This window comes from Haloechinothrix sp. LS1_15, from assembly GCF_033042135.1.
Classification (GTDB): Bacteria; Actinomycetota; Actinomycetes; order Mycobacteriales; family Pseudonocardiaceae; genus Haloechinothrix.
In genome coordinates this window covers 1-56453 of record NZ_WBXM01000003.1, presented here as the reverse complement: position 1 = coordinate 56453, position 56453 = coordinate 1, and the positions used below count along the sequence as shown (strand labels likewise).

Sequence of the window (56453 nt, the reverse complement as noted above, 5' to 3'; positions counted from 1 at the left end):
GAGCTCGATCAGCGGCCCGTACACCGGGTTGATTCCCGCGTTGTTGACCAGGAGATCGAGGCTGCCGAACTCTGCGATGGTGCGCTCGACCGCCTCGGCCTGGTGGTCGGTGTCGTCGCTCTTACCTGCCACCGCGATCGCCCGCTCGGGCCCGCCGAGCTGCTCCACCGCCTCGTCGAGGGCCTGCTGGTTGCGCGCGGTGACGCACACCCTGGCGCCCTCGGATACCAGCCGCTCCGCGATACCGAGCCCGATGCCCCTGCTCGCACCGGTGATCACCGCGACCTTCCCGTCGAACCTGCCTGTCATGACCGTCCCTTCCACCGCGGTACGCCGAGACGCATACTAAGCGGTTGCTTATTCACCCGCGAATGATCAGCGTCCCCCGCTCCCTCGTCGCCGGTCAACACGCCACCCATCACAAGGTGTGTGATACAGCACACAACACCGTATGCCACATCGTGCTCGGCCCCGAAGGCTATGCCCGATCTGTGACACCCGGCACCGGATACCGGAATTCGGGTGCGCCTACCGGCCCGGTGTGATGGACTCGTTTCCGGTTCCCCTGCGCCCCGGACGAGCCAGCATCGACCAGCCGTAAGGACCGCGACCATGATGCGCCGGAAGGACAGCCCCTCGCAGCGCCGCCGCCAGCGATGCGAGCAGCGTGTGCGCGAGCTCGACCTTCCGGAACGTACCCGGCTCACATTGCAGCAGGTGATCGACCGGGTCAGCCACCGGAGGGGACGCGCGATCCGCCTCGTGCCCATGGAGATCACCGCAGCCGTGGAAGGCCTGTGGGTCTCCTCCTCCGATGAGGACTACATCGTGGTCGAATCCCGCCTCACCCCAGTTCACCGTCACCAGGTGGCGCTGCACGAGCTCGGCCACATCATCTGCGGCCACGAAGGGACCCCGGAGAGCATCGTCGACACCTCCCGCGCCTTGCTGCCCGCTCTGGATCCGGGACATGTGCGGCGCGTGCTCGGCCGTGAGCACGCCGATTCCGACGCCGAGCTCGAAGCCGAGCTCGTGGGCTCACTGCTTGGCCAGCGTATCGCCTCGTGGACCAGCACGCGGCGCTACGACGTGCCGCCGCGGGCGCGCGAGCTCGCTGCCCGGCTGTCGGCGCTCATGGAACACCGGGAGCCCGGCCCCTCATGACCGTCGCGCTGTACACGCTGTGCACCGGCCTGACGGGCGTCGCGCTGTTGTACCGGATGCGGGCGCTGCGTACGGACCGCTCGCCCGCCCAGCTCGCGCTCACCGGGGTGTTCTTCTTCGCGCTGTGCATCTGGGTGGTGCTGCTACCCGGCCTGTGGGACGCGCTCGGCGACCTCGCTGGCCTGCCCAACCTGTCCGGGCTGCTGTCGCATATCGCGGTCATGCTCGTCACCGCCTGCCAGCAGCTGGTACTGCTGCACCTGCGCCACGACACCGACCTCGCTTGGCGCAAGGCGACGCCTCGGCTGCTGGCGATCGGTGTCGTGATCGTGGTGATAGTCGGCCTGTTCCTCAGGGCGGTCGACCGGCTGGGCGAGCACCCTACCGACTTCGCCATCGCCACCGCGGCGGGCAACCCCGCCTACCTCAGCGTGTACCTGGCCGCGTTCGCCGTGGGGCAGGCCGAAGTCGCCCGCCTGTGCTGGCGTTACCGTGCGGTCGCTCCGACGGTGTGGCTACGCCGCAGCCTCGGACTCATCGTCGTCACCATCGGCGTGCTGTGGATCTACATCCTCGGCAGGCTCGCCGCTATCGTGGCGGGGTTCTTCGGGGTGAGCGGGCACGCGTGGGAACCGGTGACGCTGATCGCCGTGGTGGTGGGCAGCACGACGCACCTGTTCGCCTGGCTGCTGCCCGACCTGGGGCCGCAGCTGTCCCGGCTGGCCGCGGCCCTCGCCCGGCCTCGTGCCTACCGCGAATTGCTGCCGCTGCACCACGAGCTCACCACGCACGTACCCTCGGTCGTGCTCAGGGCAGCCGAGCAGGACACGGCGGGCGCACCCGAGGTCGCCGTCTACCGCGACCCGCGGGCCGACCTCCGGCTTCGTCTCTACCGGTTGATCATCGAGATCCGCGACGCCCAATGGGCGCTGCGCACGTGGATGTCCCCTGAGGCGGCCGATGCCGCGGAACGCGCCGCCGACGAGCACGCGCTGCGCGGGCACGACCGCCAGGCCGCTATCGAGGCCGCGATGCTCGACGCCGCGCTGCGCGCCAGACAGAGCGGCGAGCGGCCGCACTGTCACGTCGACAGCCCCCAGCTCGCCGAACCCGAGGATCTCGCCGCCGAGCTGGCGTACCAGCGCAGGCTGGCGCGGCACTTCCGGCGCCGCCGCACCGCTGCCCTGCCGGTACCGTCGCAGGTGCCAGCCGGGGCGCAGCCGAGCGGCGACGCGACCGCCGTCGAGGAGCCGACGTGACCGACCAGCACGATACCGACGGTGTTCCGATGCCGTTCGACACGACCTACCTCGCCGACCCCCATGCCGCGCTGGCCCGGCTGCGCGAGGTCGAGCCGGTGACCCGCGTGCGGGTACCCGACGGCTCCCCTGCCTGGCTGGTCACCAGGGACGCGGAGGTGCGGGCCGCGCTCACCGATCCGCGGCTGGCGCTCAACAAGGCGCACTCCGACGGCGGTTACGCCGGGTTCGCGTTACCGCCCGCGCTGGATGCCAACCTGCTCAACCGGGACGGCCAAGACCACGCGCGGCTGCGTAGGCTGGCGGCGGGCGCGTTCGGCCCGCGACGTGTCGAGGCGCTGCACGGGCGGGTCCGCGAGGTGGCGGAGTCCCTGGCCGACCCCCTGGCAGCGCGGGGCGGGGGCGACCTGATCGCCGACTACGCGGCACCGCTGCCGCTGACGGTGATCGGTGAGCTGCTCGGCGTACCGCAGGCGCAGCGCGACCATTTCGCCGCGCAGACCCGCGTCATGCTCGCGCCCACCGACCGCGAGCAGCTAGCCGGCGCGGTCGCCGGCATCCACCGGCTGCTGCTCGAACTGATCGCACGCAGGCGCGACGAGCCCGGTGAGGACCTGCTGTCGGCCTGGATCGGCGCACGGGACCGGGACGACCGGCTCGACGAGGACGAGCTGGTGTCGCTGGCCTTCCTGGTCCTGTGGGCCGGGATCGAGAACGTCACCCACCTGATCGGCAACGGCACGCTCGCGCTGCTGCGCGATCCCGAACTCACCGCCGCGGTCCGTGCCGATCCAGGGATGCTCGCCGACGTGGTGGAGGAGCTGCTGCGGCTGGTGCACCCGAACACGCTGGCCATCCGCAGGTTCGCCACGTGCGATCTGGAACTCGGCGGCGCCCGCATCCGGCACGGCGAGACGGTGCTGCTGGCGCTGGCCTCGGCCAACCGCGACCCCGACCGCTTCACCGACCCGGACCGGATCGACCCGCGACGCGCAGGCGCCGAGCACCTGGCCTTCGGTCACGGACCGCACTACTGCCTCGGTGCGGGTCTGGCACGGCTGGAGCTGCACATCGCGTTCGACACGCTGCTGCGGCAGCTGCCCGGCCTGCGGCTGGCCGTGCCAGAAACCGAGCTGCGGCGCCGCGCCTCGTTCCGCTCCCACGATCTGGAGTCGCTGCCGGTGTCGGTGTGATCCGGCTCCGGGCACGGGTGGGGCGACCGCGCACCGGCGCTCAGGAGAACCAGTCGACGATCTCGTCGATGAACGCCCGGTTCCACGACTCCTCGGTGAGCGAGTGGGTCGCGCCCGCGAGCACGCGGTGCGTGACGTGCCGCGCGGTGCCGAGGTAGCCCTGGATCGCATCCTGGGAGATCACCTCGTCACGTTCGCCTTCCAGCACCATCGTGTGCCCGTCGAAGCCCCGCAGCGCGCGCAACGCAGGTGCGGCGTCGAGCAGCTGGCTGAGGTGCTGCCTGCTCGGTTCCGGCCCGTCGGTGTCGACGTACAGCGCGGGCGCGCGCAACAGCAGCCGATCCACGGGACGGTCGGCCACCAGCAGGCACGTCAGGTAGGCCCCGTAGCTGGCCGCGCAGACACCGATCCGCTCGATGCCCGGCGCCTCGGCGAGGGCGTCGTAGGCGGCTGTCACGTCCCGCAGGTGGTCCTCGCGCGTCAGCGCGAGCAGCTCGCCGGGGCTGTCGCCGTGGCCGCGCAGGTCGAACACCAGGCAGGTGTGGCCGGTGCGCCGGGCGACATCGGTGGCGCGGCGGAGGTAGCTCTGGCGCGAGCTGCCGTAGCCGTGCACCATCAGCACGCTGTAGCCGCCGCGGCGCACCCCGCCTTCCGGCTCGACGAGATCCGCGGCCAGTTCCTGGTCTCCCGAGGTGATACGCATGCGTTCCATGGTGGCCGAGGGCGAGCTGCGACGAGAGCGCGGGAGCCGCCACACGATGTGGGCACGCTCCAGCGGCTCACCGAACTCGCCGAGTACGAGTCGGACAGTCCCCTGCGCAACATTCAACCGGAATCGACGACCGCGTCGTCAGAACACGGTCGGCTCCGGCTCGGGGCGTGTGGCCGCCGTGCCGGGGTCGGCCGTGAGCAGCGGCATGGTCGCGGTCAGCTCATGTCCCCAGCCAGGGGACACGGCGCTGGTTCCGATGGCCCCTTGGCCAGGGCGGTGACACGAACCGCGTCGCTGTGTCGGTCGATGTCAAGGGTGGCCACAGGCATCGGTTTAGGCTGGGCCGGGTGATTGACCAGTTGACCGTGGACGCGGCGGTCGCCGATGCTCGCCTTGCCGCGATGGAGTTCGATGACGCTCAGGCGTGGCTACGCGCCCATCAGACGCTGATGGAGCCGCTCGCGGCCGAGGTTTGGGTGACCGACCCGACGTTCAGCTGCGTCCTGCTCGTGCGGCACCGCGTGCGTGGATGGGTACCGCCTGGCGGCACGGTCGAGCCGGGCGAGACGCCGCGGGCGGCTGCGGCCCGTGAACTCGTGGAGGAGGCTGGCGTAGCGGGCGAGCTGCTGCCTGTGCCGGCGGCGGTGGCTGTTCGCTCCTTCCGTGCCGACTGGGCGCCGACGCTGAGCCTGTCCTACGGCGCCGTCGTCGGCCGTAACGTGCCGCTCAGCGGGGAGGCCGGACAGCCGGCGACGTGGATCGACCTGAGCGAGACGTGGGAGAGCGTGTTCCCCGAGGACCGCGAACGTATCCGCACGTACGTGCGCCGATTGGCAGCGGGGAACGTCGTCGGGGCGAGCTGAGCCCCGACGACGGTGCGCGTAGTGCTGGAGCTGGTGTGGGCGCAGCCATCGGGGGTGCGCACCTCGTGGGCAGAAGGTCGGATCGGTCCAGACGTTTGAGCCCGGTAGTTCCACCACTGATGACCCACGCGGTCGCTGGCCGGTCGGCGGCGGTGGTTGGGTCGCCATGCAGTCAGCAGCAGGTGAAGCGAGATGACGGTCAGGCCGACCTCCTCAGCGACCTCGATGTGGGCGGCTTGCTCGCGCCCTCCGTGCTAGTCGACATGACCGGCGACCGGTGCGATCACCGTCGGCGGCTGCTCCTGCATGAGCTTCACCCGAACGACGGCGGATCGACCCGGCTGTGGGACGCGATCGAAGCGGCGTACCACACGTTGGCGGAACTCGGCCGACCGCGGCGGGAACGCTTCGGGCTGACCGCCCACAACGGCACACACGCCGTAAGGCTCGACACGCGGGACGGCGAGCATCGCTGGGACCTGGGCAGGACCGGCGCGCTTCCGGATCGACCGGCGTGACCCGCCGCCCCGGTCACGATCGGCGCGCCAGCAGCAGGCTCGCCCGCTGGCGCCCGCTGCCGTGGGCGCGCTGGTCGAGCACCATGAACCCGGCAGGCAGGCGGCGGCCCAGCTCGCCGTGCTCCACCCGGTACGGGCGCCGCTCCTCGCCCGCCGCGCACGCCAGCGCCTCCCATGCCAGCAGCCCGCCGGGTGCCACCGCGACACAGCCCGCGTCGAACGCCGCGCGGTCCCAGTAGCGGGTCGCCAGCACCAGCGCGTAGTGGTGACGTGGTGGGGTGTAGCAGGACACGTCGGCGAGCACGCACCGGATGCGCCCGTCGAGCTCGCGGCGGCGCGCCTGGCGCCACAGCTGCGCGAGCGCGTGATCGGCGACGTCCACCGCGGTGATCTCACGTCCCTTCGCGGCCAGCGCCAGCGCGCTGCCGGACCGGCCGCAGGCCAGCTCCAGCACCGGACCCGCCGGTATCCCCACGTCGAGGGCCTCGGCCACCAGCGGGTGCGGCGCGAAGTCCGGTTCCGCCTCGGTGTACCGCTGGTTCCACCGCAGCCTGTCGGGGTGGTCGACCAGCTCCGGCGGCACGAGCGGCGGTCCGGCACCGGCCGATTGCTCGCCCGCGCCGTTCATCGTTGCCGCGCGAGCTTCTGGGCGAACTCGACCACGTTGCCTTCGGGATCGGCGATGTGCAGCGTCCGCTCGCGCCACGGCCGGTCCACCGGGCCGGACAGGATCTCCGCGCCACGCCGCCGCAGCCGCTCGGCCCAGCCGTCCACGTCGTCGACGAGAAAGCCGATCTCACCGCACGGCGGGCTGCCTGCCTCGCGGCCGATCAGCTCGCCGAGGCCTGCCTGCTCGAACAGCGCGAACTTGGTGTTGTCCATGGCGAACTCGACGTAGCCGTCACCCTCCAAGCGGACCTCGAGGCCGACCATGTCGCGGTAGAACGCGACCGAGCGCTCCAGCGACCGCACGTACCAGATCACGTAGTCGATGCGCGGATCCCGGATGTCCCGTCCCACGTCGGACCCTCCTTCTCGCGCGAACACGGCTGCCGGCGGCTCCTGTCCAGGCTAGTCCAGCTCCGTCGTGCTCGCGCGCCCATGCCCGGCGGCCGGTGACGCGAGCTGGTACGGTCACGCCACCGGAACGCGCGATTACCGGAGGTGACCGATGGCTCGTGTGCTGGTGCTCGGTGGCGGGTTCGGCGGCCTCGCCTCGGCTGCCGAGTTGCGGCGCACGCTTCCCGCCGAGGACGAGATCACGGTGGTGGCGAGCAGCGACCGGTTCTTCGTCGGATTCGCCAAGCTGTGGGACCTCGCGGGCATCCGCCCGCTCGCCGAGGGCAGCCGTTCGCTGGAGAATCTACGGCGCCACGGCATCGAGTTCCACCACGCCGAGATCACCCACATCGACGCCGCCACCCGCACGGTGGAGACCACCGAGGGAACCCTCACCGGGGACGGGATGATCGTGGCGCTGGGCGCAGGCTACCGCCCGGACCACACCGCGATGCTCGGTGCGCCGGCCTACAACCTCTACGACGCCGCCGAGCTGCCCGGCATCCGTGGCTCGCTGGAACAGCTGGACAGCGGCCGGGTGCTGGTGAGCATCCTCGGCGCGCCGTACCCGTGCCCGCCCGCCCCGTACGAGGCGGCGTTGCTGGTGGATGAGTGGCTGCGGGCGCGCGGCAGGCGGGACCAGGTGGATGTCGCGGTGAGCACCCCACAGCCCCTCACCCTGCCGGTGGCGGGTCCGGACGCCAGCGGCTATCTCGCCGACCGGCTCGCCGAGCGTGACGTGACCGTGCTGACCGAGCACGAGGTTCAGGACATCGACCACGACACCCGCACGGCCACCTTCACCGACGGCACCAGCGTCTCCTGGCAGCTGCTGCTCGGGGTGCCCGCCGCCGCGCCGCCTGTGGTCGTGGCCGAGAGCGGACTGGCGGAGCCGTCCGGCTGGATCCACCCGAGCAGGCATTCGTTCGCCACCGGCGCGGAGCGGGTGTACGCGGTCGGGGACTGCACCGCGGTGCCGACCGCGGCGGCGCAGCTTCCCAAGGCCGGGGTGTTCGCCGAGGCGGCGGGCACGGTGGCGGCCACGAACCTCGCCGCCGACCTGCACGGCGGAGATCGGGCGTCGTTCGACGGCCAGGGGTACTGTTTCCTCGAACTTCCCGGACAGCAGGTCGCGACCGTACGCGGCAACTTCTACAGCGAACCGAAGCCGGACGTGCGGCTCACCCCGCCGGACCACGAGAGCTTCCTCGCCAAGCAACGGTGGGAGACCGAACGGCTCGAGTCCTGGCTCGGCTGAGTCGCGGCCCGGTCGGCACGGTCCGGTCGGCACGGTCCGGTCGGCTCAGCCGCGCTCGCCCGCGCTGCCTGCCGTGTCGAACATGCTGGGGAACATGTGCCGCGCCTGGTCCGGGTCGATCCGCAGGAACCGCGCCTCGGCGGCGACCAGCTCCACGTCAGGTTCGGCCACGGTGGTGATCCCACCCTCGGTGATGGTCCGGTTGCCGTCCACCTCGGTGGCACGCGCCCAGATCCGCAGCGGCACCTCCAGCGGCACCGGTCTGCGGTATCGCACCGACAGGTGGGTGGTCATACCCCTGTTGTCCACCGCAGCCGCGGCGTGACCGAGTGCCTGATCCACCCAGAGCGCGCTCATACCGCCGTGGCTGCACGCGGGCGGCCCCTCGTGCGCGGCGCCGAGCGTGCACTGCCCCTCGACATAGGCACCGTCGACCTCGAACCGGATCGGGGGTGCGAGCGGATGTCCCTTGCCGATCACCGGGTTGTACATGCGCACGCCGCCCTGGAAATCGTCCACCGAAGCGGGCTCGGACACCTCCCGCCGCCGCTGGCGCAGCGCGCGCGCCAGCTCGGCGGCCTCAGCCGCCACCCGCCGGAGCTCCTCGGGCGCGACCTCGGTGAGCATCGCTGCTTCGGTGAGCTCCCGCAGCCTGCTGCCCAGCTCGGCGACGGCTGCCCTGCGCTCGCCGAGGTCCTCGGCATCGGCGGTCGTGGCCCGCTCGGCGACCTCGCCTCCCGGCACACCCCGCCCCGACGAACCGGAACTCTCCACAGCGCCTCCTCGCGATAGAACCCGTTCTACTGTGCCACGACGGCGCCGACCGACCATGCGGTTGGTGATCGGTGCCACATGCTCGTCGCGCAACGCACAGTGTCGGTGCCAACACGTAAGGTGCCGAGCGCCGCCGGACCGGGGAGTTCTCCCTCCGGCGGCCGCCCGGTCATCTGATGCGAGCACAGGAGGAGGCAGACGTCGTAACCGAACCGAACGAGCGGAGTACCGCCGTCAACGACGCGGCCATCGACGGCCCACCGCGGTACGGACTGAGGTCCGGTCGTGAACAGCGGCGGTCCGCCTCAGACGTCGCGCCGGTAACGGCGCAGCGCCGCGTGGGCGGCGTTGAAGCCGCACATGCCGTGGACTCCGGGGCCGGGTGGTGTCGCGGCCGAACACAGATACACGCCCGGCACGCCGGTCATATAGGGGTCCACCGCCATTCGAGGCCGCATGACGGCCTGCACCGGGGAGTTGGCGCCGGTGGCGATGTCGCCGCCGACGTAGTTGGTGTTGTAACGCGGCATCTCGGTCGTCGAGCGCACGAACATCCCCACGATGCGCTCGCGAAGGCCGGGGGCGAACCGTTCCACCTGTCGCAGGACCGCCTCGGTAGCATCACCCCGGTAACCGTGCGGCACATGCGCATAGGTCCACACCGGATGGATATCGCCCGCCGAGCGCCGCGGATCCGCGAGGTACTGCTGCGCCACCAGCACGAAAGGGCGTTCCGGCATGATCCCCTTGTGGATCTGCCGCTCGGCGTGGTCGATCTCCTCGATGGTGCCGCCGACGTGTATCGTCCCTGCCCGGCGGCAGAGCTCGTTGCGCCACGGCACGCCACCCTCCACGGCCAGGTCCACCTTGTACGCGCCGGGGCCGTAGCGGTAACGGGTGTAGGCGCGGCGTACCCGTGCGGGTAGACGGTCGCCGAGGATCTCGGCTGCCGCGGTCGGTGACACGTCGAGCAGAACCACCTCGGCGGGGGGCAGGTCGTCGTACGAGCTCACCCGTCGACCGGTCACCACGACGCCGCCGGACTCCTTCAGCACCGCTACCAGCGCATCGACGATCGTCTGCGACCCACCGCGTGCCACCGGCCACCCGTAGCGGTGGCCCGCCGCGGTCAGCATCACTCCGATGGCCGAGGTCAACGGCCGGTTCAACGGGTAGAACGCGTGCGCGGCGATGCCTGCGAACAACGCGCGCGCCTCGTCAGTGCGCCACAGCCGTGCCAGAGCGGTGGCGGGCGGCAGCGCCCTCATGCCGAACCGCGCCAGCGTCACCGGGTGACGCGGTACGTGCATCGCCGGTCGCAGCAGATCCTCGGCCAGCGCGTCGAATGCCCGTGACGGGCCCTCGAACACCCTTCGCCACGCACGCCCGTCCACGCCGAGACCCCGAGCGGTCTCGTCGATCGAGCGCATCAGCACACCGACACCGCCGGAGTCCAGGGGGTGGGCCAGGTCGATCTCGGGCCACAACCACTCCACCCCGAAGCGCTCCAGCTCGAGGGCACGCAAGAACGGTGAACCACACGCGAAGGGATGCACCGCCGAGCACTGGTCGTGTAGCAGACCCGGTTCGGTCAGCTCCGTGGACCGGGCACCACCACCGATCTCGGATTCGGCCTCGAGCACCGTCACCCGCATCCCCTGCCGTGCCAGCGCGACGGCGCCTGCCAACCCGTTCGGGCCGGATCCTACGACGACGGCATCAGTCACACCGCTCCCCCGGCCCGTTCATCAACTGCTGCGACACCCCTTCACGGTACAAGCCGAAAGCGCGGCGAGCAGCGCCATGACCCGCGTGGCCCGAGGGCACCGGACACGTGCGGCCACCGGTAGCCTGATCTCGCTCGCGATCACGAACGACGAGGGAACGACATGATCATCCAGCGCGGGTGGGGCATCCTCGTGGTGCCGATCGCAGTGCTGATCTCCGTACCGGCGGGTCTGGGAACCAGGGCCGCACTCGGGCCGAGCTTCGCCGCGTTCGGTGTGGCCAGCGGCCTCGCGGCGAGCGCTCTCGCGGTGTACTTCCTCGGCCAGCACCTCAACGAGCCGCGATCCAGCGACCACCGGCAACCGAACAGGCCGGGCACCGGTCGCGACGAACACATCCTGCTCTCGCTGCCGATGCAACACTGGGGTTTCGTGCTGCTGGCGGCCAGCGCACTGGTCCTGGTGGTCCGGCTGGTGTAGCGGCCGGAACCCCGCTACTCGTCGAGCATCTCGAAGTCGGTGAAGTCGAATCCCGGGCAGACGACGCAGCTGACCAGGACCTCGCCGTGCGCGATCGCACGCTGCCAGGTGCCTGCCCGCACCAGCGCCTGCGGGGTCGTAGCGCCACCCCGGCCCGCCAGCCGCGTGACGCGACCATCCTCGCCGGTCTCCAGGTCGAGCTCGCCGGGACCGTGCCAGAACCAGAGCTCGTCCGAGCTCACCCGGTGCCAGCGCGACTGCCTGCCATCGGCCAGCAGGTACAGGATCGCGGTGGCGGCCACCCGCTCGCCACCGCTGGTATCCAGCGCGTGCTCGCTCGTCCAGCTCCGCCGGTACCACCCGCCCTCGGGATGCGGCAGCAGACCCAGCTCCGTGGCGAACGCCGGGCGCATCTCGATGTCAAGAAAGCCGCCGTCGAGGGCGCGGCGCGCGTGCGACAGCCCGACCACGGCCGAGCGCTCGATCGGCCCGTACAGGTGGGGGAACCGCACGGAGGGATCCACCCCCGGTGGTGGGGCCGGGGCGGCTTCCTCGTACACCACCGGTGACGAGCTCGCCGCCGTGTCGATCTCCAGCACGACGAACTGCCCCTCCGCGTCGCGGTAGAGGTGGTTGGCCACCGCGAGCAGCGTGTCCTCGTCGCCGGTGCAGTGCACGAACCCCTCGGTGTCCAGCGAGGCCGGGTGGATCAGCTCACCGGCCGCCTCGTAGTCGGCCAGCGGCATGAGATGCAGAACCACGGACATGCCGAGATCGTACGGGGCAGAGTGCCAATGGCTCGCGTCACACCGGTAGCCCCGGGGCGAGTTCGCCGGAGCGGGAAACCTGCCTGGGCACGGTAGTCGATCACCGTGGCCTACTGCCAGCCCAAATGCTGGCATTGCTGTCATCGATAGCAATGCAAGGTGTGCGATATGGCGACATTGACCATCCGAGACGTCGACGACGACCTGAAAGACAAGCTGCGCGTTCGCGCCGCGCGACACGGTCGTTCTATGGAGGCCGAGGTCCGCTCGATCGTCCGCGCCGCGCTCACCAAGCAGCACCCGGAGGCCGGGATGGGAAACAGGATCCGGCGACGGTTCGCGGATGTGCCTGACGCCGAGATCGACGTGCCGTCACGTGCGGAACGCCCCAGGGCCGCGGAGCTTCCCGAATGATCGTGCTCGACACCAACGTGATCTCCGAGCTCATGCGGCGCGAACCGGAGCCTGCGGTGCTCACGTGGCTGGACCACCATCCCGCCGATGACGTGTTCATCACCGCTGTGACGGAGGCCGAGGTTCGTTTCGGCCTCGCCCGACTGCCGGAGGGGCACCGCAAGGAGCTGCTCACCGCGCGGTTCGACGAACTCGTGGCGGAGGATTTCGAGGGCCAGGTACTGGTATTCGACAGTCGCGCGGCGACGCTCTACGCGGACATCGTGGTGCGGCGTGATCAGCTCGGCCGCCCGATCAACATGGCCGACGCCCAGATCGCGGCGATCTGCAGGGTACACAACGCACGCCTGGTGACCCGCAACACCAAAGCCGTCACCGACACCGGTGTCGACGTCATCGATCCATGGCAGCGCTGAGCCGAACACCGCCCGCTCTCCGACACGGCATGTCGCATCCGTGGACACGGGGCACTCAAACCCTGGACACGACGTCCTCCGGGGGGCGGTAACCGCCCTTACCTGCCCGGCGCACCCACAGCACGGTCAGCGCCAGGTGCACGACAGCCGTGACCACAAAGGACGGCATCGACGCGGTGAGGTACCGGAAAGCGGCAGCGGACTCGAAGGTGATGGGGTCCAGCAGCAGGTAGTAGGTCGCCGCGCCCGCTGCGATCGCGGCGAACGCGGCCGGGTTGATGCCGCGCCAGAACGTGTAGCAGGAAGCGCCGTCCGGTTCGTAGAGCTGGCGAATGCGCAGTTTCCTGCGGCGTAGCAGGAAGAAGTCGGTGAGGTACACCGCGGTCAGCGGCGCCATCACCAGACCGATCCAAGCCATGAACTTGAAGAACTGGTCGAGCACCCCCGGCCGGAACGCCACCAGCGCCGCCGGGAGGTACATCAGCGCCACGAACAGCGGCCATGGAATGCGCCGGACCGCCGAGCCGCCCGCCCGGATCAGAGCCAGTCCCTCGGCGTAGGTCTGCGAGACGATACTGGTGATGTTGGCGAACGCGATGAACAGCAGCGCCAGCACGCCGAGCGCGACCCCGCCGATGGGGATCATCCACACCGTCGGGTCCTCCGACTCCACGGTCAGCGCAGCCAGCGTACCGACCATGCCCGCCACCACGGTGGCCGCGAACAGCCCGAGCATGTTGGGCCAGAAGGCGCTGCGCTGGTTGGTGGTCAGCCGTGCCAGGTTGCCCATCATGGTCCACCAGGAGAAGCCGGTGGCGAAGCTCAGCTCCAGCGCCGCGGCGAAGTTCAACCGGTCGTCGGCGTAGGCATCCAGCGGCTGCGCCGCGGTGAACTCGCTCCAGGAGTGGCTACCGAGCAACAGCACCAGCATCAGCACGGTGATCACCGCCAGTACCGGGGCCACGAGCTTGCTCACCCAGGCGATCGACATCGGCCCGCGCGCGAGGATGCCCCACGAGGCCACCAGCGCCAGCAGCGACATGACGATCACCATCGGGCCGCTGGGGTCGAACTCCACCCCGAGCGCGGCACCGGCCACGTTGGTCAGCGCGCGCCCCACCATGATGGCCAGCACGGCGTTCCAGCCGGCCAGCGACAGCGGGATCAGCACGGCGATCACGATGCGCACGCCGTTGAGGCCGAACACCGAGCGCAGCGCGGTGTACTGCTCCAGCCCGTACTTCGCCGACGGCAGGCAGGTCGCCAGCGCGACCAGCGCCACGCCGATCAGGTTGCCGATCACCGTCGCCGCGATCGCTGTCTTCACCCCGGCGAACAGCGCGATCGCACCGCCGGTGAGGAATGCCCAGGTGGCGATGGCGACGCCGACATTGACCGACGTGAACTTCCAGAAGCCCCAGATCCGCTCGCCGGGCAGCACCGGAAGCTCGGTGTACTCCCCGGCGACCGAGGAGTCGCGCTTGGGATCCGCGGCCGCCTTCACCATGGGTACCCCCAGGCGAACATCACGACGATCAGCACGAGGCTCGCCACGGCCAGCCACGCGAGCTCGCGCCCGGGCATGTCCTCACGCGCGGGATCGGTGTACTCGGGATCCTCGATGATCTCCAATCGCCGGTCCAGTTCCCGGCGGAATTCCGTAGCGTCCATATCGGCTCCAAGCAGGGGGTCAGCGGCGCCCGGTCAGCACGCCGTAGGTATCGGGGCGCCTGGTGGCAAGGAAGGGGAACAGGTCGAGCCAGTCACGGCGCTGATCCAGCTCCAGCGGGGCCACCAGCACGGCATCGGCATCACGCGGAGCCGAGACCAGCACCCGGCCGTAGGGGTCGGAGATGAACGACGAGCCGTAGAAGGTCAGCATCCCCTCGTCACCCCACCGGTTGGGCACCACCATGAAGGTGCCGTTGGCGATGCCGTTGCCGACGATGACCTGCCGCCACAGCGGCTGGGTGTCGAACTCCGGGTGGTCCGGTTCTGAGCCGATCGCGGTGGGATACACCAGCACCTCGGCCCCGCGCAGCGAGTACGCCCGCGCGACCTCCGGGAACCACTGGTCCCAGCAGGTGGGCAGGCCGAAGCGCGCGGCCGGCTCCCTGCCGGTTCCCGGCAGCTCGACCACCGGGTACGGCTCGGGCTCAGCGGGTCCGCCGCGGAAGTAGTGGTCCTCGTAGTAGCCGGCACTGATCGGGATGTGCAGCTTGCGCGTCCTGCCGAGCAGGGTGCCGTCCGGAGCGACGAGGATGGCGGTGTTGTAGCCCCGCCCGTCGGGCCCGTCCGGACCGTCGGCGCGCTCGAACAGCGAGGCGTGCACCGCGGCCCCGGCATCGGCAGCGGCTTTGGCCGCGAAGGTGTAGGTGGGACCGGTTTCCAGGTCCTCCGCTGTGGCAGCCGCGTCCCCCTCCGGGCGGGTGTCGGCCGGGTAACGCGACAGCGTGAGTTCCGGCAGGCACACCACCTGCGCGCCTGCCTCGGCGGCAGTGTGGATACCCTCGGCGAGCACGTGTCGGTGCTCCTCGGGGTCGGCATGCCAGCGGGTCTGCACCAGGCCCACGACCAGCCGCTCGCGGTCGGGTTGGTGCACCCTGGCCGGGGAGTCGGGAACCTCTGCCGTGATCAATCGCATGACTGCTCTCCTTGCTGTGTTCCTGGCTGGGTGGCTGGCTCGGAGCGGGCAGGCTGTTGCTGCGTGATGCAGTGGACGCCGCCGCCGAACGCGAACAGGGTGCGCGACGTGTTCCCCGGGATCGGCTCGATCACCCTGTCCGGGTAGGCACGGCGCAGCACCTCGGCGGCGCGCTCGTCGTGCGGATCGTCGAAGGTTGGCAGCAGCACCACGCCGTTGGCCACGTAGTGGTTGATGTAGGAGTAGTCGGTGGGCCGCCCGTCGGGTTCGTACCCGGCGCGCGGCGCGGGAAGCTCCACCACGTCCAGGTTCCTGCCCGCCGCGTCGGTCGCGACCCGCAGCAGCGCGGCGGCCTCCGCCGAGACCTCGTGATCGGGGTGCTCCGGATCGTGTTGGGTGTGCACCGCCACGAGGCCGGGCGCCAGGAAACACGCCAGCAGATCGACGTGCCCGCGCGTGCCGAACCGGTCGTAGTCGCGGGTGAGCCCGCGCGGCAACCACACGGCCGTGGAGGTGCCGAGTTTGCTGTGCAGCTCGGCCTCCACCTCGGTGCGGGTCCAGCCCGGGTTCCGGCGGGGGTCGAGCTGCACGGTGTCGGTGAGCAGCACCGTACCCTCGCCGTCGGTGCAGAACCCGCCGCCCTCGGTGACCAGCAGGGACGGCCGTACCCGGTGCCCGGCCAACTCGGCAAGCCGCCCGCCGAGCAGCGCGTCGTAGGTCCAGCTCGCCCACGGCTGCGCACCCCAGCCGTTGAAGATCCAGTCGACCGCGGCGAGTCCCGTCGGTGAGGAGAGGTCGGTCACGAAGGTCGGGCCGGAATCGCGCAGCCACGCGTCGTCGAGCGGCACCTCGACGACATCCACCTCGCCGGGCACCAGATCACGCGCCTGCCGCACCTGCCCGGTTCCCGCCAGCAAGGTGACCGGTTCGTAGCGCACCAGGGTGGCGGCTACTCGCGCCCACGCCTCCCGTGCCGCGGCCAGCGACGCCGTGCCCTCCGCGCCGAAGGTCTCGTTCGGGCAGGGAAACGCCATCCAGGTGCGCTCGTGTACCGCCCACTCGGCGGGCATTCCTCCCGCCAGCGGGCCAGGATGGGCCGCCGCGTTGACCGCGGGCCCGGTGCCCACGACATCCCCGGTTTGACGGGGATCCGGGTGCCACATGCTCACTCTCCCTACAATGATCGCGTGGTCAGCCAGAATTCCTCTGCTCACGCCGCGGGCTCGTCGCTGCTGGACGACATGGCCAAGCGGATCATCGAGCAGCTGCAGCAGGACGGGCGGCGTTCCTACGGGGCCATCGGCAAAGCCGTCGGCCTGTCCGAGGCCGCGGTACGGCAGCGCGTGCAGCGGCTCACCGAGGCCGGGGTGATCCAGATCGTCGCGGTCACCGACCCCATGCAGGTGGGGCTGTTCCGGCAGGCCATGCTCGCCATCAACGTCGACGGGCCGTTGGAACCGGTCGCCGACACGCTGGCGGCCATGGACGCGGTGGACTACGTGGTGATCTGCACCGGCCGGTTCGACGTGCTGTGCGAGGTGGTCTGCGCCGATGACGAACACCTGCTCGACCTGGTCTCCAACCGAATCCGCACGTTGGAGGGCGTGCGGCACGTCGAGACGCTGACCTACCTCAAACTCCGCAAGCAGACCTACCAGTGGGGAACCCGCTGAACCGGCCTGTCCGCCTCACCCGCTGATGTCGCTCATGACGTGCTTGACCCTGGTGTAGTCCTCCAATCCGTACATCGACAGATCCTTGCCGTAGCCGGACTTGCCGAACCCGCCGTGCGGCATCTCGGCGATCAGCGGGATGTGGGTGTTGATCCACACGCAGCCGAAGTCCAGCCGCTTGGACATCCGCAGTGCCCGGCCGTGGTCGCTGGTCCACACCGAGGACGCCAGTCCGTAGTCGACGGCGTTGGCCAGCCGCACCGCCTCGTCCTCGCCGGTGAACCGCTGTACGGTCAGTACCGGGCCGAACACCTCCTGCTGGATGATCTCGTCGTCCTGCCGTAGCCCGGAGATGACGGTCGGCGCGTAGAAGTAGCCGCGATCACCCACCCTGGATCCTCCATGGTGGACGGTGGCGTGGCCGGGGAGGCGATCCACGAAACCGGCGACCTTGTCCAGCTGTGCTGCCGAGTTCAGCGGCCCGTAGGCGGCGTCCGGGTTGTCCGGCCCTGCGGTCACGGTGTTCGCTGCCTGCTCGGCCAGGGCAGCCACGAGCTCGTCGTGCACCGCGTCAGCGGCCAGCACCCTGGTGGCGGCGGTGCAGTCCTGCCCGGCGTTGAAGTAGCCCGCCTCGGCGATGGCCTGCGCGGCTGCCGGGATGTCGGCGTCGTCGAAGACCACAACCGGAGCCTTGCCGCCCAGCTCGAGGTGTACGCGCTTGAGGTCGGCGGCGGCGGCCTCGGCGACCTCGATGCCCGCGCGTACCGATCCGGTGATGGAGACCATGTCCGGCGTGTCGTGGGTGACCAGCAACCTGCCGGTGTCGCGGTCACCGCAGACCACGTTGAGCACGCCCGGCGGCAGGAACTCCGCGGCGACCTCGGCGAGCAGCACCGTCGTGGCAGGCGTGGTGTCCGAGGGCTTGAGCACCACGGTGTTGCCTGCCGCCAGCGCGGGAGCGACCTTCCAGATCGCCATCAGCAGCGGGTAGTTCCACGGCGTGACCTGGGCGCACACCCCGACCGGTTCGCGGCGCACGAAGGAGGTCAACCCGTCCATGTACTCGCCTGCCGCCTTGCCCTCGAGTACTCGCGCGGCACCGGCGAAGAACCGGAGGTGGTCGAGCACCATGGTCAGTTCCTCGTCGCGGGTGGGGGCGAGCGGTTTGCCGGTGTTCTCCGACTCGGTCGCCACGATCTCCTCGCCACGGGCTTCCAGCGCGTCAGCCAACTGCAGCAGGGCGCGCTGCCGTGCGGCCGGTGTGGCGTCACGCCACTGCTCGAAGGCGCCCGCAGCGGCCGCGAACGAGGCGTCCACATCGGCCTGCCCTGCCAGCGCAGAGGTCGCGTACACCTCACCGGTCACCGGGTTGATCACGTCCAGCGTGCGGCCGTCCGCGGATTCGACGCGCCTGCCGCCGATGACATGGTGGAAGGCCTTCTTCTGGCTGAGCTGGTGGTTCGCTTCTGGCATCTCTCGTCCTCACGCAAGACCGTCTCGACTGGTTCGGCACTGCCGTCTCGTGTGAGGCATGGAACATCACCAAATCAGTCGTGTCAATAGGTTATTGATACTAATTCCGTCGCACACATAATGATAAGCAGCGTAATCAGAAGCCCAGGCCCGCGTCGTGTCACTTGTCAGCCGGCCAGCAGTCGGCCATGATGCCCCGGTGCACTCCAACAACAAGTCCGCGCCGCGCCACGACGCGCTGGACGACACCGCGAAACTGATCATCGAGCAGCTCCAGCAGGACGGTCGCCGGTCCTACGGCGCGATCGGGGCCAGCGTGGGGCTGTCCGAGGCAGCCGTACGGCAGCGCGTGCAGCGGCTGACCCAGGCGGGTGTCATGCAGATCGTCGCGGTCACCGATCCCATGCAGGTAGGGCTGTTCCGGCAGGCCATGCTCGGCCTGAAGATCACCGGAGCGCTCGAACCCGTCGCCGAGACGCTGGCGACGATGGACGAGATCGACTACGTGGTGATGTGTTCCGGCCGGTTCGACCTGCTCTGCGAGGTGGTCTGCACCGACGACGCGCACTTGCTCGACACGGTCTCGCGTCACATCCGGTCGATCGAGGCCGTCCGCGAGGTCGAGACGATGGTGTACCTGAAGCTGCACAAGCAGTCGTATCAGTGGGGAACTCGATAGATAGCCACTAATTTAGTTGCATATACCCTTGTCTTGTGCGATAAACGTAGCACGCAACCGTACGGACCACGTCCCGACGAGACATCGCACGAGGCAATCATGAGCACGAGCAGCGACGCTGAGACCACCGGACAGACCAGGGCCGCAGGCAGCGAGACCGGCGGTGATCCCGGCACCGCGCAGCGGCTGGCCACCTCCGCCAGGGAACACGTCTGGATGCACTTCACCCGGCACAGCGACACCGCCGACATCCCGGTCATCGCCCGCGGCGACGGCCCGTACGTCTGGGACACCACGGGCAAGCGCTACCTGGACGGACTGGCCGGGCTGTTCGCCGTCCAGGTCGGACACGGTAGGCAGGAACTCGCCGAAGCCGCGGCGAAGCAAGCACGCGAGCTCGCCTACTTCCCGCTGTGGGGTCACGCGCACCCCGCGGCGATCGAGCTGTCCGAGCGGCTGGCATCGGCGGCCCCCGGCGACCTGAACCGGATCTTCCTCACCGTCAGCGGCGGCGAGGCCGTGGAGACGGCGTGGAAGCTCGCCAAGCAGTACTACAAGCTGCGCGGCAAGCCGATCAAGCACAAGGTCGTCAGCCGCTCACTGGCCTATCACGGCACGTCGGCGGGAGCGCTGTCGATCACCGGGCTGCCTGGGGCCAAGCAGGACTTCGAACCGCTGGTGCCCAGCACAGTGCGGGTACCCAACACCAACTTCTACCGCGCACCCGAGCACGGCGACGACTACGCCGCCTTCGGCCGGTGGGCAGCCGACCAGATCGCGCAAGCGATCGAGCTGGAGGGACCGGACACGGTCGCCGCGGTGTTCCTCGAACCGCTACAGAACACCGGCGGCTGTTTCCCGCCGCCACCCGGCTACTTCGAACGCGTCCGCGAGATCTGCGACGAACACGACGTGCTGCTGGTCTCCGACGAGGTCATCTGCGCGTTCGGCAGGCTGGGCACGGACTTCGGCGCGCGGCGCTACGGATACCAGCCCGACATCCTGACCACAGCCAAGGGGCTGACCTCCGGCTACGCCCCGCTCGGCGCGGTGCTGATCTCCGATGCCGTAGCCGAACCCTTCCGCACCGGCGCCACCACGTTCATGCACGGCTCAACCTACGGCGGCCACCCGGTCTCCTGCGCCGTCGCGATGGCCAACCTCGACATCCTGGAACGTGAAGGCATCTACGACCACGTGCAAGCCAACGAGCAGGCTTTCAGGTCCACCCTGGACAAGCTACGTGACCTGCCGATCGTCGGCGACGTGCGCGGCGCCGGCTACTTCTACGGCATCGAGCTCGTCAAGGACACCGCGACCAAGGAAACCTTCACCGACGCCGAATGCGAGCGGATCCTGCGCGGGCTGGTCTCACCCGCGCTGTTCGAACGCGGGCTGTACTGCCGCGCCGACGACCGAGGGGAACCGGTCATCCAGCTCTCCCCGCCGCTGGTGTGCGAGCAGCACCACTTCGACGAGATGGAACAGATCCTGCGCAGCACGCTCACCGAGGCCTGGCAAGCGCTGTAACGCCACCCGCCCCACCGGGGCTCCGGGGTACCACCCCGGAGCCCCGGTTCGCATGTCCACCTAATTCAGTTGCAATCGGCTAGTTTTACATCGTAATCAGTCGCAGTATAGATATTTTACAACTGAATCCGTTGCAATCCTCGGCTTCGTGTGTCAACCTGTCGTTTCAGAACATCGTGCCCCGCATCACAACCGCCGGGAGAACCGACCGTGCCCCTGACGACATCCAGCACGAGACCCGCGGTCCGCAGGCTGCGGAACTTCGTCGGCGCCGAGTACGTCGACGCCGCGGACGGCCGCACCAGTCTCCTGCTCGATCCCGCCACCGGCGAGCCCTTGGCCGAAGCGCCGGACGCGGCAGCGGCCGACATCGACGTCGCGTGTACCGCGGCGTCGGCCGCGTTCGCCAACCGGTGGCGGGATTCCACACCCGCGCAACGGCAGCTCGCGCTCAATGCCTTCGCCGATGCCGTCGAGCGGCGCGCCGACGAGCTCGTCGCCACCGAGGTCGCCAACTGCGGCAAGCCGGCCACTCCCACCCGCGACGAGGAGCTGTGGCAGGTCACCGACGCGCTGCGGTTCTTCGCCGGAGCCGCCCGCAACCTGGAAGGCAAGGCGGCAGGCGAGTACCTGGCAGGCCACACCTCGTGGGTCCGGCGCGAACCGGTCGGCGTCATCGGCGCGATCACACCGTGGAACTACCCGATGGCGATGGCCGCCTGGAAGATCGGGCCCGCGCTGGCGGCAGGCAACACGCTGGTGCTCAAACCCTCCGAGACCACCCCGATGACCACGCTGCTGCTCGCCGAGATCGCCGCCGAATACCTCCCCCCTGGCGTGTTCAACGTGGTCTGCGGCGGGCGGGAGGCCGGCCGCGCGCTGGTGACCCACCCGATCCCCCGCATGGTCTCGCTGACCGGCTCCACCCGCGCGGGCCACGAGGTGGCGGGTGCCGCGGCGGGCGATCTCAAGCGGGTGCACCTCGAGCTGGGCGGCAAGGCGCCCGTGGTGGTTTTCGACGACGCCGACGTGACCAAGGCGGCAGCGGGCATCGCCGAGGCAGCCTATTTCAACGCCGGGCAGGACTGCACCGCCGCCACCCGTGTGCTGGCAGGGCCCGGCATCCACGACGAGCTCGCCGCCGCCCTGGCCGAGCAGGCAAGGCGCACCGTCACCGACGCCCCCGACAACCCCGACGCCACCTACGGGCCGCTGAACAACGCCGACCAGCTCGCCAGGGTGCGCGGGTTCCTCGACCGCGCACCCGACCACGCCACCGTGCTGGCCGGAGGCGACCCCGTCGACCGTCCGGGATACTTCTTCTCCCCCACCGTCGTCTCCGGGCTGCGCCAGGGCGACGAGATGGTCACCGACGAGATCTTCGGGCCGGTCATCACCGTGCAACGCTTCACCGAAGAGGACACTGCCGTGGCCTGGGCCAACTCGGTGCGCTACGGGCTCGCCTCCAGCGTGTGGACCCGCGACCATGCCAAGGCGCTGCGCGTGTCCCGCAGGCTCGACTTCGGCTGCGTGTGGATCAACACCCACATCCCGATCACCGCGGAGATGCCGCACGGGGGCTTCAAGCACTCCGGCTACGGCAAGGACCTCTCGGCGTACAGCTTCGAGGACTACACCCGCATCAAGCACGTGATGAGCCACATCGGTGGCCCCGGACAGGAGAACCTCGCATGACAGTCACCACACCCGAGTCCCGGATCGCGGCGGGCGGCGCCGCGGCAGGGAGCGGCCCGTCACCGGCGATCAACCTGGTGGATGTGTCCAAGACCTACCGCTCCGGCAGCGAGACCGTGACCGCGGTACGCGAGGTCGACCTGGACATCGACGCGGGTGAGTTCTTCTCGCTACTCGGCCCGTCCGGCTGCGGCAAGACCACCACGATGCGGATGATCGCCGGTTTCGACGAACCCACCGAGGGCGATGTCCGGCTGGCAGGCCGGTCGGTGCTCGGTGTGCCGGCCAACCACCGCGACGTCAACATGGTGTTCCAGAGCTACGCGCTGTTCCCCCACATGTCCGTTCGGGACAACGTCGCGTTCGGGCTGAAACGCCGGAAGGTTCCCGGCGCCGAGATCACCCGCCGGGTCGGGGAGATGCTCGAACTCGTCGAACTCGGCGACCGGGCCAAGCACAAGCCTGCCCAGCTGTCCGGCGGCCAGCAGCAGCGGGTCGCACTGGCCCGCGCGCTTGTCAACCGGCCAGGCGCGCTGCTACTGGACGAACCCCTCGGCGCGCTGGACCTCAAGCTCCGGCAATCCATGCAACACGAGCTCAAGCGCATCCAGCGCGAGGTCGGCATCACCTTCGTCTACGTCACCCACGACCAGGGCGAGGCGCTGACCATGTCGGACCGGATCGCGGTGATGAACAACGGCATCGTCGAACAGCTCGGCACCCCCGCGGAGGTCTACGAGCAGCCTGCCAGCCGGTTCGTCGCCGGGTTCATCGGCACCTCCAACCTGCTGTCCGGCACCGCCGCGGCCACCGGCGACGGCTGCTCGCAGGTCCGGCTGCCCGACGGTCAGGTCGTGCTGGCCTGCACTCCGCTGCGCCAGGGCACGGCAGTGGACATCACCGTACGCCCCGAGAAGATCGCGATCACCACCGCCGAACCCGCACCGGAACGCAGCCGGGTACGCGGCACCGTCACCGACACCGTCTACCTCGGATCGGCCACCCACTACACGGTCACCCTGCCCTGCGGCACCGACATGGTGGTCTTCGCCCAGAACGCATCCGACGCCGCCGAACTCGCCACCCCTGGCACCGCCGTCTGGCTGTCCTGGCAGCCACGCCACTCCTTCGTCCTGCCCGAGCACACCCCCGACGAGCCCACCGCGCCCATGACTGAAAGGGACGACCATGCCTGACCCTCGCCACCCCAGATCCCTGCCCCCCGCCCTGGCACGTGGCCTCACCCGCGCCCGCGTCAACCGGAGGAGCATGCTCAAGCTCACCGGACTGGGCGCGGCCGGACTGGCGCTGTCCGGCTGCGGCATCGGCGGCGAAGGCGCGAGCGGCGTCGACGCCGACGACTTCTGGGCGGACAAGGAGGAGACCGGTCACCTGCGGTTCGCCAACTGGCCGCTGTACATGGACCCCGACCGGACCCCGCTGCGGAAGTTCACCGACGCCACCGGCATCACCGTCGACTACCACGAGGACATCAACGAGAACTCCTCGTTCGCAGGCGAGATCCAGCCGCGGCTGGCCAACGGCGATCCCATCGGCTACGACCTGATGGTGCTCACCAACGGCATCGAGCTGGCACGGTTCATCGCGTTGAACTACCTGGCACCGCTGGACCACGACCGGCTGCCGAACTTCGCCCGGCACGCGGGCCCGAGCTACAAGGACCCAGCCTTCGACCCCGGCAACACCTACACCGTGCCGTACGCGTCCGGCATCACCGGGATCGCCTACAACCCGGATTTCGTCGACCGGGAGATCACCAGCATCGCCGACCTGTGGGATCCCGCTTTCGAGGGCAAGGTCGGGATGCTGGCCGACGCGCAGGAGATCGCGAACTTCGGCCTGCTGGCCAACGGCGTGTCGCCCGCGGAATCCACCGAGGACGACTGGGAAGCCGCAGCCGGGAAGCTGAAGGAACAGCGCGATGCCGGCATCGTCCGTGCCTACTACGAGCAGGACTTCATCCAGCCGCTGACCAACGGCGACGTCTGGCTCGCCATGGCCTGGTCCGGCGACATCTTCCAGCAGAACGCCGAGGAGGGCACCAACCTGAAGTTCGTCGTGCCCGACGAGGGCGCCACGCTGTGGACCGACAGCCTCATGCTGCCGCTCACCTCCGAGGCACCGGTCGACGCGATCCAGCTGATGGACTTCCTCTTCCGCCCGGAGATCGCCGCCGACCTGACCGAGTACATCGGTTACGTCCCGCCGGTGCCGGAGACCGAGCAGCTCCTGGCTGACCGCGCGGCCGAGGCCTCCGGTGCCGACCGGGAGTACCTGGCGGAGCTGGCAGGCAGCCCACTGGTGTTCCCGACCGAGGAGGACTACGCCAAACTGCACAGTTACGTCACCCTCGAACCCGGCGAGGAGGACGGGTTCCTGTCGACGTTCCAGGCGATCACGCAGTCATGACGGGAACACGACGCAAGCTGGTGCCGTACCTGCTGGCACTGCCCGCGTGGGCGTGGCTGGCGCTGTTCTTCGTCACGCCGCTGGCAGGCATGCTGGCACTGTCGCTGTCCACCGGGAACGTGGTATCCGGGTTCCAGCAGGCCTTCGCGGTCGGCAACTACCTCGACGGGATCACCACCTACGGCGAGCAGATCACCCGGTCGCTGCTGTACGGCGGCGCGGCCACGCTGGTCTGCCTCGTCCTCGGTTTCCCTGTGGCGTACTGGATCGCCTTCAACGGCGGCAAGCACAAGGGCACCTACCTGCTCCTGATCCTGCTGCCGTTCTTCGTGTCGTTCGTGCTGCGCACGATCTCGTGGCGGTTCACCCTCAGCGACAACGGGGTGGTGCTTGGCACGCTGAAGAGCATCGGAGTGCTTCCTAGCGAGTTCTCGGTGCTCAACAGCGCCCCGGCCGTGGTGTTCGGGCTGGCCTACAACTTCCTGCCGTTCATGGTGCTGCCGATCTACGCGGTGCTGGAGCGCATGGACCCGCGGGTGGTGGAAGCCGCCTACGACCTCTACGCCGGCCGTGTGCAGGCTTTCCTCCGGGTCATCCTGCCGATGGCACTGCCAGGGGTGTTCGCCGGCGGGCTCATGACGTTCATCCCGACCAGCGCCGACTACGTCAACGCGACGGTTCTCGGCGGCACCCACAACACCATGATCGGCAACATCATCCAGACCCAGTACCTGGTGAACAACGCCTACCCCATCGCAGCCGCGCTGACGTTCACGCTGATGGCGCTGTTGCTTGCCGGGATCTTCGCCTACGCCCGAGCGCTGGGCACCGAACGGGTGATGGAGGTGCAGGCCAAATGACCACCGCGACCACCCAACCCGCCGCACCGCGTCAGGTCCCGCCTGCCACCCCGGCACGGCCGCGCCGACGCATCGACTGGGGCAAGTACGTCACCTGGGGCGTGCTGGCCTGGCTGTTCGTGCCGATCGCGTTCATGATCGCCTTCAGCTTCAACGACGTCGCCGGCAGACACAACGTCCGCTGGGAAGGCTTCACCCTGCGCTGGTACGGACAGGCCTTCGCCTACCCCGACCTCACGCGCGCGCTGCTGTACTCGCTGGCCGTGGCGGCGCTGACGATGCTCATCGCAGGCGCCATCGGCAGCCTGCTCGGCCTGGCACTCGGCCGGTACCGCTTCTCCGGCAAGAACAGCAGCAACGCGGTCATGTTCGCAGCCATCTGCGCGCCCGAGGTGGTCATCGGCGCCGCGCTGCTGTCGCTGTTCCTGCTTGCCGGGGTCACTACCGGGTTCACCACGATCGTGATCGCCCACGTGATGTTCTCGGTGTCCTTCGTGGCCATCACCGTGCGAGCCAGGGCGATCACGCTCGACCCGCAGCTCGAGGAAGCCGCCCGCGACCTCGGTGCCGGCCCGTGGGCCACGTTCCGGCTGGTGACGCTGCCTGCTCTCGCGCCTGCCATCATGGCAGGGGGCCTGCTGGCGTTCGCGCTGTCCATCGACGACTACATCATCACCTCGTTCGTCAGCGGCGAGGTCACCACCTTCCCGCTGTGGATCTGGGGATCGACCCGGGTAGGGATCCCGCCCCAGGTGAACGTGATGGGCACGCTCGTGTTCGCGCTCGGCGTGCTGCTCGCGGTGATCAATGTGATCCTCGCGAGGAGGAGGCGCTGAGCACCAACCGGCAGGTAGCCACCGTGAACGCGACGACGGAACGGACGTGATAGCTCGTGAGTGGGACAACGGTCGATCCCGTGACCACCTCGCTGGCCGATGTCGAGCCCGCGGTTTTCTGGCTGGACCCCCGTATCGGCGGGCACGACGTTCCCGCCGCGAACCCCCCACTGTCCGGACGGGACGCCGCCGACCTCGCGGTGGTCGGCGGCGGTTACAGCGGGCTGTGGGCGGCGCTGCTGGCCAAGGAACGCGACCCGGATACCGAGGTGGTGCTGCTTGAGGGACGCACGGTCGGCTGGGCAGGATCCGGCCGTAACGGCGGCTTCTGCGCCGCCAGCCTGACGCACGGCTACGGCAACGGCGCGCAGCGATGGCCTGCCGAGATCGACGAGCTGGAGCGACTCGGCATGACCAACCTGGACGGCATCGAGGACACGGTGCGCCGCTACGGCATCGACTGCGAGTTCGAACGGACCGGCGAACTCACCGTGGCCACGACCCCGTGGCAGGCTGAGGAGCTCGCCGCCGAGGCCGAGCAGCAACGCGCGGCTGGCGGTACCGCGGAGTACCTCGACGCGCGGCAGGTGCGGGCCATGGTCGACTCCCCCACCTATCTCGGGGGCCTGTTCGACCGGCGCGGAGTTGCGATGCTGCACCCCGGCAAGCTGGTCTGGGGACTCCGCGCGGCCTGCGAGTCGCTCGGCGTGCGGATCCACGAGCACAGCCCGGTGCGCGGCATCCACCGCGAGGCCGGTGGGCTGCGGCTGGAAACCCCGGGGGGTTCGCTGCGCGCGCCGCGCGTGGCCTGGGCTGGCGGCGCGTTTCCCGGCCCGTTGCGGCGGCTGCGGCACTACCTCGCGCCGGTGTACGACTATGCGCTGGTGACCGAGCCGCTGACCGAGCGACAGCGGGCGTCGATCGGCTGGGCGGAACGCAACGGGATGGCCGACGCCGGCAACCTGTTCCACTACTACCGACTGACCGCGGACAACCGCATCCTGTGGGGCGGTTACGACATCGTCCACCATTTCGGTGGCCGCATCCGGGACGCCTACGACCAGCGCCAGGAGACGTTCACCCGCCTCGCGCGGCACTTCTTCGAGACGTTCCCCCAGCTCGCCGGGCTACGGTTCAGCCACGGTTGGGGCGGGGTGATCGACACCTGCAGCCGGTTCAGCGCCTTCTTCGGCACCGCCCACGGGGGCAGGCTCGCCTACGCCGCGGGCTACACCGGGCTCGGGGTAGGCGCGACCCGGTTCGGCGCGCAGGTGATGCTCGACCTGCTGGCCGGTGGGGAGACCGAGCGCACCCGGCTGGAAATGGTGCGGAGCAAGCCGCTGCCGTTCCCGCCGGAGCCGGTCCGCTCGGCAGGGATCTGGGCCACGCTGCGGGCCACCGAGGCCGCCGAGCGCAACGGCGGGCGGCGCAACCTGTGGCTGCGCACCCTGGACCGGCTGGGTATGGGGTTCAACAGCTGAGCGCAGCGCCTCCCCACCCCGTCGCCTCGGCCACCAGCAGGGCCAGGTGCAGCGATGTGCGCACCTCGGCGTCGGCCAGTTCGACGGCGAGGATGCGCTCGACGCGGCGGAGCCGCTCGTAGTAGGCGGGCCGTGACAGGTGCAGTGACGCCGCGGCGGCGGCGCGATTGCCCCCGTGCTCGAGCTCGGCGCGCAGCGCACCGAGCAGCGCGGTGCCGTGCGCCTCGTCGTGCGCGGCCAGCGCGCCGAGCTCCCGCTCCGCGAACGCTGTCACCCGGTCGTCGCCGCCGAGCAGCCGCAGCAGACCCCGCACATGGACATCGCCGAGCCGGTGACACAGTTGCCGCGACGGGCCGGACGTGGCGGCAGCGGCAGCAACCTGGTCGGCCTCGGCGAGACTGCGCCGGATCGCGACCGGCTCGGTGACCACGTTGCCCGCGGCCACGATCGTCGGCACGGTGCGCGGCATGGCCGCCACCGCCCGGTGGACCTGCCGCGCGAACCGGTCGGTGGCCGCGATGGCCGCGGCGTTCGCGGTGTCCCCGTCAGAGGTGGCCGGCAGCGATAGCAGGCAGCCTACGGTGTTGTCGCTGGTGACCCCGATCAGCGCGGGAAGCTCCTCGTGCCGCGCCGCCGAGGCCGCTACCTCGGCGAGATCCCGGACGGCCTGCTGCGCGGCGAGCGTGGCAGGCGCCGCGGGCGCCGTCCGCGCTTCCGGTTCGTTCCGACCCGCACTCGGCTGGCCGGGCGCGGTATGCGGCATTACCGTGACCCCCACGAGCATCCGGCCGCGCACCGGCACGCCCGCCTCAGCGCAACGGTCGAACACCGTCCCCGCCGTCCCGGCCTGCCCGGCCTGCCCGGCCTGCCCGGCCTGCCCGGTCAGCTCGGTCAGCTCGGTCAGCTCGGTCAGCGCCGCCAGCAGCGAACGGTGGGTCTGCCGCTCCAGGCTCTCCCGCTCGCGGGTGGCCAGCCGGTCCAACGCCAGTGCCGCCGCGGCCCGCTCCAGGCGCACCGTCTCGCGACGCGACGGCTCCTCGGGCGCGAGCAGCACCAACCTGCCCCAGTCGTCGCCACGGGCACCGACCGGTGTCACCAGCCAGCCGAGTTCGGGGTGGTACGTGGTGCGCCCCGAGGGTTCGATCGCGCGGGACCGCCGCTCCCAGCCGGCGAGCAATTCCGCCGGCGCCTCCCCCGCCAGGTCATAACCCAGGATCTGGTGCCGTATCGACTCGAGCACCACCGGCAGGCCCGCGCCGCGTGCCACCTCAGCCAGGATGTCGCGCTGACCCGCACCCGAGACGCTCAGCTCGGTGAATGTCTCGTGGATCCGCTCAACCGCCCGGAGCTCGGCCAGCTGCGCGTCCACGATGCGCTCGCCAACCTGCTGCGTCACCGACACGAACCGGGTTTCGCGGGCCAGCGTCACCAGCGGGAGATCCGCCTGCTCACAGGCACGCCGCAACGCCTCCGGCGGGCCGCCGGTCCACCGGCGCCCGAGCTCGATCACCAGCCCCGCCGCGTCCACCCCGGCCAGCTCGGCGACATAGCTTGCCAGTCCGGCCTCCTCCTCCGGCAACGCGATGCCGGTGGTGAGCACGAGCTCACCACCGCGCAGCAGGTGCGCGATGTCGGCGAGCTCCGCAGAGTGCACCCAGCGCACCGGCCGGGACAGCCCCGCTGCGCCTGCCGCCACACGCGGCGACGCCCGGCGCAGCACCGGCATCGCCAGCACCTCGGACACCGTGGGGAGCATCCGCCACCCGCTTCCATCTCGTTACCGGCACGCTCGTTGAGTTTACATAGTGTCGGATACTCACCGGAATATCCGACATCATGTCGGTTCCATTCCGTGCGACTGCGGGGTTGGCTGGAAGGACACCACCGGAACGAGCGGGAGGCCGCTATGCCCCACGACGAGCTACTGCGACGGCATCGCGCGGTGATGCCGGACTGGCTGACCCTCTACTACGATGCGCCCATCGAGATCACCGGCGGGAACGGCAGGCACGTCACCGACGGCGAGGGGCGCACCTATCTCGACTTCTTCGCAGGCATCCTCACCAATGCCCTCGGCTACGGCGTGCCCGAGATCGGCGCCGCCGTGTCCGGCCAGCTGGACACCGGCGTGGTGCACACCTCGACGCTGTACCTCATCCGGCAGCAGGTCGCGCTGGCGGAACGGATCGCAGAGCTGTCCGGCATCCCCGACGCCAAGGTGTTCTTCACCAGCTCGGGCACCGAGGCCAACGAGGCGGCGCTGCTGCTGGCCACCCAGTACCGCCGGTCCAACCAGGTACTGGCGCTGCGCAACTCCTACCACGGCAGGGCGTTCGCCACCATGGGCGTGACCGGTAACCGTGGCTGGTCGGCATCGGCGCTGAGCCCGGTGCAGGTCAGCTATGTGCACGGCGGGTACCGGTTGCGTGGTCCGCTGGCCGGATTGTCCGATGCGGACTACATCGATGCCTGCGTCGCCGATCTGCGGGAAGTGCTGGCCACCACGACATCGGGGGACGTCGCCTGCCTGATCGCCGAACCGGTCCAGGGTGTGGGCGGGTTCGCCACGCCACCGGACGGGTTGCTCGGCGCCTACCGGGAGGTACTCGACGAGCACGGTATCCTGCTGATTTCCGACGAGGTACAAACCGGCTGGGGACGCACCGGGGAGCACTTCTGGGGGATCGGGGCGCACGGCACCACCCCGGACGCGATGACGTTCGCCAAGGGGCTCGGCAACGGCTTCGCCATCGGCGGCGTGGTCGCCCGCGCCGAACTGATGGACTGCCTGTCCGCGAACTCCATCTCCACCTTCGGCGGGAACCCGCTTGCCACCGCCGCCGCCTCGGCCACGCTCGACTACGTGCTCGACCACGACCTGCAGGCCAACGCCGCCGAGCGCGGCGCGTACCTGGCCGGACGGCTGCGTGAAGCGCAGCAGCGGCACCCGGTGATCGGCGAGGTACGGGGCAAGGGACTGATGCTCGGTGTCGAGCTGGTCGACCCCGGCACCACCGACCCAGCGCCGGGCGTGGCCACTGCCGTGCTGGAAGCGACCCGAGCCGCCGGGTTACTGATCGGCAAGGGGGGTCTGCACGGCAACGTGCTGCGCATCGCGCCGCCGATGACACTCACCGATGACGAGGCCGCCGAGGGGGCGCGGATCCTCGTCGACGCGATCGCCACTGTGGACAAGGAGCTGGCCGCATGACCGGGAACGACATCACGCACTGGGTCGACGGCGCCGGGTGGGCGGGCACCGCCGGGCGGACCGGGGACGTCTACGACCCCGCGACCGGGCAGGTGACCGCGCGGGTGTGCCTGGCCTCCGAATCCGATGTCGACCACGCCGTCACCTCCGCGGCGCGCGCCTACCCCCGCTGGCGGGACACCTCGCTGGCCCGCCGCACCGCCGTGCTGTTCGCCTTCCGCAGACTACTGGCCGAGCACGCAGGCGAGGTCGCCGCCGCGATCACCGCCGAGCACGGCAAGGTGCTCGACGACGCCGCCGGGGAAGTGCAGCGTGGCCTCGAGGTGGTCGACTTCGCCTGCGGGCTCGGGCACCTGCTCAAGGGCGACTTCACCGAGAACGCCTCCAGCGGCATCGACGTGTACTCGATCCGCCAGCCGCTCGGCGTGGTGGCGGTGATCTCGCCGTTCAACTTCCCTGCCATGGTGCCGCTGTGGTTCCTGCCGCTGGCGATCGCCTGCGGCAACAGCGTCGTGCTCAAGCCGAGCGAGAAGGACCCGTCGGCGTCGCTGCTGCTCGCGCGGCTGCTGCGCGAGGCGGGACTGCCGGACGGCGTGTGCACGGTGGTCCACGGCGACCGGGTCGCCGTGGACGCGCTGCTGGCGCACCCGGACATCGCGGCGGTGTCGTTCGTCGGTTCGACGCCGGTCGCTCGGTCGGTGTACGAGACCGGCACCCGGCACGGCAAACGGGTGCAGGCGCTGGGCGGCGCCAAGAACCACATGGTGGTGCTGCCGGATGCCGACCTCGACCTGGCCGCCGACGCCGCGGTGGGTGCCGGTTTCGGTTCCGCGGGAGAGCGCTGCATGGCGATCTCGGCGCTGGTGGCGGTCGACCCGGTCGGCGACGAGCTGGTGGAGCGGATCGCCAAGCGCATCGGTGCCCTGCGCACCGGCGACGGGAGGCGGGGCTGCGACATGGGCCCGCTGGTCACCGCCGAGCACCGGGACCGGGTGGCCTCCTATGTGGAGGCCGGGATCGCCAGCGGCGCCACGCTGGTTGCCGACGGGCGATCGGTGATCCCGGACGGCGACCCCGGCGGGTTCTGGCTGGGTCCCACACTGTTCGACCACGTCACCCCGGACATGAGCATCTACACCGACGAGATTTTCGGACCGGTGCTCTCGGTGCTGCGTGCACCCTCCTACGAGGCCGCGGTCGAGCTGGTCAACGCCAGCCCGTACGGCAACGGCACCGCGATCTTCACCACCGACGGCCGTGCGGCTCGCCGCTACCAGAACGAGGTGGAGGTCGGCATGGTCGGTATCAACGTGCCGATCCCGGTTCCCGTGGCCTACCACTCCTTCGGCGGCTGGAAGGCCTCGCTGTTCGGCGACGCGCACGCCTACGGCACCCACGGTGTGGATTTCTACACCCGCACGAAGGCCGTCACGTCGCGGTGGCCGGACCCCGGAAGCGACGGGGTTCAGCTGGGATTCCCCCGCAACAGCTGACACAGGCCGGATGCCCCTGCCCCGGACTCAGCGGCTCAGTCGCGGTCGAGGTGTTGCAGGGAGAGCCAGAACTCCGCGCGGGTGCCGGGGGAATCCAGGTCGGCGCCGGTGAGTTCGGCGACCTTGGCCATGCGGTTGCGCAGTGTGTGGCGGTGCACACCGAGCCGCGCCGCGGCGGGGTCCCACTGGCCGTGGTGGCGTAGCCACTCGCGCAGCGAGGCGACGAGCTCGCCCCTACCCGCAGCGTCGTGCCGGAACAGCGGGGCGAGCAGCGACTCGGCGAACGCCCGCGCGTCGCCTGCTGGCAGGAGGCTCAGCAGCCCGTGCCCGGCAAGCTCGCCGAACTCCAGCGACCGGGCTCCGGTACGGCGCGCCACCTCGGCCGCGCGGGTGGCCTGCCGGTGGGCCCGCGCCACGTCGGCGTAACCGCCCGGATCCGACACACCGAGGTGTAACTCCGTGACCCGACCAGCCTGCCACGACCGCAGCCCGGCCGCGGTGGCGTCCGCGCCGGTGAGCACCAGCAGGTAGCCGTCCACTTCGGCGGCGAAGCTGCCGCCCGCGGCAGGCGCCGAAGCGAGCAGCTCCAGCGCCGCCTCCCGCGCGGCGCTGTCGCCTGCCACAGCCACCAGCCGCACCGGCTCCTCCGGCAGCGACCCCCATACTTCCTCGGCGGCCTCGACGGCGTCGCCGACCCTGCCTGCCAGGATGAGCCGCATGATCCCGGTACGCAGGTGCCCCAGCGCGGTCTCCTGCCCGCGCGATCCCGCCAGCACCAGCGTCAGCAACGCCGCCGCGCTGCTGAGCACGTGCTGGTCGGTACGGCTCAGCCCCGGCGAGCGCCCCACGGCGAGGTAGGCGCGCGGCCGCTCCCCCAGCGTCTGTACCACCACCTGCTCCCCGCCCGCGGTGACGGTGGCGCTGGCAGGCCCCGTGCGGGCACGCAGCCGGTCGATCTCACCGGACACGGTGGCCACGCGCCGCTTCGCTGAGGCGGGCGCGGCGTGCTCCACCTCGCCCGCACCGTCCAGCAGCAGCGCCCAGCCCCCCAGCAGCCGCGCCAGGGTACGTACCACCCCACCGCGCCCCGCGCTGCCCAGCGCGGCCCGGGTCAGCTCCTGCCGCGCCGCGTTGGTGGTGGTGACCTCGGCGTAGGTTTCGGCGGCCAGCGCCGCCGAGACGGATTTGCTGATCGCGATGAACGGGGTGGGCCGGGGCACCTCCAGCAGCGGCAGGCCAACCGCCTCGGCCTCGGCGAGCAGCCCGCCGGGGATCTCCGCGTGGGACAGCCCGACACCGAACCCGAGGGCGGTACCACCGCCTTCGGTGAAGCGGCGCACGAACCCGGCGAGGTCGCTGCCGGGATGCAGGGACAGGCCGGTGGTCAACAGCAGCTCCCCGCCCTCGAGGAACGGTGTCGGGTCGGTGAGCTCACTGACGTGCACCCAGGTGATCTCCCGGTCGAGGCCGCCCTCCCCTGCCCGCACCCGCAACCCGAGCTGCTGGTCGGCCACCAGTTCCCGCACCGTCGGCGGCATTGCGCCCTCCCCTTCCCGACGAGGATCCCCGACACGGAATTGACAGAGTGTCGATATTACCGCAGCAAACTGTCCATATCTGGCACTGACCGTGCCGATGCCGCGCCCCGAGTATGGAGCCGGATCGCGTTGAGGCTCAGGGTTCGGCGCAGGCCGCACCCACCACGAGAGAGGGCAGCATGACGACCGCACACGGTGGCAAGCAGACCGGCAACCGGCTGGTGACCGGCATCCCGGGACCGCAGTCGGCGGCGCTGCAGCAGCGCCGCGACCGGGCCGTGGCCGCAGGCGTGCCCTCGGTGTTGCCGGTGGCCACCGAACGCGGCGGGGACGGGCTGCTCGTCGACGCGGACGGCAACGAGCTGATCGACCTGGCCTCCGGCATCGCCGTCACCGGCGCGGGCAACCCCGCGCCCGCGGTGGCCGACGCGGTGGCCGAGCAGGTCTCGCGATTCACTCACAGCTGCTTCATGGTCACCCCGTACGAGAGCTACGTGCGGGTGTGCGAGGAGCTGGGCGAACTCACCCCCGGGGATCACGAGAAACGGTCGGCGCTGTTCAACTCGGGCGCCGAGGCGGTGGAGAACGCCGTGAAGATCGCCAGGCACGCCACCGGCAGGCAGGCCGTGGTGGTGTTCGACCACGCCTACCACGGCCGCACCAACCTGACGATGGCGCTGACCGCGAAGAACATGCCGTACAAGCACCGGTTCGGCCCGTTCGCGCCCGAGGTCCACCGGGTGCCGATGTCGTACCCGTTCCGCGATCCGGAGGGCATGACCGGCCAGCAGGCCGCGGCGCGGGCCACCACCCAGATGGCCAAGCACGTCGGCGCCGAGAACATCGCCGCGGTGCTCATCGAACCCATCCAGGGCGAGGGTGGGTTCGTGGTACCCGCCCCTGGTTTCCTGCGCGCCGTGGCCGACTGGTGCGCCGAACACGGCGTGCTGCTGATCGCCGACGAGATCCAGACCGGTTTCTGCCGTACCGGCGCGTGGTTCGCCTGCGAGCACGAGGACGTGGTGCCGGACCTGATCACCACCGCGAAGGGCATCGCGGGTGGGCTGCCGCTGGCGGCGGTCACCGGGCGCGCCGAGGTGATGAACGCGGTGCACGCGGGCGGGCTCGGCGGTACCTACGGCGGCAACCCGGTGGCCTGCGCCGCGGCGCTGGCCACCATCGAGACCATGCGCACCCGCGAGCTGGCCGCCGCGGCGCAGCGGATCGAGCGGGAGGCGCTGCGCAGGCTGGACGCGCTGGCCGAGCGCACCCCCGCGATCGGGGAGGTACGCGGCAGGGGCGCCATGCTCGCCATGGAGTTCGTCCGCCCCGGCACGACCGAACCCGATACCGAGTTCACCGCCCGGGTCGCCACGGCCTGCCACGAAGCAGGCGTGCTGGTGCTGACCTGCGGCACCTACGGCAACGTGCTGCGGCTGCTGCCACCGCTGGTGATTCCCGACGCGCTGCTCGACGAGGCGCTGTCGGTCATCGAGCACGCCGTGGCCGCAGGCTGATCCCACGTTTCCCCGTCCCCGAAACAAGCACAGGAAGCATCAGGAAGCATGGTGAACACCGTGACCATCATCCCGTTCTGGATCGACGGCAAGGCGTGCACCAGCGCCGAGCACCTCGAGGTGCGCAGCCCGCACGACGGGGCGCCCGCGGGCACCACCTGCCACGCCACTCCAGCCGACATCGAGCGCGCGGTCGCCTCCGCGCACGCCGCGCGGCACGAGACGGCACGGCTACCCGCCCACGTGCGGGCGGGCGCGCTCGACCACGTCTCGCACCGGCTGGCCGAGCGGTCCGACGAGGTCGCTGCCCTGATCACCGCCGAGTCCGGCAAGCCGCTGATGTGGTCACGCGCCGAGGTTTCCCGCGCGGTGTCGACCTTCCGGTGGGCCGCCGGGGAGGCCCGCAGGCACTCCGGCGAGCTGCAACGGCTGGACACCGACGCGGGCGGCACCGGCCGGATCGCGTTGGTGCGGCGGGTCTCGCGCGGGCCCGTACTGGGCATCACCCCGTTCAACTTCCCGCTGAACCTGGTGGCGCACAAGGTGGCTCCCGCGATCGCGGCGGGCTCGCCGATCGTGGTCAAGCCCGCGCCCGCGACGCCACTGACCGCGCTGCTGCTGGGTGAGCTGCTGGCCGAGACGGATCTGCCCGCCGGGGCGTGGTCGGTGCTGCCGGTGCCGAACGAGGCCGCGGGGATGCTGGTGGACGATCCGCGGCTGCCGGTGGTGTCGTTCACCGGCTCCGGCCCGGTCGGCTGGTCCATCCGCGACCGCGTGCCGCGCAAGCACGTCACGCTGGAGCTGGGCGGCAACGCCGCCGCCATCATCTGCCCGGATTGGACCGACCTGGACTTCGCTGCCCGGCGCATCGCCACGTTCGCCACCTACCAGGGCGGGCAGTCGTGCATCGCGGTGCAGCGAGTGTACGCGCACCGCGAGGTCTACCAGGAGCTGGCCGAGCGCGTGGTCGCCCGCGTGACCGAGCTCGGCACCGGTGACCCGACCGACCCGGCCACCGCGGTGGGGCCGCTCATCAGCGAGGATGCCGCCCGCCGGGTACAGGGCTGGGTGGACGAGGCGGTCGCGGCCGGGGCACGGGTGCTGACCGGCGGCACCCGTGACGGTGCCACCGTCGCCCCCACGGTACTGGCCGATGCCGGGGAGCACTGTGCGGTCAACGCCGAGGAGGTGTTCGCGCCGGTGCTGACGATCGCCCCTGTCGACTCGGTCGACGAGGCCTTCGCCCGCGTCAACGACTCCCGGTTCGGGCTGCAGACCGGGGTGTTCACCACCGACGTGCAGCTGGCCTTCCGGGCCGCCACGGAACTCGACGTCGGCGGCGTCATCGTCGGCGACGTGCCCAGCTACCGGGCCGACCAGATGCCCTACGGCGGGGTGAAGGACTCCGGCATCGGACGCGAGGGCCTCGCCTCGGCGATCGCGGATTTCACCGAGGAGCGTGTGCTGGTGCTGACCGGGGTGGAGCTGTAGCGATCACGAAGCGACCTCCTCGGCGTCGCCGAAGGTCATGGCGAGCTGGCCGATGCTGCTGCTGAACACCGCAGCCTTCGGCAGGCCGAGGCGCGCGAGCTCCTCGGCGATGGGATGCTCACCGAGCCGCACCCGCACCCCACCGGGGCGGGAACGCACCCAGCTCGGACGCATGTTCCACGGCGTGCGGCGCAGCACACCGTCGATGCAGGTGTAGGCGTCGACGGAGCTGCCGGGCATGCCGCCCGGCACCCGGATCCCCTGAGCGACACCCAGCTCCACGACCAGCTGCCCACCGATGCTGACCGCGCATCGCTTCTCCGGACCGTCCAGGTCGAGCTCGAACTCCGCCATCTCCTTCGGGAAGCCCCAGATCCGTCGGCCCGCTTCCAGCGTGAACGACCGGTCGACGGGTAGCCAGTGGATGAACACGCCGATCTCCCGCATACTCGATCCACGCCGCCGCGCCAGGAAGGCCACCGCGAACTCGTAGTACGGGCCGAGATCGTTGTCGATGTAGCTCACGAACGCCAGCGAGCAGAGCGCCTTGCCGGGCACCGGCTCGACCGGCACCATCCCCGAGTAGTCGATGATCGCGCGCGCCTCGCCTGCCGGGACGGTGAACATCGCCGAGCAGGCACCTGCCCTGCGAACTTGCACCGGCATCGCCACGCGCTGTCCCTGGATGAGATGACTCGCCATTCCACTAGTAGAACATGTTATTGATTATTCGTCACTACTGGCACACAATACGGGGTCATACCATATTTCATCCTGATGCATATACCAAGAACAGGTTCCGAATTTCGGAGGTGGTCATGAGCGTCGCCGGCATGGGAGTACTCGTCACCGGAGGCGGCAGCGGGATCGGTCTCGGGGTGGCGCGGCGGCTGGTCGGCGAGGGTGCGCACGTCACCGTGTGCGGCCGCACCGAGACCACGCTGTCCGCAGCGGCGGGCGAGCTCGCCGAGATCGCCACGGCGGGCGGCACCGCGACCTACGCGGTGGCCGATGTGGCCGACGAGGACGCCGTCGCCGCGGCCGTGACGCGGGCCGCCGAGCACGCGGGCGGCCGGTTGGACGGCGTGGTGACCTGCGCGGGCGGCAGCGGCTGGGTCGGGCCGATCACCCAGCTCCCGCTGGAGGAGTGGCACAACGCGGTGGCGACCAACCTGACAGGGACCATGCTGGCGCTCAAGCACGCCGGTGCCCTCATGGCCCGTGCCGGTGGCGGCTCGTTCGTCGGCATCTCCTCGATCGCCAGCTCCAACACCCACCGCTGGTTCGGCCCGTACGGGGTGACCAAGGCCGGGGTGGACCACCTGTGCCAGCTGGCCGCTGACGAGCTCGGACCGAGCAACGTGCGGGTCAACTGCATCCGACCAGGGCTGATCCGTACGGCCATGGTCGAGGCCATCACCGGATCCGACAACCCCGTCCGCGACGACTACGAATCCTGCATCCCGCTGCCCCGGATCGGTGAGGTGGACGATGTCGCCGAGCTGGCCCGGTTCCTCATCGGACCGGAGTCGAGCTGGGTCACAGGGCAGGTCATCAACGTCGACGGCGGGCATTCGCTGCGCAGGGGCCCCGACCTCTCGCCGTGGCTGGAACCCGCCTACGGCGCCGACGGCCTGCGCGGCATCGTCGACTAACGTCGACTGACGGTCGCCCCGCAGGCGCGTGATGCAATCCCGTGAGCAGTCCCGCGATGGCTCACCCATCCGCGGCAAGGGGCGGGGAGACCGGCATCCGGTTGAGGTCCGGGAACCGTCCCTCGCTGATGGTGACGTAAGCGTCTCCGCCCACGGTGAAGCCGACCGCCTCACCCTGGCGCTCGGGCACCTGCGGCGCATAGCACGGTTCGCCCCGGAACGCCTCGGCCACCGAACCCGACCGCTCGAACGCCAGGATCTCCTGGTAGGTCCGTACCAGGATCGTGCTGCCGTCCGGCGAGATGTCGGCTCCGGTGACCATGCCGCCCGGCAGCGGGCTGGGCGGCGGGAAGTGCCGGTCGAAATCGTAGGCCGGACCCGCGTCGAACTCGGCGACCTCGGTCATCATGATGGCCTCGCCCGGCCTCAGGTCCGCCGCGGCGGCGCGCATCACCTGGGAAACCCCGTTCTCGTCCAGCGAATCGAGGTAGGGCTTGGTAAGGATGTACAGGTCACCGGTGTGCGGGTCGACGAACATCGCCTCCGCGTCGATGATCCCGTCCGGGTAGGTGAACCGGAGCTCGTCGACGACGTCCAGCTCCCCTCCCGTGCCGTCGGGTCGTGTTTCCGGTTCCGCTACCCGGTAGACGACCACCTCATCGCGGCGCAGCTCCGCACCGGGGAAGTCGATGTCGAAGTTGTTGAAGTTCGCCCCGATGTCGCCGACATAAAGGTACTCGATTCCGGGTTCCGGGCCTGGCCCGGTCGCGATGTCCTCCCAGTCGATATTCTCCGCGCCAGCGACCGGATAGGCGCCGAGCATCTCGGCCGATGTAGACAGCGCGTACAGTTCCGGCTCATGGCCCGAGTCGTTGTGGGTCCAGAACACACCGTCGTGTGCCCTGCTGGCCACGATTCCGGAGGCCTCCTCCACGACCGGATCAGTGACCGTTCCGGCGGCCTCACCTTCACCGAACCGGTCGCACACCGACCCTCCCGTGTCACTGCCTACGTCCTTGCCAGTGTCCTCGCCTGCGGCGACCGCCTGCGGGGCCGCGGCAAGGGTGGACGCGGTGAGCGCGAGTGCCGCTGCCACCGCCAGGAGCGGGGAACGGGGGATCGTCGCGAACCGATGCCCTGAAGTCATCGCTGGATCCTTTCCGCGTGCCAGCCAGGACGGAGACGTTGATCAACCGGTCACGCGCGTCCCCTGCCCTGCTCCCACGGTGCCGTCACCAGCTGGGCATGCTACTAATTCTTTTTATTAAATGATGTAGAATAAAGAAGCGACGCCGAGCTGTCAAGCGAACAGCCGGGCCGCTCCGGGTAATCACGGCATCGACGGCGGCACTCAGCTCACGCGCTGCCCTTCCGCCTCGCTGTCGTCGAGCAGGTTCTCGAGGGCGCGCGCGGCGGTGGCCGCGGCGTGGCGCGCTCTGGACACGGCCTCGTCGTCGAAGTCGTGCACGAAGCCGGTGACCGACACGGCCGCGCGGCAGTATCCTCCCGCGCCGCGCACCGGCACCGCCACATCCGCGATCAGCGGATCGAGACCGCCCGAGCTGAACGCATAGCCCTCCCGACATACCGCCCGCAACTGGGCGCGCAACTGGGCGCCGCCCTCCCCGGCTTCTACCGCGGAGTCCAGAAACGACTCCTGCCTTCCGGTGTCACTGAAGGCCAGCAGCACCAGCCCGCTCGCCGAGCGCCACGGGTCGAACACCTCGCCACCGAACCCGAGGAACCGCTGGTATCGCTCAGGGCGCACCGTCTCGATCACCCGGCAGCCACCCTCCTCGAGCACCTCGACGCCCGCGATGCGCTCCGTCTCGGCGGCCAACCTGCTGAGCATCGGTCGGGCCGTGTCCGCGAGGGCATGGCGCGCCGCAGGCCCCTGGGTCATGCGCAGCAGCGCCCACCCCAGCATGTACCGGTCGTTCTCGTCACGCACCACGAAGTTGCGCGCGATCAACTCCGCGAGCGAGCGGTAGGCGGTAGCGCGGTGCAGCCCCACTCGCTCGGCCAGTTCGGACAGCCGCAACGGCCCTTCCGCGTCGGCCAGCGCGCTCAACAGGTCCAGTGCCTTGGCCACCGCGCTGCGATCGCTCCGCGCCATATTCGACCTCCTCTTGCCGCCGCACCCGCGCCCCGGGTAACGTTACACGAAACGCATGTTTCCGTCTACGCAACCGACTACGCAACCGAATGCCATGTCTGACATCGATCTGCTCTTCCATTCGGGGTATATCACCACGCTCGACCGTGCCGGGACCGTCACCGAGGCCGTCGCCGTATCGGGCAACCGCATCCACGCGCTCGGAACGAACGAGGAGATCCTGCCACTCGCCGGTGGCGGCACGCGCACGGTGGACCTCGCGGGTGGCACGGTGCTGCCCGGCATCAACGACTCCCACCTGCACTTGCAATTCTTCGGGCTGTCCCGCCCGCCGTTCAGCCTTGACCTCAGCGACCGGGCCGTGTCCAGTCTCGCCGAGATCCGCGACCAGGTCGCGGCCACCGCCGGGGCCACCAGCGGCTGGATCCGCGGCTGGGGCTGGACCGAGTCACACCTGGCCGAGCTGGCCGCGCGTGGCAGCGGCCCCACCCGCGCGGACCTGGACCCGGCCAGCCCGGACCACCCGGTGCTGCTGACCCACTTCTCCGGGCACGCCGCCTGGGCCAACTCCCGCGCTCTCGAACACGCAGGCATCACCGCATCCACTCCCGACCCGGGCGGCGGCCGCATCGTGCGCGACGCCGAGGGCGAGCCGACGGGTGAGCTCCACGAAGCCGCGGTGGCGCTGGTCGCCGACCGGATGCCCGAACCGGCCGCGGCCGAGCGGCGGGAGGCGACGGTGGCCGCCATGCGGGACCTGCTCCCGCTCGGCGTCACCAGCGTCACCGACCCGATCGTCACCCCACCGATGCTGCGCGATTACCTGGCGCTGCACCGGGCAGGCGAGCTACGCACCCGGGTGACCACGCTGCTGAACTGGACCTGGCCCTCGGTGACCACCCCGGTGGAGGTGGCCACCGAGGCGATGCGCTACACCGGCGCAAGCAGCGGGCTCGGCGACGACTGGCTGCGCATCGGGGGCTGCAAGCTGTTCGCCGACGGCATCCCGGCGCTGCGCTCGGCATGGATGTCGCAGCCGTACGACGACGGCTGTTGCGGCTCGCTGGTCACCGAGGGCGGCGACGACACCGAGCGCCAGGCCGCACTCGCCACGCTGATCGAGACGCTGCACCGGCACCGCTTCCAGGTGCAGGTGCATACCACAGGGGATCGCGCCTGCGAGGCCGTGGTGGACGCCTTCGCTGCCGCGGCCGAGGCCGACCCGTGGCCAGAAGCCAGGCACGTGCTCATCCACGCGAACCTGCCCAGCGAACGCGCCATCAAACTCATGGCGGCGCACGGTTTCGTGGCCAACACCCAGGCGCTGATCAAATGGCAGGTCTCGGACGCGCTGCGCGGCATCGTGGACGAGACAACCTGGCACCGCAACATGCCGGTGCGGTCCTTACTGGACGCCGGGGTCGTGGTGGCCGACAGCTCCGACGCCCCGATCACCTATCCCGACTGGCGCCAGGGGGTGGAGACGCTGGTGCTGCGCCGCACCCGCCACGCGGGCGAGGTCAGCGGAGCCGACCAGCGCATCAGCCGCGAGCAGGCACTGCGCGCCTGGACCAACGCCCCCGCCTACCAAGAGGGTCGCGAGCGCGCCAAGGGGCACCTCGCCCCCGGCGCGCTCGCCGATCTCACCGTACTCGCCGAGAACATCCACGCCGTGCCCGACGAGGAGCTGCACGCGGTCACGCCGGTGATGACGGTGGTGGACGGGCAGGTAGCGTGGGAGGGGTGGTGATCCGTTGTCACGACCCGGCGGGGAAAACGCGCACATCGATGCCGAGTCGGCTGGCTTCGGCGTGCTTGTCGTCCGAGGTCACCAACGGGACTCTCAAAGCGATCGCTAGAGCGATGTACGCAGCGTCATAGCATGTGAAATTCTCCAGGTGCCAGATCTCGGGCAGCAATCCGGCACCTTCATAGCGAAGAATCTTCAGATTGACGTAATCGTCGAGTGCTTGCCTGCCACGATCCGAGCGGAGCTTCTGGCCGCGCACATGCCCGCGGATCGCACTGGCGACCTCGAAATCAAGCAGGTGCGGAGCGCACAGCTCGTGCTCACCAAGCGTGACGAGGAGATCCGGGTTGACTGGGTGATCAATGAGCGCGTGCACGATCGCCGAGGAATCGACGACGATCACGACGCGTTGCGCAGCTTACGGATCTCGGACACGGTCTCGGCGACGGAGGGATTACCCACTCGGTCACGCTGTGCCAACCTGTCCATCACTTCGGCGTTCGTCGGCCGCGCCGCCAGCCGGTCGAGTTCGGCTCGCAAGTAGGCACTCAACGTGAGGCCCTGCTCGGCCGCCTGCGCCCGAATTGCGTTGACGGTCTCGGTCGGTACATCTCTGATCTGCACTAGTGGCATGAGACCATGGCATGCGAAAGTATGCAAAGCATCAAGTTCGCATGAATCTCGAGGCTGCGGCGTTGCCCGTACGCGCCGACCGGATACTCGAAGCGGTGACCGTCACCCCTTGCGGATCAGCTCGAAGACCCGGCTGCGCAGCTCGGTGAAGGCCGGGTCCGCCTTGGTCTGCACCTGGTCGCGGGGTTGCTCCAGCTCGACCGGGATGATCTCGCGGACCCGGCAGGGAGAGCCGCCCAGCACCACCACACGGTCGGCGAGGTAGACCGCCTCGTCGATGTCGTGGGTGACGAACACGACCGTGACCCCGAACTGCTCGCGCACCCGCTGCGCCAGATCTTCGAGCTCGAAGCGGGTCTGGGCGTCGACCGAGGCGAACGGCTCGTCCATCACCAGCACCTCAGGCTGGTAGGCCAGCGCGCGGGCGATCGCCACGCGCTGCTGCATCCCGCCGGAAAGCTGCCACGGGTAGTACCGCGGCACGTCGGCGAGACCGACAGCCTCCAGCGCTTCCCGCGCGCGCTCGCGTCGCTCGCGTTTGGACACTCCTTTGTTCACCAGCGGCAGGGTGACGTTCTTCTCCACTGTCAGCCACGGCATCAGCGAGCGGGTGTACTCCTGGAACACCAGAGCCAGCTTCTCCGGCGGTCCGGTGATCACCTCACCGTCCAGGTAGGCCCGTCCCGAGGTAGGGGGCAGCAGCCCGGCCAGGCACTTGAGCAGCGTCGTCTTTCCAGCGCCCGAGGGACCCACGATGCACACGAACTCGCCGATGTCCACGTCGAAGGTCAGCCCGTCGAGCACCGTCTTGGCGTTCGGCCCGCTACCATAGATCTTGCGCAGGCCTTCGATGACCAGGCGACGCTGAGCCTGCTGGGGGAGGTTCTGTTCCGTCACGACTTCCGTCATCATACGTGTCCCTATGCGGTCTTCGCCTGCTCACGCATGCCGACGTGCCAGTGCAGGATCCGGCGTTCGGCCAGCGTGAACAGTCGGTTGAACAGGTATCCGAGCAGCCCGAGCAGCAGCATCCCCGACCACATATCGGTGATCGCGAAGGTCTGCTGCGCCAGGATCGTCAGGTACCCGATGCCTTCCGTGGAGGCGAGCATCTCGCTGGTGATCATCACGACGAACGCCACGACCAGGCTCACCTGCAGACCACCCAGGATCTGTGGCGCGGCGGCCGGCAGCGTCACCCGGAAGAGACGGTCCCGCCCTGAGATCCGGTACACCCTGGTGACCTCGTCCAGCACCGGGTCGGCGGCCCGCACCCCGTCGAGGGTGGCGATCAGCGTGGCGAACAGCGCGGAGAAAGCGATGATCGCGATCTTCATCTCCGGGCCGAAACCCAGCAACAGGATCGCCACCGGCACGAGCGCGACCGGTGGGATGGAGCGCAGGAAGTGCACGATCGGTTCGATCGCGCGGCGCGCGACGGGCGACTGTGCCATCATCACACCGAGCGCGATGCCGGCCACGGCCGCCAGCACGTAGCCGATGAGCAGGTTGCGCAGGCTCGGCAGGACATCGCTGGCGAACAGGTCGAACAGCCACATCTCGTGGAACCGTTGCAGGATCTCCGACAGCGGCGGGTAGAACACCTGGCCCGCGCGCGCCGACCAGACCCACCACCCCACCACGAGCAGCACCGGTAGCCACAGCTCCACCGCGAGCGAGCGGATGCGAGATCTCACGGCGCCACCTCCCCCCGCACCGACGGGTGCCAGTGCAGCGCTCGCCGCTCCAGCGCACGGAGCCCGTTGTGGAAGAACAGCCCGACGGTACCCATCACGACCACTAGCGCGTACATATCGGCATACAGCCCGGCACCCTGCGCGACGAACAGGGCGCGGCCGATGCCGGGAGCGCCTCCGACGAGCTCGGAGACCACCGCGATCACGAACGCCGCCGAGCCCGCGATGCGCACGCCGGTCACGATGAAGGCCGCCGCGCCGGGCAGCACGATCCGCACTGCCCGCTGCACGGTCCCGAACCCGAAGGAGCGCGCGGTGTCGACCAGCACCGGGTCGGCATCGCGCACCCCGGCGATCGTCTGGATCAGGATCGGCCACAGGCACCCGTAGAAGACCAGCACCACGCCCATCTCGGTGCTGGGTCCCAGCAGCAGCAGTACCAGCGGCATGATCACGATGGGCGGGATCGGCTTGAGGATCTCGATGATCAGCCGGGTGCTGCGGTAGGCGAACTCCACCGACCCCAGCAGCATGCCGAGCAGGATGCCGCCACCGGTGGCCAGGGCGAGCCCCACCAGCGCGGTGGTCAGCGTCTGTCCCAGCGAGCTCCAGAACGACGTGCTGGCCAATAGCCCGAGCAGGCTGGTCACCAGCGCGCCGACCGTCGGGAACGGCGCGGTCTCCAGCGGTCCGCGCGCCGCCAGTTCCCAGAGCACCAGGCACGCCAGGACGGCTGCCGTCCCGACCGCGGGACCACTCGACCCGGCGCGGCGCAGCCGCGTCGCGGTGTGCGTGACCGTCATGGCGCTCCTACCGGATGATCAGCTCGTCGAGGTCGGGCAGCTCGTCCAGGTAACCGAGATCGACCATGACGTCGGCGGCCCGCTCGATCTCGACCTCGGTCACCTCAGTCGGCCAGTGCGGAGGCTTGCCCTCGGCCAGCACCTCCACGGGGATCTGCGAGACCTCGGAGGCGTGCTCGAGCGCGGCGTCCAGGTTCTCGTTGGCGAAGCCGTTGGCCCGGTGGATCGCTCGCTCGAAGCGCTCCACCGCTTCCGGGTCCTGCTCGGCGAAGGTTCCCGAGGTCACCCACAGCCCCACCGCGCCCTCGAGGAAGAGCCCGATGGCGGGAAAGTCGATGATCTCGGCGCCCTCGGCCACCGCTTGATCGATGAACGGCGTGACGTTTCCGGCCGCGTCGACGCGACCCTCGGCCAGCGCGGCGTTCATGTCCTGGAAGCTCAGCGCGATCCACTCAACCTGCTCCGGATCGCCGCCGTCCTGCTCGATGGACGAGGCGATCGTGATCTCCATCTGGGCCTTGCGAGCCGGCACGGCAACCACCTTGCCCTCCAGGTCGGCGGGCGAGGAGATGTCGCTGCCCTCGGCGACCAGCACCGCGGTGTCATCCGGGCTGAGCTCGGGTGGTTTCCCGGCCTCGGCCCATTCCTCGTAGGCGTTCGCCGCGTAGCCATCGGCGGCGGCCACGACCTTCAGGTCGATACCCTCCGACAATGCCATCAACATCGGCATGGCGGGGGTGTAGGCGAACTGCACCTCACCACCCTGCATCGCGGCCATCGCCCCGGCCGGGTTGGGAACCGACTCCACCTCGATCTCGAGGTCCTCTTCGGCGAAAATGCCCTGTTCCAACCCCAGATGGAGAGCGCCGGTCGAATAGATCGGCAGCGCCCCGACGGTGACCTGCTGGGTACCGTCCTCGGTCTCGTCGACAGCAGCGCCGTCCTCCTCGGCCGGGCCGCACGCGGCCAGCGTCCCGAGGGCACCGGCGAAGACGAGTGCCATGAGCTGCGTGTGCGATCGCATGGTTCTCCTCAGGGGTGCTTCGCATTCCGCATTGCGTTACCTACAACGCAATCTTTGTTACCTGATACGGGCAGTAAAGCATGTGCCTGAGCTCACGGAAAGGCATTCGCTGTCTCAATTGCGACTCAGCTCAGACGAGTTTTCAACGGTTCCGGTAGACATCGTCTATGGCTAGGCTGGCAACGTGGAACGCCGCCAGATCGAGTACTTCCTTGCCGTGGTCGACCACGGTGGATTCACCGCTGCGGCCAATGCGCTGCACGTGGCGCAGCCCTCGCTGTCGCACGCGATCAAGGTCCTGGAGCGTGACCTGGGAGCCGAACTGTTCCACCGGCTACCGCGCGGGGTTCGCCTCACCGCCGCGGGCGAAGCGCTGATCGATTCGGCGCGCCGCACGCTGCGCGACATGGAAACCGCACGGGCCACCGTCCGCGAAGTGACCGGCCTGATGGCAGGCAGGCTGGACCTGGTGAGCTTGCCGACGCTGGCGCTCGACCCGCTGGCCCGTGTGATCGGGCGATTCCGCAACCACTATCCCCAGGTACGGATCCGGCTCGCCCAGTCCGAACTCGGCGACGACGTCCGCGAGGCGGTCCGCACCGGAGCCGCCGAGCTCGGGCTGGCCGACACCACCACCCGCAGTTTCGAGGAACTGGAGTCGGTCCGCATCAGCGACCAGGAACTGATCGTCACCCTCCCGCCGGGCACCCCACCGCCGCCGGGCGGGAGGGTCACGGTGGATGAGCTGCTCGCCATGGAGCTGGTCACCGGCTTCGAAGGGACCCTGGTGCGCGACCTGCTCACCCGCGAGGCACGCGAACGCGGCACCGAGCCGACCGTGGTCGTCGAGGTCGGCCACCGGGAATCCGCGCTGCACCTGGTGGCGGCCGGCGCCGGCTCGGCCGTACTACCGCGCCCGCTGGCCAAGCTCGCCGAGTTCGAAGGCGCGGTGCTCGCCTCGGTCGATCCCCCGCTGGAACGCGAGATCCACCTGGTCCGGCGACCCGGCTCGCTCTCCCCCGCGGCACGAGCGTTCCAGCAGGTGCTGCTCGACGGCGAGGAGCGCCAGGGGAAGACATAGATCAATTCTATCGGTAGAGCCGAAAACTGATCTTTGTGCTTATCCATCCGCCGGGGTGCAATCGATGGAGACACAGTGCCGCGGCTGCGACCGCGGCCGCTCCCTTGCGGATGAGGAGGTTCCGGTGACGACCACGCTCGTGCTGCTCGGTACAGCTGGCGGGCCCACCCCGCACGGTCACCGGTTCTCCCCCGCGCAAGCCGTGGTGGTCGACGGCGTGGCCTACGTGTTCGACTGCGGCAACGGGGTGGCACACCAGCTGGCCCGCGCCGGCATCCCGTTCTCGGCCATCCGGTCGGTGTTCGTCACGCACAACCACTCCGACCACAACGCCGACCTCGGCACCCTGTTGATGCTCGGCTGGTCGGGGCTGCGGCCACCGGTGCGGGTGTACGGCCCGCCGCCGGTCGAGAACATGGTCAAGCACCTGTGGGAAGGGCATCGCTACGACCTCGACCTCCGGGTCACCGATGAGGGCCGCCGGCCGCTGCACGAGATGGTCGAGGTCACCGAGGCCTCCCGTGGCGGCGTGGTCTACGCCGACGACCTGGTCACGGTGACCGCCACGCTCGTCGAGCACCCGCCGGTGCACCCCGCCTTCGGGTTCCGCATCGACACAGCCGACCGCTCGATCATCCTCTCCGGCGACACCGTGCCCTGCGACAACCTCGTCCAGCTCGCCACCGGCGCCGACGTGCTGGTGCACGAGACCATGCACGTGCCAGCCCTGGAGGGGCTGCTCTCCCGGCACAACGGCACCCGCCTCCGCGAGCACCTGCTCGCCAGCCACACCCGCTCCGACGAGGTCGGCATCGTGGCCGAGCGGGCCGGCGTGCCGCTGCTGGTGCTGTCGCACCTCACCCCCGCCGACGGCAGCGTCGACGACGAGACCTGGCGGCGCGAGGGACAGAAGGGCTACAGCGGCACCGTCATCGTCGGTCAGGACCTGCAGGAGATCTGATGAACCCCGTCGTGTCCGCGCTCGGACTCACCCCGGGCAAGGTCATCGCGGTCCACCTGAACTACCGCAGCCGGGCCACGCAGCGGGGGCGCACGCCCGCGCACCCCTCGTACTTCCTCAAAGCCCCGTCCTCGTTGAGCGGCAGCGGCGAGCTGGGCAGGCCCGATGGCACCGAGCTGCTGAGCTTCGAGGGCGAGATCGCGCTGGTCATCGGCACCACGGCACATCGGGTGGCGCCGACCGATGGCTGGTGTCATGTCGGCTGGGTCACCGCCGCGAACGACCTGGGACTGTACGACTTCCGGTACGCCGACCGCGGATCCAACCTGCGCGCCAAGAGCGGCGACGGCTTCACCCCGATCGGGCCGGGCTTCCTCCCAGCTGATGAGATCGCCCCCGCGCGGCTGCGGGTGCGGACCTGGGTGGACGGTCAGCCTGCGCAGTCGGCGGATGCCGGGGAGCTGCTGTTCGGCTTCGGTGAGCTGGTGGCCGACCTGTCCCGGTTGTCCACACTGCACCCCGGCGACGTGATCCTCACCGGCACCCCGGCCGGTGCCTCGATCGTCAAACCGGGGCAGCGGGTCGAGGTCGAGGTCGACCAGCCGGGGCAGGCCAGCACCGGGCGGCTGGCCACCACGATCACCACCGGCCCGGCGGTACCGCCGCACGGCGCGCCACCCCGCGTGGACGAGACCACCCGCTCCGAGGCCCGTGGCGAGACGGCCACCGAGCCGGTCGGCCAGGACGTGCTGGCACGGCTCCGCCACCTCGGGGTCGCCACTCTGTCCGCCCAGCTGCGCGCCCAGGGAATGCAGCAGGTCCACATCGACGGCGTGCGGCCCGCCAGGGCGGGCCGGGGATTCGCCGGGCGCGCGCGGACGCTGCGGTACGTCCCGCTGCGCGAGGATCTGTTCGCCGAGCACGGCGACGGGTTCAACGCGCAGAAGCGCGCGGTGGAGTCCCTCGGCCCCGGCGAGGTTCTGGTGATGGACGCTCGCGGCGATACAGCGGCAGGCACCATCGGCGACATCCTGGCGCTGCGCGCGCAGCAACGCGGCGCGGCAGCCATCGTCACCGACGGCTGCGCGCGGGACGCGGCCGCGATCGCCGGGCTGGACCTGCCGGTCTATCACGCCGGTGCCCACCCGGCCGTGCTCGGCCGCAGGCACGTCCCGTGGGAGGTCGACACCGCGATCGGCTGCGGCGGCGCCACCGTCGCCCCTGGCGATGTCGTCGTCGGCGACGACAACGGCGTGCTGGTGATCCCGCCCGCGCTGGCGGCGGAGGTGGCCGGTGATGCCGAGGAGCAGGAGCGCCGGGAGCGTTTCATCGCCGAGCAGGTCCGCGCCGGTCACGGCATCGCGGGCCTGTATCCGCTGACCGGGGAGTGGCTCGCCGCCTACCAGCGGTGGCAGCAGCGACACGCCGACGGTTCCGAAGGAGGCAGCCGGTGAAGTTCCGTGCCGATCCGCAGCAGATCCGGGGCTCGATCGCCCCGGTGGTCACGCCGTTCACCGAGACCGGCGAGCTCGACACCGGCAGCCTGCGCACCCTGGTGCGCCTCCAGCTCGAAGCCGGTTCCCACGGCATCTCGCTGGGTGGGTCCACCGGCGAACCGGGCGCGCAGACGGTGGCCGAGCGGTCCGAGGCCATCCGCGCCGCCGCGGCCGTCATCGACGACCAGGTGCCGTTCGTGCCAGGCACCGGCTCGGCGAAGCTGGACGAGACGCTGGAGCTGACCGGCATCGCCGCAGAGGCGGGCGCGGATGCGGCGCTGATCATCACCCCGTACTACGCCCGCCCCACCCAGGAGGGGCTGTATACCTGGTACGCCACCGTGGCGCGGGAGTTCCCGGACCTGCCGCTGGTGATCTACAACGTGCCGTCGCGCACCGCGGTGGACATCGCGCCGGAGACGGTGGCGCGGCTGTTCACCGATTGCGACACCATCGTCGGGCTCAAGGAGACCACCAAGGACTTCGAGCACTTCTCCCGGGTGCTGCACGCCTGCGGGCCGGAGCTGCTGGTGTGGTCCGGTATCGAGCTGCTGTGCCTGCCGCTGCTGGCGCTGGGCGGGGTCGGGTTCGTCAGCGCGGTGGCCAATATCGCGCCGGCGGCGGTGGCCCGGATGTACGAGGTGTGGATCGCCGGGGATCACGGCACCGCCCGCGAGCTGCATTACCGGCTACACCCGCTGGTGGATGTGGTGTTCACCGAGACCAACCCGGCGGCGGCGAAGTGGGTGCTGGCGCAGCGCGGGCTGATCGGCACGGATCACGTGCGGCCGCCACTGATCCCGCTGACCAGCGCCGGCCAGGTCAGGGTCCGCGAGCTGCTGTCCGGCGCCGAGGACCTGCTCGTCACGACGGAGGGCACCCATGATGGAAAGCGCTGACGCACCGCGACGCCCGGCCGACCTGCCGGAGCGTTTCGACCACGTCATCGGCGGCGAGACCGTTCCCAGCGTCTCCGGCGAAACCGTCGAGGTGCTGGAGCCGGTGGCCAACAAGCCCTACGCGGTCGCCGCTGCCGGGCAGGCCGCCGACATCGACCGCGCGGTCGCCGCCGCCAGGGCCGCGTTCACCGAGGGCCCGTGGCCGGAGATGACCGCGCGTGGCCGCGCGAGCGTGCTGTACCGGATCGCCGAGGGCATCGAGGCGCGCGAGCAGCGACTGGCCGAGCTGGAGAGCTTCGATACCGGCCTGCCCATCACGCAGGCCCGTGGCCAGGCGCGCCGCGCCGCCGAGAACTTCCGGTTCTTCGCCGACGTGATCGTGGCGCTGCACGAGGACGCCTACCGGGTTCCCGGCTCGCAGATCAACTACGTGGTGCGGCGGCCGGTGGGGGTAGCGGGGCTGATCACGCCGTGGAACACGCCGTTCATGCTGGAGAGCTGGAAGCTCGCCCCGGCGCTGGCTGCCGGTTGCCCGGTGGTGCTCAAACCCGCCGAGTACACCCCGGCCTCGGCGAGCCTGTGGGCGGGCATCATGGCGGAGGCAGGCCTGCCGGAGGGGGTGTTCAACCTGGTCAACGGCTTCGGCAAGCAGGCGGGCCAGGCGCTGGTCGACCACCCGGACGTGCCGCTGATCTCGTTCACCGGCGAGAGCGCGACCGGCAAGGAGATCATGCGCCGTGCCGCGTCCCACCTCAAGGGACTGTCCATGGAGCTGGGTGGCAAGTCGCCCGCGATCGTGTTCGCCGATGCCGACCTGCCGTCGGCGCTGGATTCCACGCTGTTCGGCGTGTTCTCGCTCAACGGCGAGCGCTGCACCGCCGGTTCGCGGATCCTGGTGGAGCGCCCCGTCTACGAGGAGTTCTGCTCCCGGTATGCCGAGCGCGCCCGCGCGATCGTGGTCGGCCCGCCGCACGAGGCGGCCACCGAGGTGGGCGCGCTGGTGCATCCCGAGCACTACGAGCGGGTGCTCGGCTACGTCGAGACCGGCAAGGCCGAAGCCACGCTGCTGGCCGGGGGCGGGCGGCCCGAGCACCTGCCGGAAGGCAACTACCTCGCCCCGACGGTGTTCGCCGACGTGCCACCGCAGGCGCGGATCTTCCGGGAGGAGATCTTCGGGCCGGTCGTGGCGATCACCCCGTTCGACACCGAGGCCGAGGCCATCGAGCTGGCCAACGCGGTGGACTACGGCCTGGCCGCCTACGTGTGGACCACCGATCTGCAACGGGGCCACCGGGTGGGTGCGTCGATCGACGCCGGGATGGTCTGGCTGAACTCGCACAACATCCGGGACCTGCGCACCCCCTTCGGTGGGGTGAAAGCCAGCGGGCTGGGTAAGGAAGGCGGCGAGCGCAGCATCGACTTCTACACCAACGAGCACATCATCCACGTCGCCCTGGGCCAGGTGCACACCCCGCGCTTCGGCACCGGGCAGTCGAGCTGAGGGAACGGCGATGAACGCGACGACACCCCCCGACATCCTCCGAGCCGCCTACGCCGAGCTGATCGTCACCGACCTGGCGGCCGCGCGCTGGTTCTATGTGGATGTGCTCGGCCTGGTGATCACCGCCGAGGAGCCGGGCGCGCTGTACCTGCGGGCGTTCGAGGAGTACCTGCACCACAGCCTCGTGCTGCGGCAGGGGGAACGGCCCGCGTTGGCGCGGCTGGGCTACCGGGTACGCGGGCAGGACCAGGTCGACGCCGCCGAGCGCTACTTCACCGCGCGCGGGCTGGACACCCGCCGCGTGCCCGAGGGAACCACCCGAGGTATTGGCGAGGCGGTGCGGGTGCGGGACCCGCTGGGTCTGCCGGTGGAGTTCTTTTACGACGCGACCCATACCGAGCGGTTCACCCAGCACTACCACCGGCAACCCGCCAACGCCATCAGCATGCTGGACCACTTCAACGTGATGGTGCCGGACGTGCGGGCCGGTTACGACTACTACACCAGCCTGGGGTTCGGAGTATCGGAGACCATTGAGGACAGCGAATCACTGTACGCGACCTGGCTGTTCCGCAAGCCGACGGTGCACGACATCGCGATCACCGGTGGCGACGGCCCCCGGCTGCACCACATCGCGTTCTCCGCCCACGAGCGGCACCAAATCCTGCACACCTGCGACGTGCTCGGCTCGCTCCGGGCCGAGCACCACATCGAACGCGGACCCGGCAGGCACGGCGTGTCCAACGCCTTCTACCTGTACCTGCGCGACCCGGACGGGCACCGCATCGAGATCTACACCAGTGACTACTACACCGGCGATCCCGACAACCCCACGATCCGCTGGGACGTCACCGACAACCGCAGGCGCTCCTTCTGGGGCCACGAGGTCGTACCCTCCTGGTACAACGAGGCCTCCGAGGTGCTGGACCTGGACGGCGCACCGGTACCGATCAGCTCCCCATCGAGGCGGGAAGCCGCAGCAGCGATCGGTGCCGACGGCTTCGGCGTGACCGGCACCGGCGAGTCACAGCGGGGCTTCAAGCTCGGACACCAGGTATAGCGCGGACATGCTGTTCGGCCAGCGGCGATGCTAATATGCTTTTATGCGCACCACGGTCGAGCTACCACCCGAGCTGCTACGTGCCGCCAAAGCCGAGGCTGCCGCTCGCGGTGAAACCCTTAAGGAGTTCCTCACCCGCGCGGTGACGCATGAACTCGGAAGCGTCGCGACCGCCACGCGACGTGGACGGGTGACGCTTCCCCTGGTTCCCAGTTCACGCCCAGGGTCTGTCGACCTGACCAACGAGGCTATCGAGGCGATCCTCGCCGCTGAAGACGCAGAGAAGTACGGCAGCCACTGATGCTCCTCGACGTCGGCGTGTGGCTTGCTGCCCTATGGCAAGGGCACGTCCATCATCAACGGGTTGCTCCGTGGTTCGATGACCATGATGGCGAGCTCGTCCTGTGCCGCGTCAGCCAGATGGGTGTGTTGCGCCTGCTGTGCAATAGCGCAGTGATGGGCGATGACGTGCTCACGCGTGCCACGAGCTGGACGGTCATCGATCGCCTTCGTTCCGATGAACGCGTCCGGTTCGCACCGGAACCACCTCAGCTCGAGCAGGTCTGGCGTGCGCTATCCGCGCGCGAGGACAACAGCCATAAGCTGTGGACGGACGATTACCTGGCGGCGTTCGCCCAAGCGGCCGATCGTCCCTTGGTAACGCTGGACACCGCCTTCGTGCACCGCTACCGCTCTATCAGCGTGCACTCGCTGCTGTAGGCGGCGCCGACGGTTTCGGCGTGGCCTCCACCCGCTCCCGCGTGATGTCGTCGATGGTGCGGCAGCCGGTCAGGCCCATGGTGATGTCGAGTTCGGCGAGCAGGTGCTCCAGCACCGCGCGCACCCCGTCCTCACCGTCGATGGCGAGCCCGTAGGCGTACGGCCTGCCGACGAGGACCGCGCTGGCACCGAGGGCGAGCGCGGTGAACACGTCGGCGCCGCTGCGGATACCGCTGTCGAACAGCACGGGCACCCGCCCGTCCACGGCCGACACGATGCCGGGCAGCGCATCCAGTGCGCCGATGGCGCCGTCGACCTGACGTCCGCCGTGGTTGGAGACGATGACGCCGTCCACCCCGGCGTCGAGCGCGCGGGCCGCGTCGTCCGGGTGCTGTAGCCCCTTGACGAGGATCGGCAGCGAGGTGTGCTGCCGGAGCCACGGCAGGTCGCCCCAGGTCAGCGCCGAGTTGGAGAAGACGTCGAGGAAGGTTTCCACCGCGGCGCGCGGCAGCCGGGACCGCAGGTTGTCCCAGAAGCTGCCCGGGTAGTGGCTGATGATCGAGGCGAGGGTGCGTAGCGCGGTCGGCGTCGGGGTGGGCGTGTCGCCCTGCCGCGGCTGCTTGGCCCGCTGCCGCACCAGCTCGGTGAAGGCTGGATCGCTGGTGTACTGGGCGATGCCCTGCCCGCGGGCGAACGGCAGGAACGCCCGGTCGAGGTCGCGGGTGCGCCAGCCGACGATGTGGGTGTCGAGCGTGACCACGATGGCCGAGCAGCCGGAGCGCTCGGCGCGGGTGACCATGCTGGCGACCACATCGGGCTCGGAGCCCCAGTAGAGCTGGTACCAGCGGTCGGCTTCGCCGAGCGCTGCGCCGATGTCCTCCATCGGGTGCGAAGCCTGGGTGGAGATGGTCATCGGGACGGACAGCTCGCGCGCCGCGCGCGCCACGGCGAGGTCGGCCTGCCGGTGCATCAGCTCCAGCACCCCGATCGGCGCGAGCAGCAGCGGGCTGGGGTACCGCCTGCCGAGCAGCTCGATCGACAGGTCGCGCTCGGCGACGTCGGTGAGCATGCGGGGCACGATGCGCCACCGGTCGAACGCCTCCCGGTTGGCCGCGGCGGTGGTTTCCAGGCCTGCCGAACCCGCGGTGTAGCCCCAGGCGTTACGGCTCATGGCACGGCGCGCGGCCTGCTCCAGCCGGTCGGGGTTGACGGGCACGCCGGGACGCTTCCCGGAGATGCCGTCGCGGTAGATGCGTGCCTGGATCGCGCGGCCAAAGGTTTCGATCGGGCTGCTCATCCGGCCAGCATAACCCCAAGATCTACACAGGCGTAAGATCACGCGTGGCATTGCGCGGTGTTCGTTGTTTGGGTATGTGGGATGCGAGCCACGGTGGTGGGATGCAGGTTGGATGACCGTCGGCTCCCATGTGGATATCCCATTCCGAATGATGGATCAGCCTGTGGTGATGTCCACAGAGGAGGGCGGGGTTGTCGAGGTTGGTGGGTCCGCCGTCGGCCCGGTGGTGAATGTGATGCGCCTGGCACCGGCGTTCGGGCCGGGTGCAGCCGGGGAAGACACAGCCGCCGTCGCGCAGCGCCAGGGCGCGGCGTTGGGTGGTGGAGACGGTGCGTTGGCCGCGGCCGCCGAGTACGGCGGGGATCACTCCGGCGTCGCAGGCATAGCGGCGGGCCTGCTCGGCACTCAGCGGCAGCTCCCGGTTGAGCAGCGCAGTCGAGGCTGGTAGCCCGTCGGCACACAGCTCGCGCAGCGGGAAGGTGATCACTAGGCGGGGTTTCTCCCCACCTTCGGCGGGAAGTTTGCCCTCGTCGAGTACGAGCCCGACCATGGCCGCGAACGCGTCACCCTGGCGCTGCTCCGGAGGCCGGGTATCGGGGGTGCCG

Annotated in this window: 57 protein-coding genes (1 of these 57 running past the window's edge); 32 read left to right on the top strand and 25 right to left on the bottom strand. The window is 70.0% G+C overall.

Annotation, left to right across the window (positions count from 1 at the left end; all coding sequences use genetic code 11):
* Window positions 1-309 carry the 5' end (the start) of an SDR family oxidoreductase gene (locus F8178_RS05475; protein WP_317493559.1) on the bottom strand. 447 nt of this gene lie to the left of the window's left edge, so only the first 309 of its 756 coding nucleotides appear in the window; the start codon lies at window positions 307-309; its stop codon lies off the left edge, out of view.
* A gap of 303 nt (window positions 310-612) precedes the next feature.
* Here F8178_RS05475 and F8178_RS05470 point away from each other — a divergent pair, with 303 nt between their 5' ends.
* The 3 genes from F8178_RS05470 to F8178_RS05460 are packed head-to-tail and all read left to right on the top strand — an operon-like array spanning window position 613 to window position 3616.
* Entirely contained in the window at window positions 613-1164 is a 552-nt protein-coding gene (locus F8178_RS05470) for an ImmA/IrrE family metallo-endopeptidase (RefSeq protein ID WP_317493558.1), read from the top strand.
* A complete protein-coding gene (locus F8178_RS05465; RefSeq protein ID WP_317493557.1) occupies window positions 1161-2423 on the top strand; it encodes an MAB_1171c family putative transporter in 1263 nt (420 codons plus the stop codon). The genes F8178_RS05470 and F8178_RS05465 overlap by 4 nt, the downstream gene beginning before the upstream one ends.
* Complete coding sequence (locus F8178_RS05460; RefSeq protein WP_317493556.1) at window positions 2420-3616, top strand: cytochrome P450; 1197 nt, start codon at window positions 2420-2422, stop codon at window positions 3614-3616. Before F8178_RS05465 ends, F8178_RS05460 begins: the two co-directional genes overlap by 4 nt.
* A gap of 40 nt (window positions 3617-3656) precedes the next feature.
* Here F8178_RS05460 and F8178_RS05455 read toward each other — a convergent pair whose 3' ends face one another.
* The gene (locus tag F8178_RS05455) at window positions 3657-4319 is read right to left on the bottom strand and encodes an alpha/beta fold hydrolase (protein ID WP_317493555.1); all 663 of its coding nucleotides are present in this window, start codon (window positions 4317-4319) and stop codon (window positions 3657-3659) included.
* A 356-nt stretch (window positions 4320-4675) separates the two neighbouring features.
* Between F8178_RS05455 and F8178_RS05450 the strand changes: the two genes are divergently transcribed.
* Window positions 4676-5191 (top strand): NUDIX domain-containing protein, encoded by a 516-nt coding sequence (locus F8178_RS05450; protein WP_317493554.1) that lies wholly within the window; start codon window positions 4676-4678, stop codon window positions 5189-5191.
* 182 nt (window positions 5192-5373) lie between these two features.
* Entirely contained in the window at window positions 5374-5709 is a 336-nt protein-coding gene (locus F8178_RS05445) for a hypothetical protein (protein ID WP_317493553.1), read from the top strand.
* A 13-nt stretch (window positions 5710-5722) separates the two neighbouring features.
* Here the strand turns inward: F8178_RS05445 and F8178_RS05440 are convergent, their stop codons facing one another.
* Together F8178_RS05440 and F8178_RS05435 are read right to left on the bottom strand one after the other, a co-directional pair.
* On the bottom strand, window positions 5723-6337 hold the full coding sequence (locus F8178_RS05440; RefSeq protein WP_317493552.1) for a methyltransferase domain-containing protein: 615 nt from the start codon (window positions 6335-6337) through the stop codon (window positions 5723-5725).
* Window positions 6334-6729: a VOC family protein gene (locus tag F8178_RS05435; protein WP_317493551.1), complete on the bottom strand. Its 396-nt coding sequence runs from the start codon at window positions 6727-6729 to the stop codon at window positions 6334-6336. Before F8178_RS05435 ends, F8178_RS05440 begins: the two co-directional genes overlap by 4 nt.
* Window positions 6730-6880: 151 nt before the next feature.
* On the opposite strand from F8178_RS05435, the gene F8178_RS05430 reads away from it, so the two are divergent.
* Entirely contained in the window at window positions 6881-8026 is a 1146-nt protein-coding gene (locus F8178_RS05430) for an FAD/NAD(P)-binding oxidoreductase (RefSeq protein WP_317493550.1), read from the top strand.
* Window positions 8027-8071: 45 nt separating this feature from the next.
* Here F8178_RS05430 and F8178_RS05425 read toward each other — a convergent pair whose 3' ends face one another.
* Complete coding sequence (locus tag F8178_RS05425; protein WP_317493549.1) at window positions 8072-8800, bottom strand: PaaI family thioesterase; 729 nt, start codon at window positions 8798-8800, stop codon at window positions 8072-8074.
* Window positions 8801-9105: 305 nt separating this feature from the next.
* On the bottom strand, window positions 9106-10527 hold the full coding sequence (locus F8178_RS05420; protein WP_317493548.1) for an NAD(P)/FAD-dependent oxidoreductase: 1422 nt from the start codon (window positions 10525-10527) through the stop codon (window positions 9106-9108).
* Window positions 10528-10689: 162 nt separating this feature from the next.
* Here F8178_RS05420 and F8178_RS05415 point away from each other — a divergent pair, with 162 nt between their 5' ends.
* Entirely contained in the window at window positions 10690-11007 is a 318-nt protein-coding gene (locus F8178_RS05415; protein WP_317493547.1) for a hypothetical protein, read from the top strand.
* 14 nt (window positions 11008-11021) lie between these two features.
* On the opposite strand, the gene F8178_RS05410 is transcribed toward F8178_RS05415, so the two are convergent.
* Entirely contained in the window at window positions 11022-11774 is a 753-nt protein-coding gene (locus F8178_RS05410) for a cupin domain-containing protein (protein WP_317493546.1), read from the bottom strand.
* A gap of 168 nt (window positions 11775-11942) precedes the next feature.
* Between F8178_RS05410 and F8178_RS05405 the strand changes: the two genes are divergently transcribed.
* Complete coding sequence (locus F8178_RS05405; protein ID WP_317493545.1) at window positions 11943-12188, top strand: FitA-like ribbon-helix-helix domain-containing protein; 246 nt, start codon at window positions 11943-11945, stop codon at window positions 12186-12188.
* The gene (locus tag F8178_RS05400) at window positions 12185-12604 is read left to right on the top strand and encodes a type II toxin-antitoxin system VapC family toxin (RefSeq protein ID WP_317493544.1); all 420 of its coding nucleotides are present in this window, start codon (window positions 12185-12187) and stop codon (window positions 12602-12604) included. The genes F8178_RS05405 and F8178_RS05400 overlap by 4 nt, the downstream gene beginning before the upstream one ends.
* Window positions 12605-12659: 55 nt before the next feature.
* Here the strand turns inward: F8178_RS05400 and F8178_RS05395 are convergent, their stop codons facing one another.
* Genes F8178_RS05395 through F8178_RS05380 form a run of 4 tightly spaced genes read right to left on the bottom strand, consistent with a single transcriptional unit; the run spans window position 12660 to window position 16375 of the window.
* Complete coding sequence (locus tag F8178_RS05395) at window positions 12660-14111, bottom strand: cytosine permease (RefSeq protein ID WP_317493543.1); 1452 nt, start codon at window positions 14109-14111, stop codon at window positions 12660-12662.
* Window positions 14105-14275, bottom strand: coding sequence for a hypothetical protein (locus F8178_RS05390; protein ID WP_317493542.1), 171 nt, complete (start codon window positions 14273-14275; stop codon window positions 14105-14107). Before F8178_RS05390 ends, F8178_RS05395 begins: the two co-directional genes overlap by 7 nt.
* A 19-nt stretch (window positions 14276-14294) precedes the next feature.
* On the bottom strand, window positions 14295-15248 hold the full coding sequence (locus tag F8178_RS05385) for a nitrilase-related carbon-nitrogen hydrolase (protein WP_317493541.1): 954 nt from the start codon (window positions 15246-15248) through the stop codon (window positions 14295-14297).
* Complete coding sequence (locus F8178_RS05380; RefSeq protein WP_317493540.1) at window positions 15239-16375, bottom strand: agmatine deiminase family protein; 1137 nt, start codon at window positions 16373-16375, stop codon at window positions 15239-15241. Before F8178_RS05380 ends, F8178_RS05385 begins: the two co-directional genes overlap by 10 nt.
* A gap of 114 nt (window positions 16376-16489) precedes the next feature.
* Between F8178_RS05380 and F8178_RS05375 the strand changes: the two genes are divergently transcribed.
* On the top strand, window positions 16490-16921 hold the full coding sequence (locus F8178_RS05375) for an Lrp/AsnC family transcriptional regulator (protein WP_317493894.1): 432 nt from the start codon (window positions 16490-16492) through the stop codon (window positions 16919-16921).
* A gap of 15 nt (window positions 16922-16936) precedes the next feature.
* Here the strand turns inward: F8178_RS05375 and F8178_RS05370 are convergent, their stop codons facing one another.
* The gene (locus F8178_RS05370; RefSeq protein ID WP_317493539.1) at window positions 16937-18394 is read right to left on the bottom strand and encodes an aminobutyraldehyde dehydrogenase; all 1458 of its coding nucleotides are present in this window, start codon (window positions 18392-18394) and stop codon (window positions 16937-16939) included.
* A gap of 238 nt (window positions 18395-18632) precedes the next feature.
* Between F8178_RS05370 and F8178_RS05365 the strand changes: the two genes are divergently transcribed.
* From F8178_RS05365 to F8178_RS05330, 8 genes are all read left to right on the top strand, one after another.
* Window positions 18633-19073 (top strand): Lrp/AsnC family transcriptional regulator, encoded by a 441-nt coding sequence (locus F8178_RS05365; protein ID WP_396345076.1) that lies wholly within the window; start codon window positions 18633-18635, stop codon window positions 19071-19073.
* Window positions 19074-19289: 216 nt separating this feature from the next.
* Window positions 19290-20603 (top strand): aspartate aminotransferase family protein, encoded by a 1314-nt coding sequence (locus F8178_RS05360; RefSeq protein WP_396345074.1) that lies wholly within the window; start codon window positions 19290-19292, stop codon window positions 20601-20603.
* Window positions 20604-20813: 210 nt separating this feature from the next.
* Window positions 20814-22298 (top strand): aminobutyraldehyde dehydrogenase, encoded by a 1485-nt coding sequence (locus F8178_RS05355; RefSeq protein WP_317493536.1) that lies wholly within the window; start codon window positions 20814-20816, stop codon window positions 22296-22298.
* A complete protein-coding gene (locus F8178_RS05350) occupies window positions 22295-23494 on the top strand; it encodes an ABC transporter ATP-binding protein (RefSeq protein WP_317493535.1) in 1200 nt (399 codons plus the stop codon). The genes F8178_RS05355 and F8178_RS05350 overlap by 4 nt, the downstream gene beginning before the upstream one ends.
* Window positions 23495-23567: 73 nt before the next feature.
* Window positions 23568-24728 carry a spermidine/putrescine ABC transporter substrate-binding protein gene (locus tag F8178_RS05345; protein ID WP_317493534.1) on the top strand — a complete coding sequence of 387 codons (1161 nt, stop codon included), beginning with the start codon at window positions 23568-23570 and terminating at the stop codon, window positions 24726-24728.
* A complete protein-coding gene (locus tag F8178_RS05340; protein ID WP_317493533.1) occupies window positions 24725-25588 on the top strand; it encodes an ABC transporter permease in 864 nt (287 codons plus the stop codon). The genes F8178_RS05345 and F8178_RS05340 overlap by 4 nt, the downstream gene beginning before the upstream one ends.
* Window positions 25585-26424: an ABC transporter permease gene (locus F8178_RS05335; protein WP_317493532.1), complete on the top strand. Its 840-nt coding sequence runs from the start codon at window positions 25585-25587 to the stop codon at window positions 26422-26424. Before F8178_RS05340 ends, F8178_RS05335 begins: the two co-directional genes overlap by 4 nt.
* A 56-nt stretch (window positions 26425-26480) precedes the next feature.
* A complete protein-coding gene (locus tag F8178_RS05330) occupies window positions 26481-27905 on the top strand; it encodes an FAD-dependent oxidoreductase (protein ID WP_317493531.1) in 1425 nt (474 codons plus the stop codon).
* Here F8178_RS05330 and F8178_RS05325 read toward each other — a convergent pair.
* On the bottom strand, window positions 27895-29661 hold the full coding sequence (locus F8178_RS05325) for a PucR family transcriptional regulator (protein ID WP_317493530.1): 1767 nt from the start codon (window positions 29659-29661) through the stop codon (window positions 27895-27897). The two genes, F8178_RS05330 and F8178_RS05325, sit on opposite strands and share 11 nt — an antisense overlap.
* 150 nt (window positions 29662-29811) lie before the next feature.
* On the opposite strand from F8178_RS05325, the gene F8178_RS05320 reads away from it, so the two are divergent.
* Window positions 29812-31116 carry an aspartate aminotransferase family protein gene (locus F8178_RS05320; RefSeq protein ID WP_317493529.1) on the top strand — a complete coding sequence of 435 codons (1305 nt, stop codon included), beginning with the start codon at window positions 29812-29814 and terminating at the stop codon, window positions 31114-31116.
* Window positions 31113-32609 carry a CoA-acylating methylmalonate-semialdehyde dehydrogenase gene (locus F8178_RS05315; protein WP_317493528.1) on the top strand — a complete coding sequence of 499 codons (1497 nt, stop codon included), beginning with the start codon at window positions 31113-31115 and terminating at the stop codon, window positions 32607-32609. Before F8178_RS05320 ends, F8178_RS05315 begins: the two co-directional genes overlap by 4 nt.
* A 35-nt stretch (window positions 32610-32644) precedes the next feature.
* Here the strand turns inward: F8178_RS05315 and F8178_RS05310 are convergent, their stop codons facing one another.
* Window positions 32645-34147, bottom strand: coding sequence for a PucR family transcriptional regulator (locus F8178_RS05310; protein ID WP_317493527.1), 1503 nt, complete (start codon window positions 34145-34147; stop codon window positions 32645-32647).
* Window positions 34148-34326: 179 nt separating this feature from the next.
* Between F8178_RS05310 and gabT the strand changes: the two genes are divergently transcribed.
* Window positions 34327-35664, top strand: coding sequence for a 4-aminobutyrate--2-oxoglutarate transaminase (gene gabT / locus F8178_RS05305; protein ID WP_317493526.1), 1338 nt, complete (start codon window positions 34327-34329; stop codon window positions 35662-35664).
* 48 nt (window positions 35665-35712) lie between these two features.
* On the top strand, window positions 35713-37155 hold the full coding sequence (locus tag F8178_RS05300) for an aldehyde dehydrogenase family protein (RefSeq protein WP_317493525.1): 1443 nt from the start codon (window positions 35713-35715) through the stop codon (window positions 37153-37155).
* Between the two features lie 3 nt (window positions 37156-37158).
* On the opposite strand, the gene F8178_RS05295 is transcribed toward F8178_RS05300, so the two are convergent.
* On the bottom strand, window positions 37159-37857 hold the full coding sequence (locus F8178_RS05295; protein WP_317493524.1) for an acetoacetate decarboxylase family protein: 699 nt from the start codon (window positions 37855-37857) through the stop codon (window positions 37159-37161).
* A 116-nt stretch (window positions 37858-37973) separates the two neighbouring features.
* Here F8178_RS05295 and F8178_RS05290 point away from each other — a divergent pair, with 116 nt between their 5' ends.
* A complete protein-coding gene (locus tag F8178_RS05290) occupies window positions 37974-38810 on the top strand; it encodes an SDR family oxidoreductase (RefSeq protein ID WP_317493523.1) in 837 nt (278 codons plus the stop codon).
* A gap of 61 nt (window positions 38811-38871) precedes the next feature.
* On the opposite strand, the gene F8178_RS05285 is transcribed toward F8178_RS05290, so the two are convergent.
* Both F8178_RS05285 and F8178_RS05280 read right to left on the bottom strand, forming a co-directional pair.
* A complete protein-coding gene (locus tag F8178_RS05285) occupies window positions 38872-39957 on the bottom strand; it encodes a hypothetical protein (protein ID WP_317493522.1) in 1086 nt (361 codons plus the stop codon).
* Between the two features lie 204 nt (window positions 39958-40161).
* Window positions 40162-40926 carry an IclR family transcriptional regulator gene (locus F8178_RS05280; RefSeq protein WP_317493521.1) on the bottom strand — a complete coding sequence of 255 codons (765 nt, stop codon included), beginning with the start codon at window positions 40924-40926 and terminating at the stop codon, window positions 40162-40164.
* A gap of 94 nt (window positions 40927-41020) precedes the next feature.
* Here F8178_RS05280 and F8178_RS05275 point away from each other — a divergent pair, with 94 nt between their 5' ends.
* Entirely contained in the window at window positions 41021-42676 is a 1656-nt protein-coding gene (locus F8178_RS05275; RefSeq protein ID WP_317493520.1) for an amidohydrolase, read from the top strand.
* A 7-nt stretch (window positions 42677-42683) separates the two neighbouring features.
* Here F8178_RS05275 and F8178_RS05270 read toward each other — a convergent pair whose 3' ends face one another.
* The 6 genes from F8178_RS05270 to F8178_RS05245 form a co-directional block, all read right to left on the bottom strand.
* Window positions 42684-43079, bottom strand: coding sequence for a type II toxin-antitoxin system VapC family toxin (locus tag F8178_RS05270; protein WP_317493519.1), 396 nt, complete (start codon window positions 43077-43079; stop codon window positions 42684-42686).
* On the bottom strand, window positions 43076-43309 hold the full coding sequence (locus tag F8178_RS05265) for a FitA-like ribbon-helix-helix domain-containing protein (RefSeq protein WP_317493518.1): 234 nt from the start codon (window positions 43307-43309) through the stop codon (window positions 43076-43078). Before F8178_RS05265 ends, F8178_RS05270 begins: the two co-directional genes overlap by 4 nt.
* A 102-nt stretch (window positions 43310-43411) precedes the next feature.
* Window positions 43412-44206 carry an ABC transporter ATP-binding protein gene (locus F8178_RS05260; RefSeq protein WP_396344975.1) on the bottom strand — a complete coding sequence of 265 codons (795 nt, stop codon included), beginning with the start codon at window positions 44204-44206 and terminating at the stop codon, window positions 43412-43414.
* Between the two features lie 23 nt (window positions 44207-44229).
* Window positions 44230-45006, bottom strand: coding sequence for an ABC transporter permease (locus F8178_RS05255; protein ID WP_317493517.1), 777 nt, complete (start codon window positions 45004-45006; stop codon window positions 44230-44232).
* The gene (locus F8178_RS05250; protein ID WP_317493516.1) at window positions 45003-45809 is read right to left on the bottom strand and encodes an ABC transporter permease; all 807 of its coding nucleotides are present in this window, start codon (window positions 45807-45809) and stop codon (window positions 45003-45005) included. The genes F8178_RS05255 and F8178_RS05250 overlap by 4 nt, the downstream gene beginning before the upstream one ends.
* 7 nt (window positions 45810-45816) lie before the next feature.
* On the bottom strand, window positions 45817-46833 hold the full coding sequence (locus F8178_RS05245) for an ABC transporter substrate-binding protein (RefSeq protein WP_317493515.1): 1017 nt from the start codon (window positions 46831-46833) through the stop codon (window positions 45817-45819).
* Window positions 46834-47017: 184 nt separating this feature from the next.
* Here F8178_RS05245 and F8178_RS05240 point away from each other — a divergent pair, with 184 nt between their 5' ends.
* From F8178_RS05240 to F8178_RS05205, 8 genes are all read left to right on the top strand, one after another.
* The gene (locus F8178_RS05240; RefSeq protein ID WP_317493514.1) at window positions 47018-47914 is read left to right on the top strand and encodes a LysR family transcriptional regulator; all 897 of its coding nucleotides are present in this window, start codon (window positions 47018-47020) and stop codon (window positions 47912-47914) included.
* Window positions 47915-48038: 124 nt separating this feature from the next.
* The gene (locus F8178_RS05235; protein WP_317493513.1) at window positions 48039-48875 is read left to right on the top strand and encodes an MBL fold metallo-hydrolase; all 837 of its coding nucleotides are present in this window, start codon (window positions 48039-48041) and stop codon (window positions 48873-48875) included.
* Window positions 48875-50329, top strand: coding sequence for a fumarylacetoacetate hydrolase family protein (locus F8178_RS05230; RefSeq protein WP_317493512.1), 1455 nt, complete (start codon window positions 48875-48877; stop codon window positions 50327-50329). The genes F8178_RS05235 and F8178_RS05230 overlap by 1 nt, the downstream gene beginning before the upstream one ends.
* Window positions 50326-51270, top strand: coding sequence for a 4-hydroxy-tetrahydrodipicolinate synthase (gene dapA / locus F8178_RS05225; RefSeq protein WP_317493511.1), 945 nt, complete (start codon window positions 50326-50328; stop codon window positions 51268-51270). Before F8178_RS05230 ends, dapA begins: the two co-directional genes overlap by 4 nt.
* A complete protein-coding gene (hpaE, locus tag F8178_RS05220) occupies window positions 51257-52771 on the top strand; it encodes a 5-carboxymethyl-2-hydroxymuconate semialdehyde dehydrogenase (RefSeq protein WP_317493892.1) in 1515 nt (504 codons plus the stop codon). The genes dapA and hpaE overlap by 14 nt, the downstream gene beginning before the upstream one ends.
* Window positions 52772-52781: 10 nt before the next feature.
* Window positions 52782-53831 (top strand): 3,4-dihydroxyphenylacetate 2,3-dioxygenase, encoded by a 1050-nt coding sequence (gene hpaD, locus F8178_RS05215; protein ID WP_317493510.1) that lies wholly within the window; start codon window positions 52782-52784, stop codon window positions 53829-53831.
* A gap of 43 nt (window positions 53832-53874) precedes the next feature.
* Window positions 53875-54132: a hypothetical protein gene (locus tag F8178_RS05210; RefSeq protein WP_317493509.1), complete on the top strand. Its 258-nt coding sequence runs from the start codon at window positions 53875-53877 to the stop codon at window positions 54130-54132.
* A complete protein-coding gene (locus F8178_RS05205) occupies window positions 54132-54551 on the top strand; it encodes a TA system VapC family ribonuclease toxin (RefSeq protein WP_317493508.1) in 420 nt (139 codons plus the stop codon). The genes F8178_RS05210 and F8178_RS05205 overlap by 1 nt, the downstream gene beginning before the upstream one ends.
* Here F8178_RS05205 and F8178_RS05200 read toward each other — a convergent pair.
* On the bottom strand, window positions 54529-55848 hold the full coding sequence (locus tag F8178_RS05200; RefSeq protein WP_317493507.1) for a lactate 2-monooxygenase: 1320 nt from the start codon (window positions 55846-55848) through the stop codon (window positions 54529-54531). The two genes, F8178_RS05205 and F8178_RS05200, sit on opposite strands and share 23 nt — an antisense overlap.
* A gap of 22 nt (window positions 55849-55870) precedes the next feature.
* The coding region (locus F8178_RS05195; RefSeq protein WP_317493506.1) for a DUF222 domain-containing protein at window positions 55871-56453 on the bottom strand (583 nt) is incomplete at its 5' end.

Coding starts and splice junctions, on each gene's coding strand:
- F8178_RS05470 (WP_317493558.1), top strand. CDS start 613: ATGATGCGCCGGAAGGACAGCCCCTCGCAGCGCCGCCGCCAGCGATGC.
- F8178_RS05465 (WP_317493557.1), top strand. CDS start 1,161: ATGACCGTCGCGCTGTACACGCTGTGCACCGGCCTGACGGGCGTCGCG.
- F8178_RS05455 (WP_317493555.1), bottom strand. CDS start 4,319: ATGCGTATCACCTCGGGAGACCAGGAACTGGCCGCGGATCTCGTCGAG.
- F8178_RS05440 (WP_317493552.1), bottom strand. CDS start 6,337: ATGAACGGCGCGGGCGAGCAATCGGCCGGTGCCGGACCGCCGCTCGTG.
- F8178_RS05430 (WP_317493550.1), top strand. CDS start 6,881: ATGGCTCGTGTGCTGGTGCTCGGTGGCGGGTTCGGCGGCCTCGCCTCG.
- F8178_RS05415 (WP_317493547.1), top strand. CDS start 10,690: ATGATCATCCAGCGCGGGTGGGGCATCCTCGTGGTGCCGATCGCAGTG.
- F8178_RS05410 (WP_317493546.1), bottom strand. CDS start 11,774: ATGTCCGTGGTTCTGCATCTCATGCCGCTGGCCGACTACGAGGCGGCC.
- F8178_RS05405 (WP_317493545.1), top strand. CDS start 11,943: ATGGCGACATTGACCATCCGAGACGTCGACGACGACCTGAAAGACAAG.
- F8178_RS05400 (WP_317493544.1), top strand. CDS start 12,185: ATGATCGTGCTCGACACCAACGTGATCTCCGAGCTCATGCGGCGCGAA.
- F8178_RS05395 (WP_317493543.1), bottom strand. CDS start 14,111: ATGGTGAAGGCGGCCGCGGATCCCAAGCGCGACTCCTCGGTCGCCGGG.
- F8178_RS05390 (WP_317493542.1), bottom strand. CDS start 14,275: ATGGACGCTACGGAATTCCGCCGGGAACTGGACCGGCGATTGGAGATC.
- F8178_RS05385 (WP_317493541.1), bottom strand. CDS start 15,248: ATGCGATTGATCACGGCAGAGGTTCCCGACTCCCCGGCCAGGGTGCAC.
- F8178_RS05375 (WP_317493894.1), top strand. CDS start 16,490: ATGGCCAAGCGGATCATCGAGCAGCTGCAGCAGGACGGGCGGCGTTCC.
- F8178_RS05370 (WP_317493539.1), bottom strand. CDS start 18,394: ATGCCAGAAGCGAACCACCAGCTCAGCCAGAAGAAGGCCTTCCACCAT.
- F8178_RS05360 (WP_396345074.1), top strand. CDS start 19,290: ATGCACTTCACCCGGCACAGCGACACCGCCGACATCCCGGTCATCGCC.
- F8178_RS05350 (WP_317493535.1), top strand. CDS start 22,295: ATGACAGTCACCACACCCGAGTCCCGGATCGCGGCGGGCGGCGCCGCG.
- F8178_RS05345 (WP_317493534.1), top strand. CDS start 23,568: ATGCTCAAGCTCACCGGACTGGGCGCGGCCGGACTGGCGCTGTCCGGC.
- F8178_RS05340 (WP_317493533.1), top strand. CDS start 24,725: ATGACGGGAACACGACGCAAGCTGGTGCCGTACCTGCTGGCACTGCCC.
- F8178_RS05335 (WP_317493532.1), top strand. CDS start 25,585: ATGACCACCGCGACCACCCAACCCGCCGCACCGCGTCAGGTCCCGCCT.
- F8178_RS05325 (WP_317493530.1), bottom strand. CDS start 29,661: ATGCTCCCCACGGTGTCCGAGGTGCTGGCGATGCCGGTGCTGCGCCGG.
- F8178_RS05320 (WP_317493529.1), top strand. CDS start 29,812: ATGCCCCACGACGAGCTACTGCGACGGCATCGCGCGGTGATGCCGGAC.
- F8178_RS05315 (WP_317493528.1), top strand. CDS start 31,113: ATGACCGGGAACGACATCACGCACTGGGTCGACGGCGCCGGGTGGGCG.
- F8178_RS05310 (WP_317493527.1), bottom strand. CDS start 34,147: ATGCCGCCGACGGTGCGGGAACTGGTGGCCGACCAGCAGCTCGGGTTG.
- gabT (WP_317493526.1), top strand. CDS start 34,327: ATGACGACCGCACACGGTGGCAAGCAGACCGGCAACCGGCTGGTGACC.
- F8178_RS05300 (WP_317493525.1), top strand. CDS start 35,713: ATGGTGAACACCGTGACCATCATCCCGTTCTGGATCGACGGCAAGGCG.
- F8178_RS05295 (WP_317493524.1), bottom strand. CDS start 37,857: ATGGCGAGTCATCTCATCCAGGGACAGCGCGTGGCGATGCCGGTGCAA.
- F8178_RS05290 (WP_317493523.1), top strand. CDS start 37,974: ATGAGCGTCGCCGGCATGGGAGTACTCGTCACCGGAGGCGGCAGCGGG.
- F8178_RS05285 (WP_317493522.1), bottom strand. CDS start 39,957: ATGACTTCAGGGCATCGGTTCGCGACGATCCCCCGTTCCCCGCTCCTG.
- F8178_RS05280 (WP_317493521.1), bottom strand. CDS start 40,926: ATGGCGCGGAGCGATCGCAGCGCGGTGGCCAAGGCACTGGACCTGTTG.
- F8178_RS05275 (WP_317493520.1), top strand. CDS start 41,021: ATGTCTGACATCGATCTGCTCTTCCATTCGGGGTATATCACCACGCTC.
- F8178_RS05265 (WP_317493518.1), bottom strand. CDS start 43,309: ATGCCACTAGTGCAGATCAGAGATGTACCGACCGAGACCGTCAACGCA.
- F8178_RS05250 (WP_317493516.1), bottom strand. CDS start 45,809: ATGACGGTCACGCACACCGCGACGCGGCTGCGCCGCGCCGGGTCGAGT.
- F8178_RS05245 (WP_317493515.1), bottom strand. CDS start 46,833: ATGCGATCGCACACGCAGCTCATGGCACTCGTCTTCGCCGGTGCCCTC.
- F8178_RS05230 (WP_317493512.1), top strand. CDS start 48,875: ATGAACCCCGTCGTGTCCGCGCTCGGACTCACCCCGGGCAAGGTCATC.
- hpaE (WP_317493892.1), top strand. CDS start 51,257: ATGGAAAGCGCTGACGCACCGCGACGCCCGGCCGACCTGCCGGAGCGT.
- hpaD (WP_317493510.1), top strand. CDS start 52,782: ATGAACGCGACGACACCCCCCGACATCCTCCGAGCCGCCTACGCCGAG.
- F8178_RS05210 (WP_317493509.1), top strand. CDS start 53,875: ATGCGCACCACGGTCGAGCTACCACCCGAGCTGCTACGTGCCGCCAAA.
- F8178_RS05205 (WP_317493508.1), top strand. CDS start 54,132: ATGCTCCTCGACGTCGGCGTGTGGCTTGCTGCCCTATGGCAAGGGCAC.
- F8178_RS05200 (WP_317493507.1), bottom strand. CDS start 55,848: ATGAGCAGCCCGATCGAAACCTTTGGCCGCGCGATCCAGGCACGCATC.